The organism is uncultured Bacteroides sp., from assembly GCF_902472605.1.
GTDB lineage: Bacteria > Bacteroidota > Bacteroidia > Bacteroidales > Bacteroidaceae > Phocaeicola.
Map to the genome: position 1 here is coordinate 1 of NZ_CABROP010000017.1, position 57671 is coordinate 57671.

Here is a 57671-nt window from a genome sequence, read left to right on the forward strand (position 1 = left end):
AGAGCATAACCTTGCCAAGGTTAGGGTCGCGAGTTCGAGTCTCGTTTTCCGCTCGGAGGAGAAAACAGCGCAAGTTGTTTTCTCTTTTTTTATGCGTTTTCACAGAGAGAATTTTTTGGAATATCTGTTGCGGGTATTATAAGGAATTTGATATATTTGTGCCTGCAATCAGAAAAAGGAAAAAGTCATGAAAACGTATGATGTATATTTTTCGGACGGAAGTTCGAGCGATAATAAGGGGTTTTCCATCAAGACTCCCGAAAAGGCCATCCACATGGCCGAGGATATGCTGGTGAAAGGCAACAGTTACATTGACGATTATGCCGGAGGTACAATCTCGGTCGTGGCGTCCGATGGAGAAGTGGTGTGGAGCAGTCCGATACCGCCCAAGAAAAAATAACAAGTGTGTAATATATCATTAAAACCATAAGAATTTATGTTTTCTGGAATAGTAGAAGAGTATGCGGAAGTAGTGAAGGTGGTAAAGGACCAGGAAAACCTGCACCTGACGCTGAAGTGTTCGTTTGTCGACGAGTTGAAAATTGATCAGAGTGTATCTCATAACGGCGTGTGTCTGACGGTAGTGAGCATTCAGGATGGTACTTATACAGTGACGGCCATGAAGGAAACCATCGAACGTTCCAATATCGGCCTGCTGGTTCCGGGTGACAAGGTGAATGTGGAACGCAGCATGATGATGAACGGACGGCTGGACGGACACATCGTGCAGGGACATGTAGACCAGACGGCTGTATGTACGGCTATCGACGATGCGCAGGGAAGCTGGTACTTTACGTTCAAATATGATTTTGACAAGGAAATGGCGAAGCGAGGCTATTTTACGGTAGACAAAGGGTCTGTCACGGTGAACGGAGTGAGCCTGACCGTCTGCAACCCGACTGCCGACAGTTTCCAGGTGGCTATCATTCCTTACACTTACGAGCATACCAATTTCCATACCATTAAGGTAGGCAGTGTGGTCAATATTGAATTTGATATTATCGGTAAATACCTGAGCCGCATGATGCAGCTTACGAAATAAGAATGAATGGAATATTTGCTTTTCAGGCGCAGCTTCCGGAAATGCTCCGGAAACTGCGCCTGAATGTTTATAGGTCTTTCAGTAAGATATGGCTGTTCTTTTCCGTAAATTCCTTGCGGGCGTCTATCAGAGTCTGCCAAGCCGCGGAATAATGGGCGGGGTCTACCTTAAAGTCCTCGGCTCCGTTGGCATCCAGCTGGCTGAGAAGGGTACCTACGCTCAGTTGGTTGATATCGATGCCTGGAACATACTGGGGTTCGCGTGATTTTTCTTCTCCTCCGGCATCTGTTTCGTAAATCAGCCGCATGTCTTGTAATTCATACAGGATGCTTTTGGTCAATCGGATGGGAATTTTGTGTTCTGTACTGAGAGCTTCTGCCGTGTAAGGCTGTCCGCCTGTGGCAAACCGTTTACAGATGGAACTCAGTATGATGGTACAGAAGAAGTCATGGAAGCGGCGGCTGATGTGGGCCGTTTCCTTTCCAAAGTTGAAGGTAGAGACATTCTGGCTGATGTAGCTCATTTCGGCGCCGAACAGGCAGATGCTCCAGGAAATCTGTGTCCACAACAAGAAGAGAGGGATGGCAGCGAAGCTTCCGTAGATGGCGTTGTAGTTGGAGACCCATATCTGGCTGTTGATATAAAAATATTGGAAAGCTTGAAAAGCACTACCGGCCAGCACACCGGGAAGCCAGGCGTGTGAGAGTTTGACTTTCGTGTTGGGCATGAAAGTATAGAGTCCGATGAACATTCCCCAGATAAGGGCGTAGGGGATGAGACGGACGAAGAATTTCAGCATCGGGGCCAGTACCACGAAGTTCTGCATTTCCTTCACGTAGGTAGTCATGAAGATGGTGAGACCACTGGAGGCTACCAGTAAGATAGGAAGCAGTAAAATCATGGAGAAGTAGTCGGTAATCTGCCGGAATACGCTGCGGGGTTTCTTCACTTGCCAGATGGCATTGAAGCTGCGCTCGATGTTGTCAATCAGCAGCAGGATGGTGCCCAACAGCATAATCAGGCCGATACCGATAAAGATACCACTTTGGGCGTGCTCCAGGTAAGAGTTAATCCAGCTGAAAATTAATTCGGCCTGAGTGCCGGTCATTCCTTGCCGGAGCTGTGCCTCAATCAGTGTGTCGAATCCGAAGCCGCGGGCGATGGCGAACAGCAGGGCCAGAATAGGGATGATGGAAAGCAGGGTGCTGTAGGTCAGTGCAGAGGCACGTACCACGATGCGGTCGTTGATGAATTGGATGATGGAAAGATAGACAATCTTGAGATAAGTATAGAGTTTCCACTGGAGGTGAGACACCTCATCTTCTCGGATGCGCCATATTCCGTCGTCGAGGAAATGAATCAGCGCTTTAATTCGGGCATTCATGGTTCGTGTGTTTATGGTGAAAAAGAAAGCAGCCGGTCTATAAGCCGGGTTCTGTCACCCTGCGAGTGCAGGGGAGCCTGTCATTTATCTACGCCTGCCGTCACCGGCAGGCTCTAGCGGTCCACCCTCCGACGTGGGGCGAGCAACCCTCGTTAATGCCGGTTTACATGACCTTACAACTCCTAAGATGCACAGCCCGCATATCACTATACGGCTGGTAGGCTCTTACCCTACCTTCTCACCCTTACCTCCGGGTGGAGGCGGTTATTTTCTTCTGCATTACTCTGCCTTTACAGGCGGCTTTCTGTTAGGAAGTAGGACGCTCTGTGTTGCCCGGACTTTCCTCTTCTACCCAAACGGTATCAGCGACAGACCGACCAACTGCTTTCTCTGTGCAAAGGTACGCAAATAAACGGAATTTGTGCTATAATTGGCGGGATTCTTTCGTTTGCGCCCTTCTGAATGGGAGCTGGCAGGCAGGACGATTTGTCAGCGGTGTCACTATTTCACTGGTAATGAATGTAAATTTGGCAGATTTGGCAGTTAACTGCGGTTAATGCCTTTCTGTCCATTGTTAAAAGACGGAAAAAAGAACGGGAGAAGAGTACACTCGTATGGAATTTGTTCTACTTTAGCAAATGAAAAGTTAAAACAACGTCGAAATTAACATTTTAAACAATAGAAGATATGAAAACAACAACTAAGTTTGCGATAGGTTCAGTAGCAGTCATTGCACTGAGTGCTGGAGTGGCCGGAGCTACAGCGTATGCTATGATGGAAAAAAATCAGGCAAACGCATCTTTCTATGATGCTTTTGATACTGCGTCTCCTTTGCGTACGGCGGCATTGGATGCATCAAGCATGCAACCGGTCGATTTGACGAAAGCGGCAGAAAGTACGTTGAACTCCGTGGTACATATCATGTCTATTCAGCGTAGCAAGATTCAGACAATTCAACAGCCCGATATATTTGATTTCTTCTTCGGTGACGGACGAGGTCGGCAGCAGCAGGTACAGACTCCGGAACAGAGAGGTCTCGGTTCGGGTGTCATCATTTCAAAAGATGGTTACATCGTGACCAACAATCATGTGATTGACGGAGCCGATGAAATTAATGTGAAGCTGCATGACGGACGCGAAATGAAAGGACGTGTCATCGGGGCAGACCCGACCACCGACTTGGCATTGATCAAGATTGAAGGGGATGATTTCCCGGCTATCGTGGTCGGTAACTCCGACAACCTGAAAGTAGGTGAGTGGGTACTGGCAGTCGGTAATCCGTTCAATCTGGGTTCTACAGTGACAGCCGGTGTGGTCAGTGCGAAATCTCGTGGACTGGGAGCCAATCAGGTAGAGTCTTTTATCCAGACCGATGCGGCTATCAACCAGGGTAACAGTGGTGGCGCGCTGGTCAATGCGAAAGGTGAACTGGTAGGTATCAACGCCATGCTGTACTCTCCGACAGGAGCTTACTCCGGTTATGGTTTCGCTATTCCGGTAAGTATCATGACCAAGGTGGTAACCGACTTGAAGCAATATGGTACCGTACAGCGTGCATTGCTGGGTATCGGTGGTCGTGATATGGGTAACGAGGTTTATCCGGATGAAATCCGTAAGGAACAGAAGGAACTGGGTGCTACCGAAGGTGTGCAAGTCGTAGAAGTAACCGAAGGTGGCTCAGCCGACGGAATCTTGCAGAAGAACGATGTCATCCTGAAACTGAACGACGGTAAGGTGAAGACGATGGCCGACCTGCAAGGTATGCTGGCTAAGTATCGTCCGGGTGATAAAGTGAAGGTGACTGTCTTGCGTGACAAGAAAGAAAAGACCTTTACCATTACCTTGAAGAATTCTCAGGGAACGACTAAAGTTGTAAAACAGGCTGATATGGAAATCTTGGGTGCTGCCTTCCGTGCTGTGCCGAAAGAATTGAAGGAACAGTTGAACTTAGGTTACGGAGTGGAAGTGACCGGTGTGAGCGATGGAAGAATGAAAGACAGTGGCATCCGCAAGGGATTCATTATCCTGAAAGCCAACGGAAAGCAGTTGCATAGTGTACAGGATTTGGAAAACGTGATGAAAGCCGCTTCCCAATCAGCCGACCAGGTACTGTTCATGACCGGTGTATATCCGTCAGGCAAACGTGCTAATTATGCCGTAGATTTGTCACAGGCAGAATAACACATAATTAAGGTAGAAAGATTTTTTCCATATGAAGGCGCTTCGAACCTCCGAAGCGCCTTCTTTGGCTTCTGACTATAGGGGCGGACAATCTGTGCGTGGAGTGAACAATCGGGTTGTCTGCTCTGTTTCCTTTTTGATGTGTGGTTGACAAAAAGAGAGAATAGATGTAACTTTAAGAAATTTATCGATTCTTTCTTTCGAAAACCACTGTCAGAATAAAATTTTTTTTGTACTTTTGTACCCAAATCATTTTATATAGAATGAGACAGTTAAAGATTACTAAAAGTATCACTAACCGAGAGAGCGCTTCTTTGGATAAGTATTTGCAGGAAATCGGTCGTGAAGATTTGATTACTGTAGAAGAGGAGGTAGAACTCGCTCAACGTATCCGTAAAGGTGACCGTGCGGCATTAGAGAAACTTACACGTGCCAACCTACGATTTGTGGTGTCTGTAGCCAAGCAGTATCAGAACCAGGGCTTGAGCTTGCCGGATTTGATTAATGAAGGTAACCTGGGATTGATTAAGGCCGCTGAAAAGTTTGATGAAACCCGTGGTTTCAAATTCATCAGTTACGCCGTTTGGTGGATTCGTCAGTCCATTTTGCAGGCATTGGCAGAACAGTCACGTATCGTGCGTTTGCCGTTGAACCAGGTAGGTTCATTGAATAAAATTAGTAAGGCATTCTCTAAGTTTGAGCAGGAAAACGAACGTCGTCCGTCGCCGGAGGAACTGGCCGACGAGCTGGAAATTCCGGTAGACAAGATTTCGGATACGTTGAAGGTTTCCGGTCGCCACATTTCCGTGGATGCTCCTTTTGTGGAAGGAGAGGACAACAGTCTGCTGGATGTGCTGGTGAACGATGATTCTCCGATGGCCGACCGCTCTTTGGTGAATGAATCACTTTCGAGGGAAATTGACAGAGCACTTTCTACGTTGACCGAAAGAGAGAAGGATATCATCCAGATGTTTTTCGGTATTAACACGCAGGAAATGACGTTGGAAGAAATCGGCGATAAGTTTGGGCTCACCCGTGAGCGTGTTCGCCAGATTAAGGAAAAGGCAATTAGACGATTAAGACAAAATTCTCGTAGTAAGCTGCTCAAATCTTATTTGGGATAAGGTAGAGATTGATTTCCGAAAAAACAGAAGGGATGTATGAAGACAAGCTCAGTCTTGATACATCTCTTTTTGCATGTATAAAAGCCTTTTGTTTGTTAATTTAGTAGGTCTTCTTTCGGTTTTTACGCATAATTGTGTACTTTTGCCCCCATAAATTGATGAATTATGCGTTACACAAAATTTTTTTGTTTCCTGTTTCTGATGGTATTTGCTGCTTCGGCATTCAGCAAGCAGCCGAAAGATAAGAATAAATATGGTGTGTATCTGGCAGGTGTTTCTGCTTCGTTCACCGATTCATTAGTGTATTTCACTGATGTACAGTATTTGGATAGTGCGGCTGTGAATGACAAGGACATGTTGGTAGGTCGTGCTTTGTACAGTCTGCAGCTGAAGGATTACCTGGAACAGAAACAGAATGGCAAGAACCGTACATGTTTCATGTTTTTTAGCCGGAAGAAGAAAAACGTGCAGAAGGAGCTGAAAAAGCTGAAAGAAAAATATACGAAGGGCGGTTCATTGTTCCTTCAAGATGTAAATCCGGAATTCAAGTTTACAAAGCCTGACGTAGAATGAGGTGGATGAAGAAATGGGTGTATGGCCTGTTGGTAGTGTTTCTGGCGGCCTGTTCGAATGAGATTCCGGAACAACAGCCGGCCAAACGCTCAGGGCGTACCGTATTGGCTTACCTGATATCTAATAATCGTGCAGGCTCGTTGGATACATATCTGCGTAACAATGTGATAGACATGTACACGGCGTTAGGAAATATGAAGGAGTCGTGTACGTTGCTGGTTTTCTATCGTCCCTATACGAATGATGCTCCTTTGAGTAATCCTACTCTGATGAGTTTTTATACAGATGGGCGGGGGAATGTCAATAATCAACCGGCTTTGACAGGAACTAATTTGAGCTTTGAATCGATTTGTCAGGTAGCAGAAAAGAAAGAATATACCATGAACAGTCAGATTGCTACCGATCCGGCTGTTATGGAAGAAGTTTTTAAGGATATGCAGACGGTAGCTCCTTCGGACAGTTACGGAGTGATTTTCGGTTCACATGGCACCGGGTGGATGAAGGGGAACTCAGTCCTTACAAAAGCTTTTGGGGATGACAGTGGCTATCACATTGATATTCCAGATTTAGCCAATGCCTTAAAAAACAGTTTTACGAAGAAACTCGATTTTGTGCTGTTTGATGCCTGTATGATGGGTACGGCAGAAGTGTGCTATGAACTGAAAGACGTGACTTCACATTGTGTGGGTTCTGTTTTGGAGACTCCGGTCTATGGATTTCCTTACGATCAGCTTCTTCCTTATCTGTATGTAGATAGTGTAGACTATTCAGCGGTTTGCCATGAATTCATTTCCTTCAATAAAACCAATAACTTGTGGGGAACCTGTGCGGCTGTGGATTGCAGTCAGATGGACAACTTGGCCGAAGCAGTGAAAACCAAACTGTTGGAATGGAAGGAGGCGCTTCCTTCAGTTTCAATGGAGAATGTGCAGCAGTATGGGGTGAACAGTTATCGGTATTTCTCATACGATGTGCTTGATTTTTTCCGCGAACTGGGTCGCAAAAGCGGAGTGGCTGACACGGACCTGAATACGGAAATCGCTTCTGTACAGACTGCATTGAATCAGGCGGTGATTGCCAAGGAATGTCTGGCGGGACCGGAATATGAATTTGATGGTTTGACGGTAGACGATGCTCGTTTCTGCGGAATCGGCATGTACATTCCGGGAGAGTATAATCCATATGTGACGAACAAGACTTCCTGGAACAGTTACTATACACAATCTATCGCCTGGTATCGTGCGGCAGGCTGGGATGCCTTGAACTAACTGATAATTGCCGACTTCTTGACGCTTTGGGTAAACTTTCTGTGTGGTAAATTTGTTGTATTGCTTTAAGGCAGATTGATCGCTATGTGGAATTTTATCAAAGAGTTAAAACGGAAAGACCATCCGCGTTACTTAGGTGGACTGGATTTCTTCAAATACATCGGTCCGGGATTGCTCGTGACCGTCGGTTTCATCGACCCGGGTAACTGGGCCTCGAATTTTGCGGCAGGAGCTGATTTCGGCTATTCCCTGCTGTGGGTTATCACCCTGTCAACTATCATGTTGATAGTGTTGCAGCACAATGTAGCACATTTGGGTATCGTTACCGGGCTTTGCCTGAGCGAGGCGGCCACGAAATACACGCCCAAATGGGTGTCGCGTCCCGTATTAGGTACGGCGGTACTGGCTTCCATCTCTACTTCCCTCGCCGAGATTTTGGGAGGAGCCATCGCTTTGGAGATGCTCTTTCACATTCCCATCATTTGGGGAGCCTTATTGACCACAGCATTTGTCGTCATCATGCTTTTTACGAATTCCTATAAGCGGATTGAGCGGGCCATCATTGCCTTTGTTTCCGTCATCGGATTGTCTTTTCTGTATGAAATGTTTCTGGTGGAGATTGACTGGCCATTAGCAGTCCGTTCGTGGGTGGTACCATCCATTCCTCAGGGGAGTCTGCTGGTTATTATGAGTGTACTGGGAGCGGTGGTTATGCCCCATAACCTGTTTCTTCATTCGGAGGTGGTGCAGAGCCGGGAATACAACAAGCAGGACGATGCTTCCATTCGCAAACTGTTGAAGTATGAGTTCTACGATACCCTTTTCTCCATGGGAGTGGGCTGGGCCATCAACAGTGCGATGATTTTGCTGGCAGCGGCTACTTTCTTTGCCCACGGGGTGGAAGTGGAAGAACTGCAACAGGCCCAAAGCCTGTTGGAACCCTTGTTGGGTAGCCAGGCAGCCTTAGTGTTCGCTTTGGCCTTGCTGATGGCCGGAATCTCATCGACGGTGACGAGCGGTATGGCGGCAGGTTCCATCTTTGCCGGGATGTTCGGCGAGTCATATCATGTGAAGGATATCCATTCGCGGGTGGGTATTTTGCTTTCCTTGGGCGTTGCTTTGGTAGTGATTCTGTTCATTGACAACCCCTTTCAGGGTTTGATTATTTCTCAGATGGTGCTGAGTATCCAGCTGCCGTTTACCATCTTTCTACAAGTGTGGCTGACTTCTTCCCGGCGGGTGATGGGGCCGTATGCCAATTCCCGCTGGAGTACGTGGGTACTTTATACCATGGCCGTGGTGGTATCCGTATTGAATCTGGCATTGCTGTTTTCGTAAACATTTGTCAGGCTTCGTGCGGAGTGACTTCCTTCATTTTCTTTTTGAAATGATAAAGCAGCATGAGGGCGGCTACCGCAAAGGCCAGGCCGTCGGACAGCGGCATGCTGAACCATACCCCTTTCAGCCCGTAGACAGGCGGCAACCAGGCCAGTCCTGGAAGCAGGAAGAGCAGCTGACGGGAAAGGGACAGGAAGATGGAAATCCGTGCCTTTCCGATGGACTGGAAGAATTGGGTGATGACAATTTGTGCTCCGACCACGGGGAAAGCTAAGATACCGATTCGCAAGGCGAGGATGGCATCGTCCATTAGTTCCTGACTATCGGTAAACATACCCACAAAGAGTCCGGGGAACAGTTCTCCCACAGCGAATCCTACGGTAGTAATGATGCAGGCCGCCGTAATACCCAGCTTTAAAGTGTGTTTCACCCGACTGAAATGGCGGGCTCCGTAATTGTATCCCGTAATGGGTTGCATGCCCATGGTGATGCCCATCACAATCATAACAAACAACATCTGAATGCGGTTGAGGATACCGAAGGCTCCGATAGCCATGTCGCCTCCATAGCTGAGCAACCGGTTGTTAATGAAGATGACGATACAGCAGGCGCATACGTTCATCACGAAGGGGGACATGCCGATGGCAAAAATATTTCCCATGATTTTTTTCTGCAAGCGAAGGTTGGGCCGGTGGAAACGGATGTAGCTTTTCCGGTTGCAGAAGTGGTAGAGCACCCAGATCATGCCGAAAAACTGTGAGCAGACAGTAGCCAGTGCTGCTCCCCGGATGCCCCAGTCGAATACGAAGATGAAGATGGGAGCCAGGATGATGTTGCATCCCACCGTCAGCATGGACGAGAGCATGGCCTTGCGTGGATAGCCCGTGGCCCGCATCACATTGTTGAGGCCGATCATGACATACGAGATAGGACTGCCTAACAGGATGACCTGCATGAAGTCGCGTGCATAGGGCATGGTCGCTTCGCTGGCCCCGAAGAAAAACAGAATCGGTTCCAGGAAAATGAACGCCAGTCCTCCGTAGAACACGGCGTTGATGACACAGAGAATTGCCACATTGCCCAGGATGTCTTCGGCCCCTTTCTTGTCTTTCTGTCCCAGACGGATGGAAGAGAGTGTGGCACCTCCCACGCCTACCAGCGTACAGAATGCCACCAGCAGGTTCATGAGCGGGAAGGTGATGGCCAGTCCCGAAATGGCCAGTGCCCCCACGCCGTGTCCGATGAAGATACTGTCGATGATGTTGTAGAGCGACGTCAGTGTCATGCCGATGATGGCCGGGATGGAATATTCCAGCAACAGTTTCCCGATGGGAGCCTCTCCTAAGATATGCGGATTGTTCTCTTTCATGTGAAATTTGTTTATTTTAATTCTCAAAGTTAGGAATATGAACCGATATTTCAGAACTTTGCATCGTTAAATCAAACTAAACATCGAATGGACAAAACGAAATGTGTAGCTGCCCTTTTTGATTTCGACGGGGTGGTGATGGATACCGAATCACAGTACAGTCTTTTTTGGAACAAGGTAGGAAAACAATATCATCCGGAATATGAGGAATTCGGACGGGTTATCAAAGGACAGACCCTCAAGCAGATTTACGACCGTCATTTTCAGGGAATGGAGCAGGAACAGGCTGAAATTACCGACCGTCTGAACCGTTTTGAGACGGAAATGAGGTATGAATACGTGCCGGGAGTGGAAGATTTCATGCGCAGCCTGCATGCCCATGGGGTGAAGATTGCCATTGTGACCAGCTCGAACGAGAAGAAGATGGCCAACGTCTATGCCGTGCATCCCGAACTAAAGGGACTGGTCGACCGGATTCTGACGGCTGAAATGTTCCATAAATCGAAGCCGGAACCCGACTGCTTTCTGTTGGGAGCTGAGGTTTTTGAGACGGTACCGGAAAATTGCGTGGTATTTGAGGATTCCTTCCATGGCATTCAGGCAGGAAATGCGGCAGGGATGGCTGTAGTGGGACTGAGTACGACCAATCCGGCGGAAGCCATTCAGAATCAGTGCGCTTTGGTGATTCCGGATTTCCGCCATTTTACCTACGAGGCTATGATGAACTTGCTGTAACACTTGTCTGATTCAGAAAAATCGGCTATTTTTGTGGAAATTTTACTAAATAGGAAAAAGAATTATGGCAGGATATCTTTCAGGTGATACTCGTAAAGTAACGACTCACCGTTTGATTGAAATGAAACAAAGAGGTGAGAAAATTTCCATGCTGACCTCTTACGATTATACCATGGCACAGATTGTAGACGGTGCCGGAGTAGATGTAATTTTAGTAGGCGACTCGGCTTCAAATGTCATGGCCGGTAATGGGACCACTCTTCCCATCACGGTGGACCAGATGATTTATCATGGCAAGTCGGTGATGCGCGGTGTGAAACGGGCATTGGTGGTAGTAGACATGCCGTTTGGTTCGTATCAGGCCGACCCGTTCGACGGCGTGCGCAATGCTATCCGCATTATGAAAGAAACACATGCCGATGCGTTGAAGCTGGAAGGCGGAGAAGAAGTCATCGATGTGATTCGCCGTATCATCGGAGCCGGCATGCCGGTAATGGGACACCTGGGGCTGATGCCGCAGTCCATCAACAAGTATGGTACCTACGGCGTGCGGGCCAAGGAAGAGGCTGAGGCCGAGAAGCTGATGAAGGATGCCCGTCTGCTGGAAGAGGCTGGATGTTTTGCACTCGTGCTGGAAAAAATTCCGGCTGAACTGGCAGCCCGTGTGGCCAAGGAACTGACTATCCCCGTAATCGGTATCGGTGCCGGAGGGGGAGTAGACGGACAGGTGCTGGTAGTGACCGACATGCTGGGCATGACCAAAGGGTTCAGTCCGCGTTTCTTGCGTCGTTATGCCGACCTGAACACGGTGATGACCGATGCCATCGGGCATTATGTGGCCGATGTGAAGTCGTGTGACTTCCCGAATGAATCAGAGCAGTATTGAGCCTATTGTTTGGGGCATAAATAAGAGTGCATGGACTGTAGGACCGGACGGTCAGTTTCCGGCAGGTGATACAGTCTGTGCATTTGTGTTTTGGAGAAGATAGAGATATAAAAGAATAAGAACATGTGGAATCGCAATTTTAATCTTTTACTTACAGCAAATTTTTTCCTGTACACGGCGGTGTATATGCTGTTTCCGGTCCTTCATCGGTGGATGGTGGGAGAGGGAGGATACACCAACCTTCAGGCCGGATGGACCATTGCTATTTTTGGGGCTTCCTTGTATATCTTTGGAGCCTTTAATAACTATTTGGTCGATACATTCAAGCGTAAGGCCGTATGTACGCGCAGCATCTTGTTGCTGGCCTTGGTAGGATTGATATACCCTTATTCTTCGGGGATAGGAACCATCGTAGCCCTTCGGGTATTGCAGGGAGCCTTGTTTGGAGTAGCACTGATGTCGATGGGAAGTACGCTGGTTATCGACGTGACACCCAGTCACTGCCGGAACAGGGCCAATCTTACTTTCACTTGGTCGGGAGTCCTCGGTATGTTGTGTGGCATTTGGGGGGGATACAGTTTGGGAGACTTTCTTTCGTTCCAGTATGAGCTGTATCTGTTTGTCATCCTATGCATCGTTCCCATCCTTTTGGTATCAATGGTGAAAGTCTGCTTTCGCGCTCCACTGGATTTGCCGTTGCTGTCGCTTGACCGTTTCCTGTTGTTCCGCACCCTGCTTCCGGGACTGAACATGATGGTGGTACCTTTCATTTTGGGAGTAGTATTCAGCACGACTTTCGATAGTTTTTTCTACATTTGTATTATGGCCGGATTTGTGGTCTTCCTGTTGCTCGACAGGTTGTTCCGCAGCCAGGCCGACGGGCGTTTCCTGAATGCTGTGGGGCTGGTGCTGATGGGACTGGCGTTGCTGATGCTTTATCTTTCAGACGGTCGCGATTCCCTGTGGGGAGCCGGATTCCTGCTGGGATTGGGCATGGGACTTTCCCTGTTGCAGTTCCTGCGGATGATGATTTATCTTCCGCTGCATTGTGAGCGGGGAACGGGCTATCACACTTACCAGTTGCTGTGGGAGACCGGTGTGATGGTGGGCGTACTGCTCGGGCAATATGTAGCCAACTCCATGAAACGGCAGTACCTGCTGGCCTTGCTGGTCTGTATGGTGGGACTGCTGGTTTACCAAGGAGGCATCCACAGCTATTTTGTACGACGCATGAGAAACAGATAACTTAACCAATATAAAGAATATGGCAGACGACAAGAAAATTATCTTTTCAATGGTGGGAGTGAGCAAGTCATTCCAGAACAACAAGCAGGTATTGAAAGACATCTACCTATCCTTTTTTTATGGCGCGAAAATCGGAATCATCGGTCTGAACGGTTCCGGTAAGTCTACGTTGATGAAAATCATTGCCGGACTCGACAAGAATTACCAAGGCGAAGTGGTATTTTCGCCGGGATACAGTGTCGGTTATCTGGCACAGGAACCCCAGCTCGACGACACGAAAACCGTGAAGGAAGTCGTGATGGAAGGGGTGCAGCAGGTGGTAGACACGCTGGCCGAATACGAAGAAATCAACCAGAAGTTCGGTTTGCCGGAGTATTACGAAGATCCGGAAAAGATGGACGCCCTCTTTGCACGTCAGGCTGAACTGCAGGATATCATTGATGCCACGGATGCGTGGAATCTTGACAGCAAACTGGAGCGGGCGATGGATGCCCTGCGCTGTCCGCCGGAAGACCAGCTGGTGAAGAACCTCTCTGGAGGTGAACGCCGTCGGGTGGCCTTGTGCCGTCTGTTGTTGCAGAAGCCTGATGTCCTGTTGCTCGATGAGCCGACCAACCACTTGGATGCGGAAAGCATCGACTGGCTGGAACAGCACCTGCAGCAATACGAGGGAACGGTGATTGCCGTGACACACGACCGTTACTTCCTGGACCACGTGGCCGGATGGATTCTGGAACTCGACCGTGGCGAAGGTATTCCTTGGAAGGGAAACTATTCCAGCTGGCTGGAGCAGAAGACCAAGCGCATGGAGATGGAAGAAAAAACGGCCAGCAAGCGCCGCAAAACCTTGGAGCGCGAGTTGGAATGGGTGCGCATGGCTCCCAAGGCCCGTCATGCCAAGGGTAAGGCCCGTTTGAATTCGTACGACAAACTTTTGAACGAGGACGTGAAGGAGAAGGAAGAGAAGCTGGAAATCTTCATCCCGAACGGTCCGCGTCTGGGCAACAAGGTCATCGAGGCCAAGCATGTGGCCAAGGCATATGGCGACAAGTTGCTCTTTGACGACCTGAACTTCATGTTGCCGCCCAATGGCATCGTGGGAGTTATCGGTCCGAACGGCGCCGGAAAGACTACTTTGTTCCGCCTGATTATGGGACTGGAAACGGTGGACAAAGGCGAGTTTGAAGTAGGTGAGACGGTCAAGATTGCCTATGTGGACCAGCAGCACAAGGACATCGACCCGAACAAGAGCGTATATCAGGTGATCAGCGGAGGCAACGACCTGATTCGTATGGGCAACCGCGACGTAAACGCCCGTGCCTACCTGAGCCGTTTCAATTTCTCCGGTTCCGACCAGGAAAAGCTTTGCGGCATGCTTTCGGGTGGTGAACGCAACCGTCTGCACCTGGCTATGGCCCTGAAGGAAGAAGGCAACGTGCTGTTGCTCGACGAGCCGACCAATGACATTGACGTGAACACACTCCGGGCATTGGAAGAAGGTCTGGAAGACTTTGCCGGCTGTGCCGTGGTCATCAGCCACGACCGTTGGTTCCTCGACCGTATCTGTACCCACATCCTGGCATTCGAGGGAGACAGTCAGGTGTTCTATTTCGAAGGTTCCTACACGGAATACGAGGAAAACAAGATGAAGCGTATGGGCAATGTAGAGCCGAAACGCGTGCGCTACCGCAAATTGATGGAAGACTGATTTTCAGCAACTTATATAAAACATAAAAAACGCTTCGACGTTCGGAAGAAAACGTCGAAGCGTTTTTGTTTAAATGCACTTGCGTTTGAAGGAAAACGCACTTACGTTTTAGTTGAAACGCACTTGTGTTTAAGGTCAAACGTCCTTGTGTTTTTCTTAAACGCAAGTGCGTCTTTTTGAGGAGTTATAAATCTCACGGAATCAGCATGTTTTCTACTTCTTCTAAGCTGCCGTCTGTCTTTTCAGGAGTGATGTGCAGCAAACGAGCCAGCAGGGAATAAATCGATACGTTCCGGAACTTGGGTGCTTCGTATCCCTTCTTGAAGTCGGGTCCGCATGCCCGGAACATCACCTGCATATCGTCGTAGGTTGGGTCGAAACCGTGAGCGCCTGGAAGCGTCTGGGTCCCTTCTTCCACCAGCCAGCCCAGGTCGGGCAGTACGATGATGTCGCCCACTCGCGGATTGCTGCCGTAGTGCAGGTAAGCTGGAATCTCTTCTTTCTTCCATACCCGCACATGATCCAGTCCCTGCAGGGCCTGATATACCGAATCACGGTATTCCGGCTTCGTATAAATCTGTGCCGGCAGGTTGCCGTCAATCAGCGTGTACCAATTCTCTTTCAGCAGGTGCTTGATGGGCACAAAGCGGTCGGCACTCACCGTGGCCATACCGTGGTCGGCCGTCACAATCAGGTTGATGTCTTTCCCGAAAGACAGGCTCTGCAGTCCTTCCCACAAGTATCTCATGAGTCCGTCCAGTTCTTCGATGCAGCGGCGTGTTTCCTTGCTGTGCGGGCTATAACTGTGACCGTAGGTGTCGGAATCTTCAAAGTACATCATAATCAGTTGAGGCCGTTCTTCTTCCGGTAACTTCAGCAGTCGCAGGGCCTCTGCCACACGTTCTGTCTGAGTAAGACGAGGCTTCTGGTCGTACACATGATAATAGGTAGGATACTGACCTTTGACGGCAATGTCGGAACCTACCCAATAGATATTGCCCGTTTTGATGCCTTGTTTCTGGGCTGTAATCCAGATGGGTTCCCCTCCGTAGTAGGCAGGGTTGTTGCGTGTTTCCGGCTTGGTCATTTTGTAGAGCTCTTTGCGTTCCGGGTCCCAGAATGTGTTGGCCACGATGCCATGATGGTCGGGTACCAGTCCCGTGGCAAGGGTATAGTGGTTGGGGAAGGTTTTTGAGGGAAAAGAAGGAATCATGGTAGCCTTCACGCCTTCACGGGCCATCTGGTCGAAGAACGGGGTGTCGTACATCTTGGGGTAATCCCAGCGGAATCCGTCGAGGGAAACAATTATGGTGTAGTGTTTGCCGGCCCACAAGGAGAGGCAGGTGCACCACAGGAAACAGAGGATGAAAAATTTTTTCATAAGTCCGGTTTTTGTTGAGGGTTGATAAAAAAGAAAGGTGTATTGCCGCTGGTTTTGTGGGCAATACACCTTTTATGAGAAGGGTCAGTCTTTCATTAGAAAGTCAGTCTTACACCCACCTGGCAGTGCCAGCGTGAGCTGATATCACTCTTCTGGATTTCAGCCTTATTGTAAGAGAAGGCTGCATTTCCAGTATTTTTATCGAAATATTCCAGAGTCAACGGAGACAGGTTGTAAGCAGATTCATAGCTTGCTCCCCATTTCTTGTTCAGCATGTTGGCAAAGTTGATGATATCGAAAGTGAATTCCAGTTTACCCACTCCCTGTACATTGTAGATGGTCTGAGCCAAGTGCAAGTCGATTTCATGTTCCCAGTCACTTAAATTGGAGTTACGTTCTGCATACTGTCCTCTGTGGTTCTTGGCATAGCTGTCATTTTCAATCCATTGTTTGAAAGCGGCACGGCTCTGTTCTGCGGTCATCGACAAGGCTTTTCCATCTTTATCTACACCTGTAAAAATCATTTTGCTTAATTCTTCATCGGTTGGGATGTACAATAAAGAGTTGCCAGAGTATCCATCTCCGTTAAAATCCGGTTTGTCGTTCATGGTCAGACTGTAACGGCTACCAGAGAATCCATTATAAATTACAGAGATAGTGGTGCTGGTCCATCCGTTCCAGTATTTCGGGCTGCTATAAGAAGCCTGAATCATGACACGGTGAGGAATGTCAAACTTGGAGAAACCCAATTCGTTAGGAGAATTGGTGTCTACTGAATAGTTGTATTTCCAGTTAGAGTAGGCAACTGAACTTGTACCGTCATTTACAGACTTGGCATGTCCGAAAGTGTAAGATGCAGACAAGTCCAGACCGAAGTTGAAGTGTTTTTCCAACAAGGCCGACAATGCGTAGGTATAACCTTTGTTGGTATTCTTCAGGTTGACAATACTATAGTAGTTGCTCTTTGTATTACTGTATTTCGGTGCAGCAGAAGCTTCTACTCCCGGAATGGCGTATACCTTTTCTCCTGTATTGACTGCGGCCAAGTTTTCAAAGAATACGTTATTCATCGTCTTTGAATAGACACCTTCTAAGGTCATCTTCACATCGCCCGGCAATTTCTGTTCCAACGCAAGGTTGGCACGGAATACTTGCGGATACTTGAAGTCTTTGGATACGGTTACGATGTCAGGCTTGGCAGCAGTTCCAGTCTGTGAATTGGCAGCTCCCATCGGGTCATTTGCATATTGTCCTAAAGCGGGTGCGTCATTCAACCAGTTGTTTTTATTGTCTTTGTTCCCAAGTGTGGTACCCTTGCTTTCCATACCGGTGTTGTTGAAGGCATTTGACAGCCATACAAACGGTACACGACCCGTGAAAATACCTACACCACCACGCAGCAGGGTGTTGTGAGAATCATTGGTATACCAGCGGAAGCCTACACGCGGTGAGAACAATACTTTCGCGCTCGGGTTTTCACCTACACGCACATTGAAACCTTGCTGAGCGGCATATTCGTTGAAAGTTGGGTTTTCGGTCGGGTTATTGAAAATGACCGGAATGTCAATACGCAAACCGTAAGTCAGGTTGAAGTTTGTACTTACGTCCCATTTGTCCTGTGCATAGAAACCGAACTGACCAGATTTCATGGCAGGTGCCCAGCGTGTATCACCTCCAGTTAATTCCGGATCAGTGTATTTATAAGAATACTGATAGGGCTTATCTTGCAAGAACAAATCGAGGGAGTTGTAATACCAGGAACCGTTGACTGCTTGGATAAACAGGTTTTTCATACGGTAGATTTCGTTGTGTGTACCGAAAGTCAGCGTATGGTTACCCAGATACCAAGACAAGTTATCTTCTACTGTGTAAATATCTTGGTCCAAATAATTGGCGCCAGATGAATATTCCGTACCGATGTTGACGGTTACTCCTGTTTTCCCATCTGCTCCTTTTACGTTCTTTATTTGAACGGTCGGGCCTTGATAACCTACGTTACGATGGTCACGGATGAAGCTGGCAGAAGCACGGAGTTCATTGTACAGGTTCTGCCCCAGGTGAGAGTTCAATTCGGCTACGATAGAATTGGTCTTGTTGTTCATACGGTAACCACTGTTGTTGAAGGTGTAGGTGGTAGAACCCAAGCTGTAGTTGTCATCGTATGAGTTGTTGTGCTGGTAACGCAGAGCCAGCTTGTGGTTTTGGTTGATGTTCCAGTCGATACGGGCCAATAAACCGAATGATTTGTTTTCGATATCGGGTTGTGCGTAACCTTCCTGAATGCCTGTCAATGCAGCATATTGATCTGCAATCTGTTTGGCCACGTCGTTGGTGATATAGCTGTCTGTATATCCTGGATACACACTTGACGGATACGATTCCTTCTTGGCTTCTGCACTTACGAAGTAGAACAGTTTGTCCTTCACGATGGCACCGCCCAATGTTCCACCGTAAGTACGGGTGTACTGCTGGGTGAGCGGAGACTTTTCATAATCACGTACGGCGCTGTACTTACCATACATGTTCTGGTTGTTGAAGTAAGTATAGGCAGAACCGTGAGTGGTGTTGGTACCCTGCTTGGTAATGGCGTTGATACCACCTCCGGTAAATCCGCTCTGGCGTACGTCGAAGGGAGCTACGACTACCTGGATTTCCTGGATGGCATCCATGGAAATCGGATTGGCACCTGTCTGACCACCGTTGGTTCCGGATGCAGACAAACCGAATACGTCGTTACTTACCGTACCGTCAATTTGGAAACTGTTGTAGCGGTTGTTTGAACCGGCGAAGGTGATACCTCCGTTCTTGGAAGTCATGGCCATCGGCATGTTCTTCACGATGTCGTACACGTTACGGTCGACGGTCGGAGTGTTTTCTATTTTCTGTGTGGAGAAGTTATGGGCTGCTCCGGCATTAGCCTTGGCATCGGCTACCACTACTACTTCGTCCAGCAGTTCTGAACTCGGTTGCATTTCAGCGTTCAGGCTGAGTGTGTTACCCAGTTCGAGGGAAATACCCGTGTAGGTTGTCTTGTTGTAGCCTACATAGGAAATTTCAATTTTGTAGGGACCACCGGTACGCATACCTTGGATGGTGTAACGTCCGTCTACGTTGGTGACTGCACCATAAAGCGTACCTGAAGGTTCGTGAACGGCTACCACTGTAGCGCCAATAACCGGTGCTTTGGTTTCATCGAGAACTTTTCCGCTGATAGCAGAAGTGGTTACCTGAGCATTTGCGCCTACAGCCATCGCTGAAACGACCAATGCTGAAAACAGGAATTTGGAATGATGTAGCATAAAATTTAGATTAAATGAATTGTAAATCTATTTTTAGTGTTTGTCAGTTTAATACTTGTTGTTTCTGCTTAAATAAAGTCTGATTGTCAGAACTTTTCGATTGCAAAGTTAAAAAATCTTTTCAACCTGTAGAGCTTATGTTAGTGCTTTAACAAATCGGTCAAGAAATAATTAACTTTTTTACTTTAGAAGAAAGAAAAGAAATCTTTGTGGAAAAAATGTTTGTATCTGATTATGTGTGAGATATTTGTGCTTTAAGCCTTGTAACGGATTTGTAATTTTCTATGCTAAGGTGGAACTTCTCTTTATATTATTACATAAACTATGAATTTATTGCCGTTTTAATCTGTAAGTGAATTTTTCGTACTTGTGTTTTTTGCTTATTTTTGTGCCTCAAAGAATTTTGACGGAAGATGAAATTAAGATTGGAGGAGAATAAAGGAATACCAGCACATTTGTTGTGGATGCTGGCTGTGATATCGGGATTGTCGGTCGCGAATTTGTATTATAACCAGCCATTGCTGAATAGAATCAGTGAGGACCTGGGAGTTTCGGAGTTTACTGCTAACCTGATACCGATGACTACGCAGATTGGCTATGCCCTGGGATTGCTGTTTATCATCCCGCTGGGTGATTTGTACAAGCGAAAGCACATCATTGTCGTGAATTTTATGCTTTTGGTAGTGGCTACTTGCAGTATTGCTTCTTCTGCAAGCATTCCTTATATTTTAGTGGCTTCGTTGGTGACAGGCATCTGTTCGGTGATGCCACAGATTTTCATTCCGATAGCGGCACAGTTTTCGTTGCCGGAAAATAAGGCCCGCAACGTGGGAATGATGGTCAGCGGTCTGCTGACGGGGATTCTCGGTTCCCGGGTGGTCAGCGGCTTTGTAGGAGAATATTGGGGGTGGCGCACCATGTATTACATTGCGGCCCTTCTCATGCTGTTGTGTATTTTCCTTGTTCTTAGGGTGTTGCCGGATATGCCGTCGAACTTCAAGGGAACGTATGGCGGACTGATGAAGTCATTGTTTACGCTGTATCGTGACCACCCAACCATCCGGATGGTGTCTGCACGGGCTGGATGCTGCTTCGGCAGTTTTTTGGCTTTGTGGGCCTGCCTTGCCTTCAAATTGAGTGGAGAGCCTTTCCATGCAGGAAACAATGTGATTGGCATGCTCGGTTTATGTGGTATTGCAGGGGCCTTGACGGCTTCTTTTGTGGGCAGTCTGGTGCATAAGTTGGGGGTACGTTTTTTTACCTATCTGGGTTGTGCACTGATGATACTGGCCTGGGTAGTGATGTATGTCTTCCAGAATTTCTATTTGGGCTTTATCGTAGGCATTGTAGTGATTGATATTGGTATGCAGTGCATCCAGATAAGTAACCAGACGTGTGCTTTGTCGCTGGCCCCAAAAGCGACCAATCGGGTGAATACGATTTTTATGACAACATATTTCGTGGGCGGTTCGCTGGGAACTTTTCTGGCTGGTACTTGCTGGCATGCATTTGGATGGGCAGGGGTGACAGGAGCAGGAATCGGCCTGGCAGCAGTGTCTCTGCTGATTACGCTTTTCGCCCGGAATTGATTTAATATGGAGAACAGAAAAAATGAAAAAGAATGTGATTTATCTGAACGACTGGCTGGGTATTCATCCCTATACGACGGTAGCTCCGTCGGATGGTTTCTTTGTGGAGTTGGCCAACCGGCTTTATATGGTGTGTGATCTGGAAGAAGTACCAGAGCCGTACCGGAAGAAAATATGTCTTTATGTGGCTGCCTATCTGGAAGATTTGGTGTCAGATTTGGGGCTGTGGCAGGCTTTTATAACGGCTCATACTCATCTGTACGGACGATGTCTTCCGTTTTATCCGCTTGGAAGAAATTATATCAAAGGGGAAGTTAATGAAGAAGACCTCCGTTTTCTGATTTGGAATACGTGGCAGAAGGCTTTGTTCAAGCATTCGTATGTAAATCCGCTGGACGGACAGATTTTGCAACTGGCACGGACTTTTATGCCGATCATGGAAGAGGCCTATGAGCAGGCGCCGGAGAATGAGTTGTTGCGCAATTATTTTTCGGGGTATGCCGACGAGAAGGAAGCTGACCGGAAACTGACCTGGCTTTTCGGTCATACATACCTTACGGAACCGTCTATGTGGCCATATATTCAGCAGGTGACTCCGACTGACCGGTTTATTGTGCCGGTAGGACCTTTGGCGTTGTTCTTGCATGAGTGGATTGACTTGCTGGCAGGCAAGCAGTCGAAGGTGTGGAAGGAGGTATCGGGATTGTATCCGGAGGATCCGGTGATACCGGATGAGGTGTTGGAAAAAAATGCGGAAATCTATCGGTTGTTCACATTGTGGACGGGTGGAAGACGGATTATCTATCTCAATGGGTATGATTCGTTGAAGCGTTTTCTGGTGGAGATTCTCCGTTGGCCGGACGATGAAAACCATACGCTGCCACAGATGAAATCCAACCGTAACTTTGTGCTGATGGTGGATGAGCAGAAAGGACTTTTGTTGGCAAAGGATGTGTGTGAGTATATTGCAGATACGGAAAACCCCTTTTATAATCAGGAGGAGGCATCGCAGAATGCGTTTCGTATGCTGACTGAAGAGATGCTTTGTCCGCCCGATTTACTGACTTATTGCATTTGTGAGAATCTGCTTCCGGATGCGGAATTACCAGAGGTGGGAGAGAAGATGCTGGTGAAGTTGAACGCTGATTTTATCGCCCGCCATTCGTTGCTGTATTATTATCGGGGAGATTGATTTGAGAAGAAACAAGCATAAAAAAAGCACGAATTAAATTCGTGCTTTTTTTATGCTTGATATGGATATTGAATCAGCAAATCTTGTGAGAACCGTCGCTGATAACCACATCGTATACTTTCGGACTGCGGCCGAATTTTTCTTTGAAGCGTTCTTTCGCAGTAGAGATGAAGGTTTCATACAGTTCGTTCTTTACCAGGTTGATGGTACATCCGCCGAAGCCGCCACCCATCACACGTGAACCGGTTACGCCGCAATCGAATGCGATATCGTTCAGGAAGTCAAGTTCTTCGCAGCTTACTTCATAAAGCTTGCTCATGCCGTGATGAGTTTCATACATTTTCTGGCCAACTGTTTCGTAGTCACCTTTTTCCAGTGCATCACATACATCCAGTACACGCTGGATTTCTTCAATCACGTATTCCGCACGCATATAATCTTCCTGTGTTACTTCTGCTTTCACTTCGTTCAGCATGTCCATGTTGCAGTCTCTCAGGAATTCTACGTTCGGGTGGTTCTTTTTGATGGCTGCCACTACTGCTTCGCAGCTCTGACGACGCTTATTGTATGCAGAAGAAGCCAGTTCATGTTTTACTACTGAATCAACCAATACCAAGCGGTATCCATCCGGTCTGAAGGGGAAGTACTGATATTCCAGTGAACGGCAGTCCAAACGAATCAGATGTCCTTCTTTACCGAATACGGAAGCAAACTGGTCCATGATACCGCAGTTCACACCGCAATAGTTGTGTTCTGTAGCCTGACCTACTTTAGCCAGTTCAAACTTGTCAATTTTGTTGTCACCGAACAAATCGTTCAATGCGAAAGCATAAGTAGATTCCAATGCAGCAGAAGAAGACATTCCGGCACCCAGAGGCACATCACCGGCAAATGCAGTGTTGAAGCCTTTTACGTCAACTCCGCGTTTGATCATTTCGCGGCACACACCGAATATGTAACGTGCCCAGCTTGCTTTCGGGGCATCTTCTTCGTTCAAACCAAATTCTACGTAATCTTTCAAGTCAATAGAGTAGGCGCAAACTTTATCTTTTCCGTTGGGTTTGATTTCGGCTACCATTCCTTTATCTACTGCTCCCGGGAATACAAAACCTCCGTTATAGTCTGTGTGCTCACCAATCAGGTTGATTCGTCCTGGAGAAGTATATACTGAGCCTGTGGTACCGTCAAAATGCTTGATGAAGCGGCTTCTTACAAATTCTATGTCCATAATGATAAAAATTTAAAGGTTAATATTAAAAAGCATATCCGGTCCTGACATGCAGAACCGGACAGCCGTATTTATTCTACAGGAATATCTTTGTTTACATTCTTGCAACCTGTCACACCGTAGAACAACAGGTAAGCAAGCATAGCGACAATTAGCCAGTAGCTGGCCATGTAGCCTACTGCATCGGAGATGACTTGTTGCAGCAACGGGAAGATTCCACCACCTACTACCATCATCATGAAGATTCCGGAAGCTTGTGCGGTATATTTACCCAATCCTTCTACAGCCAAGTTAAAGATACCTCCCCACATGACAGAAGTACACAGACCGCAAAGCACGAGGAAGAGGGCACTTACCGGTACCGATGGAGTTTTCATAGAGTTCATCACATCAGTGGTAGTCATGTGTACTTCATCCAGCTGTTCTGTATAAGGAGCCAGTGCTTCTTCCGACGGGTTGCTGACAAAGGTTGCAATTTCTTCGGCAGGTATACCGGCATTGGCCAAAATTTCAGAAGTCTTGGCTACTGGGTCGTATACTACAGTCGGAACATTGAAACCTACGCTCTTCGGAGTGAAAATAGCAATAATAGTGAAGATAATGGCAGTGATAGACACGGTAATGAGCTGTGCACGGGTTGAAACCTTTCCACTAATGATACTACTGGTCAGACGACCCACCAGCATCAACAACCAGTAGATTGCGGCGATGGCACCACCGATGGCAGCTCCATTGGTCAGGATGCCGGCTCCTTTGTCGCTGGAATCAGCCAGATAGAAGTTCAAGGTTCCCGGAATACCGATTTCAATACCTACGTAAATGAAGATACCGATTACACCCAATACCGTATGACGGAAGCTCCAAGGGCTATGTGAAAATTTTTCTTTTGTTGCGTTTTCGCCTTTCTTTCTCATGTGAGGTTCCGGAATGGTTACGAAAGAAATCACGATGAAAGTAAAGGCAAACACACCCATGGCAATAAACAACAAGGGGGCTACATCAGACATGGCTGTTTTCGGAGTTACTGTACCAATCAGTACACCTACGAAAAGAGGGGTCAGTGTACCAGCCAATGAGTTCAATGCACCACCTGTCTGGATCAGCTGGTTACCTTTGTTACCACCACCTCCTAACAAGTTCAACATCGGGTTAACTACTGTATTCAGCATACATACGCTGAAACCACAGATGAAGGCACCCAACAAGTATACAATAAAATTCAACTTGATAGAATATTCGCCTAAAGAAAATACATCTACGTCAGCACCGAAAAGACTTGACAAATATTGTACCAGCAAACCGGCGAAACCGACTGCCATGGCAATCAAGGATGTTTTCTTGTATCCGATTTTTACCAGCATGTTGCCGGCGGGAATACCCATAAACAGGTATGCCAAAAAGTTCATCATGTTACCCATCATACCCAATGTGTTAGCACCGGCGTACTGGTTTTTCCAGATAGTACCAAACGGTGCGGCCAGATTGGTAACAAATGAAATCATCGCAAACAGAAAGAACATCGTAATGATTGCGATGACATTAGTTTTTTGTTTTTGTTGTTCCATGGTTTAAATTGAAAGTGTATTAAGTTATAAATTAGATTGTTTTCCTATGTGTTACTTTTCTACCCCGAATTTGTAAATCGTTACTTGATGATAGGTTTCTTCTGGTTTCAATACAACTGAAGGGAAATGTCCTTTGTTGGGGGAATCTGGAAAATGCTGTGCCTCAAAGCAGATGGCACTTCTGGCTGGGAAGGTAGCCTCGTGATATCCCGTAAAGCCGTTGTGCCAGTTAGCAGTGTAGACCTGTACGCCCGGTTCTGTGGTATAGACCTCCAAAGAACGTCCGCTTTCCGGTTCTACGCATTTTGCGGCAAATACCATCGCATTGGTTTCGCGCTTGTTTAACACATAGCAGTGGTCGTATCCGGCTCCGTTGATCAGTTGTTGGAACGGTTCGTTGATGCGGCTTCCCACGGTATGTGGAGTACGGAAGTCCATCGGTGTTCCTTCAACTTTCAATATTTCCCCGGTCGGAATGGATACTTCATCAATAGGTATGAAATAATCTGCATTAATAGTGACAATGTTGTTGTCTACAGTAGGAGTAGGATTGTTTAGACCTGCCAGGCTGAAGAACGCATGGTTGGTCAAGTTGATGATGGTTTCCTTATCTGTGTTCGCAACATAAGTCATTACCAGTTCGTTATTGTCTGTGAATGTATAAGTGACAGTTACGTCCAGATTGCCAGGAAAGCCCTCTTCTCCATCTTTGGCCAAGTAATGCAGCACGACGCTGTGCTCATCTTCTTGTTTTGCATCCCATACGCGTGCGTGGAAGCCAGTTGGACCTCCGTGCAGAGAGTTTGGCCCGTTGTTGATAGTCAGTTTGTATTCTTTGCCGTCCAGCATGAAGCTTCCTTTTGCAATTCGGTTACCGTAGCGTCCAATTAAGGTACTGAGGAAGGGTTCATGACTGTGGATTACGTGGTCGATGCTGTCGTGTCCCTGTACTACATTGGCCAATTTACCGTTTTTATCCGGAACCATTATTGCTAAGATTGCTCCCCCGTAGTTTGTGATGGCTGCTTCTGCACCGTTTTGATTGGAAAGAATAAACAAATCGGTTTCTTTACCGTCAATTGTTTTTTGAAAATCTGCTCTTTTTAAGCCGCTTAAATTATTTTCTTTATAAAATGTGTTGTTCATATTATTAAAATCTTTTTAGTTCACACATCATTTTGTTGTGCAAATAAAAAGATTTTCTCTAACATACCCAAACATTTTTCAAAGAAAGAATGCGGTTTAGTGGTTTAAAGAAAGTAAATCGGCAACGATGAAACTGCTTCCTCCCACAAAAATGAAATCATTGGGTTGAGCTTCCCGACGGGCGGCCTCGAAGGCTTCTGCAACATGTGGATAAGCATTTCCCTGTAAGCCGTAGTTCCCAGCCAAGGCTTTCATCCGTTCACAAGGTAAGGCACGTTTTACGCTGGCTTGGGTGAAATAATAGTGAGCCTCTTTAGGAAGCATGGAAAGCACTCCGCTCACATCCTTGTCGTTGACCATGCCGATGACGATGTGTAGCGTGTGATAGGTCTGATGGCGCAGCTGCTCGGTGATGTATTGCATGCCACCCACGTTGTGTCCGGTATCACAGATGATGGTAGGATGTTCTCCCAGTTTCTGCCAACGTCCCATCAGTCCAGTCAGTTCGCATACGTGCAGAAAACCTTCCCGTACATTCTCTTCTGTGAAGTGATAGCCTGCCTTGGGCAGCTGGTGGAGAGCAGAGAGTAGGGTATTGGTATTCTTTAACTGGCATAGGCCACCCAGTTCTCCTTCCAGATTTGCGTAGTCTGTAGTCTGATAGACATAGTGCATGGCTTCGTTTCGTGTGGCGCTGAGAAGAAAGTGCTCATCTTCGGCAAAGACGATAGGGGCGCCCACTTCGTCTGCTTTGGCCTGAAAGACCGGACGGGTTTCGGGGGTAGTTTCTCCAATCACGACAGGGACGCCTTTTTTGATGATACCTGCCTTCTCAGAAGCAATCTTTGCTAAGGTATTGCCTAAAAATTGTACGTGATCGAAACTGATGTTAGTGATGACACACAAGTCGGGTTGGATAATGTTGGTACAGTCCAAACGTCCGCCAAGACCCACTTCGATAACTGCTACGTCTACTTCCTGTTGTGCGAAATAAGTAAATGCCATGGCAGTGGTCAGTTCAAAGAAAGAAGGGTGCAGCGGTTCGAAGAAGGCACGGTGCTTTTCTACGAAGTCGACGACGAATTCCTGACTCACCGGTTTACCGTTCACACGGATTCGTTCGCGAAAATCGACGAGGTGCGGAGAGGTGTAGAGGCCTGTCTTATAGCCTGCAGACTGTAGGATGGCTGCCAGTGTATGCGAACAAGAACCCTTCCCGTTGGTTCCGGCCACGTGTATGGTACGGAAACGACGGTGAGGGTGGTCGAAATAATTGTCCAAGGCATACGTATTGTCCAGTCCCTCTTTGTAGGCATCTTTGCCAACTTGCTGAAACAGAGGGGCACTGTTATATAGATAAGTAAGGGTCTCCTGATAATTCATGATTCTTGTTTTTTTTAGTCGCTGCAAATATCATCATTTTTATCAGGATAACCTATCTTTTTAGCTTTCATTTACCACCAGTAAGGTCCTTGGGGAGCTCTGATTCCTTCTACACCGATGCTGATGGAACTGCTTTCATTGAATTTGAAGTTGATCATCCCACCAATCCGGTCGGGGGAGAAATTTGGAAGAGGGTAGTAGTAGGGCGAACGCTTCGGCATGAGCGATTTGTTGCCATACGCATACAGGCTGATTCGTTCGTTCACCTTAAAGGCCGCGATACCGGCAATGCCCACATTCCGGTAATTGATGCCTCCCCAGTTGAAATTGCTGGCATACAGTCCACCGGCCACACTGAGGCGTTTGTTTAACGGTACGGCATACAGGAAAGCCGCATCCTGTCCGAATCCGACGCCGGAAGGAGCATATTTACTGGGACTGAACGTGACGTTCATGCCAATGGAGGCATTAAACCCTTTGTGCAGTTCCCAGGTTGCGAATCCATAATTGAAAGGTGTGATGCCATACATTTCGAAAGGAGAATATAAATATTGAGGTTGTACCGGTGCAGGCAGCGGTACGCTGAGCGTATCCTGCGGCAATGCGTTCTCCATCTGCAAAGAGGTTATACCAATGGAGTCAGCTGGCAGAGACTTCTTGTTTTCAGTCTGTGCAAAAACAAGCACCGGACAGAATAACATCCAGAACAAGATACAGCTTTTTTTCATGATTCCTAAATTTTAGTCACTTCAAAGTTACAAAAAAAGGTATTGAGTTAGTCGTGATTATCTCTTTTTAGAGCCGGTTTAAAGATTATTTGGATAAGCTGGGCAGAATATATAAAAAAAGCCACCCCTGGTGGAGGGATGGCTATGGTGTATTGTCAAAAAGAGGTTATTAATCAAACAGACTTCTGAACTTCTTGAAGATTTTTTCTTTCAGGCTCATGTTCGGCTTGAAGTTTTCGGCTTCCTGCCATTTTTCGAGTGCCTGACGTTCTTCTTTGGTCAGGGTTTCCGGGATATAGACGCTGACGTTGACCAGCAAGTCGCCTGTGCCCGTATTGTATCCGTAGCTGTTGATGTTCGGTAAGCCTTTGCCTCGTAGACGGAGTACTTTACCGGGCTGTGTACCCGGTTCTATTTTGATTTTGGCCTTTCCGTCGATGGTCGGGATTTCTACTGTACCTCCTAAGGCGGCAGTAGGCACACTCAACAGCAGGTTATAGATCAGGTCGCTTTCATCACGAATCAGTTCCGGATGCTTCTCTTCTTCAATCAAGACCAGCAGGTCGCCCGGCACTCCGTTGTGTTTTCCGGCATTACCTTTTCCGTTGATGGTTACCTGCATGCCTTCAGCCACTCCGGCAGGAATCTTCACGGTGACCACTTCTTCACCGTATACGATACCTTCGCCGCCGCATTCCTTACATTTGTTCTTGATGATTTTTCCTTCACCTCCACATTGCGGACATACGGTTTGGGTCTGCATCATGCCGAAGATACTTTGTTGGGTACGGGTCACGCTACCTGTTCCGTGGCAAGTTGGACAGGTTTCCGTGCCTCCGTCGCCTTCAGCGCCTGTGCCGTGACAATGGCTACACTGTACATATTTTTTTAACTTGAATTTCTTTTCTACTCCTGTAGAAATTTCTTTCAGGTTTAATTTGACTTTTACCCGCAGGTCGGAACCACGAAACTTACGCTGGCGCGGCTGACTGCTTCCGCCAAATCCACTGCTGAATCCGCCGAAACCTCCGTGTCCGCCAAAAATATCGCCGAACATGGAGAAGATATCATCCATGGACATGCCTTGGCCGCTGAAGCCGCCGAAACCGCTTCCGCCTCCGGCTGCACCGTCAACACCTGCAAAGCCAAACTGGTCATAACGTGCACGTTTGTCGGCATTGCTCAACACTTCGTAGGCTTCTGCTGCTTCCTTGAATTTCTCTTCCGCCTCCTTGTCGCCCGGGTTGCGGTCCGGGTGATACTGGATGGCTTTCTTTCGATACGCTTTCTTTATTTCGTCTGCCGTGGCCGTTTTGGCAACTCCAAGCACTTCATAATAATCTCTTTTCGCCATGACTCTACCTGTTTATTATTGGGCAACCACCACTTTGGCGTGACGGATGACTTTTTCGTTCAACTTGTATCCTGTTTGTACGCAGTCCAGCACTTTTCCTTTTTGGTCTTCGCTGGAAGCCGGCACCAATGCGATGGCTTCGTGGAAATCGGTGTCGAAATCCTGACCGACAGGTTCCATTTTTTCCAAGCCTTCCTGATGCAGGTTTTTCAGGAACTTCTGGTAAATCAGTTCCACCCCGTCGTAGATGGCCTTCACGTCTTCCGCTTTCTGCATGTTCTGCAGTGCACGCTCCAAATCGTCCAGAATTGGCAGCACGGCATTGATGGCCTTTTCACCGCCGTTCTTGATCAGTTCAGCCTTTTCCTTGATGGTACGTTTCCGGAAATTATCGAATTCTGCAGACAGCCGCAGGTATTTGTCTTTCTGCTCGTCGATTACTTTCTGAGCGTCTTCCAGTTCTTTTTCCAGCTTTTCTTCTGCAGTGAGTTCCTTTTTTTCTTCCCCTTCTTTCTGGGTTTCTTGCGTTTCCGCTTCTTGAGATTCAGCGGCAGCCTGTGCGTTTTCGGCAGTGTTCTGCTGTTGGTTCTTCAATTCTTCTTCCACGTTTGGGTTTTGATTTTTGTTACTCATATCTTAATGGTTTTTATTTCAGTTGAATGTTTTTGCTTTTTCACCAGCAAATTCTGTGCCTTAATCCGGTTCTTGTGCGGATTGGCCGCAAAAATAATAAAAAACTGCCACACTGACATGGAAAAAGGTAAGTTTCAATTTCAACCTTTCCTTTTTCCATTTCATCTCTCCGAAAGGTCGGTTCAACCCTTGATTTGTCTGTTTCACACTTTTATGAATCTTTTAAAGGTAGTGAAACGTTAATTTTGCTACCATCATCAATCAACACTCAAGAAAATGTTTAAGAAAATAGTCCGTTTTTCAATTCGCAAAAAACTGTTTGTCGCCCTGACGACACTGTTTTTAATGATAGGGGGCATCTATTCCATGCTGACATTGCCTATTGATGCCGTGCCCGATATCACCAATAATCAGGTGCAGATTGTCACGGTGTCGCCCACGTTGGCGCCTCAGGAGGTAGAACAGCTGATTACCTTCCCGATTGAGGTGGCCATGAGCAACATCATGAATGTACAGGAAATCCGTTCGGTGTCCCGTTTTGGTTTGTCGCTGGTGACGGTTGTGTTCAAGGAAAGCGTGCCCACACTGGATGCCCGCCAGCTGGTAAATGAGCAGATACAGACCGTGGCCGGAGAGATTCCTTCCAATTTGGGAGTGCCGGAGATGATGCCTATCACCACCGGTTTGGGTGAAATTTACCAGTATGTGCTGAAGGTGGCTCCCGGGTATGAAAAGAAGTACGATGCCATGGAGCTGCGTACCATCCAGGATTGGATTGTGAAACGCCGGCTTTCGGGTATTCCGGGTATTGTGGAAATCAACAGTTTCGGAGGTTACCTGAAGCAGTATGAGGTAGCCGTCGATCCGGATGCGTTGTATTCGTTGAACATCACCATCAGTGATGTGTTCGATGCGCTGAGCCGTAACAACCAGAATACAGGAGGAAGCTATATAGAAAAGGTGAACCGGGCGTATTACATTCGTTCGGAAGGTATGATTTCCGATTTGAAAGACATTGAACAGATTGTCGTGACTAACCGGGGCGGGATTCCCGTGCATGTGAGCGACATCGGAAAAGTACGCTATGGCGCCCCCAAGCGTTTCGGAGCCATGACTAAGGATGGGGAAGGCGAATGTGTAGGTGGTATCGCCATGATGCTGAAAGGGGCCAACGCCAATGTGGTGACCCAGGAACTGGAGAAGCGGGTGGCCAAGGTACAGAAGATGCTGCCCGAGGGTATCAGCGTAGAACCCTATCTGAACCGTTCGGAACTGGTGAACCGGAATATCTCGACCGTGATTCGTAACCTGGTGGAAGGAGCCATTATCGTGTTCCTCGTATTGATAGTGTTCCTGGGAAATGCACGTGCCGGACTGATTGTGGCGTCCGTCATTCCCTTGGCCATGCTCTTTGCCTTTATCCTGATGCGGGTATTCGGTGTGTCGGCCAACCTGATGAGTTTGGGGGCCATTGATTTTGGTATTGTAGTCGACGGTTCCATCGTGATACTGGAAGGTATCCTGGCACACATCTATAGCAAAAAATGGATGGGCCGCACGCTGAGTAAACAGGAAATGGATGAGGAAGTGGAAAAAGGTGCTGGCAATGTGGTGCGGAGCGCGACGTTTGCGGTGTTGATTATCCTGATTGTATTCTTCCCGATATTGACTTTGACCGGAATCGAAGGAAAATACTTTACTCCGATGGCCAAGACGCTGGTGTTCTGTATCATCGGAGCTCTGTTGTTGTCACTCACTTATGTGCCGATGATGGCTTCGCTTTTCCTGAAACGTACCGTTTCGTCCAAGCCGACCTTGGCCGACCGTTTCTTTGAGAAGTTGAACCGCGTGTATCACCGTGCCTTGAGTTTCTGTCTGGCCCATGTGTGGGGTACGTTGGCTTCGGCCTTTACCTTATTAATATTATCCTTCTTGTTGTTCACCCGGTTGGGAGCCGAATTTATTCCGACACTCGATGAAGGTGACTTCGCCATGCAGATGACGCTTCCGGCGGGTAGTTCACTGAGCCGCAGTATCGAGGTGTCGCTTGCAGCCGAGAAGAAACTGAAAGAGGATTTTCCGGAAATCAAGCACGTGGTCGCCAAAATCGGTACGGCCGAAGTGCCGACCGACCCGATGGCCGTAGAAGATGCCGACGTGATGATTGTGATGAAGCCGTTCAGTGAATGGACCTCGGCCAGCAGCCGCGCGGAGATGGTGGAGAAGATGAAAAAGTCGCTGGAGTCGGTGAAAGGAGCCGAGTTCAATTTCAGCCAGCCCATCCAGTTGCGTTTCAATGAGTTGATGACGGGAGCCAAAGCCGATATTGCCATCAAACTGTATGGAGAAGATATGGTCGAACTCTATGCCAAGGCCAAAGAGGCGGCCAAATATGTGGAACAGGTGCCGGGTGCTTCCGATGTGCTGGTAGAGCAGGCCATGGGACTTCCGCAGTTGCTGGTGAAATACGACCGTGCCAAGATTGCCCGCTACGGCATTGACATTGAAGAACTGAATACGATTATCCGTACAGCCTACGCCGGAGAGACTGCCGGAGTGGTCTTTGAAAACGAACGCCGTTTCGACCTCGTATTGCGTCTGGACAAGGATAAGGTGCAAGACCTGAACATCGACAAACTGTTTGTCCGCACGAGCGAAGGCATCCAGATACCGGTCAGCGAAGTGGCCAGCATCGACCTGGAGAACGGGCCGTTACAGATTAACCGCGATGCCACCAAACGACGGATTGTCATCGGTGTCAATGTACGCGATGCCGACATCCAGCAGGTAGTGGAACAGATACGTACCTCACTGGAGCAGAATGTCAAGCTGAAACCGGGTTATTACTGGGAGTACGGTGGCCAGTTTGAAAACCTGCAGAATGCCGTACGCACGTTGAGCATTGTGATTCCGATAGCCCTGATGCTGATACTTTTGCTGTTGTTTTTCGCATTTAAAAGCGTAATTTATTCGTTAGTTGTTTTTTCTACCGTACCTTTGTCGCTGATTGGAGGTATCGTAGCCTTGTGGTTGCGTGGTCTTCCGTTCAGTATTTCGGCCGGCGTAGGATTTATTGCCCTGTTTGGTGTGGCCGTGTTGAATGGTATCTTGATGATCAACCATTTTAATGACTTACGAAAAGAAAAGACTTATACTATGTGTACGAATCGAATCATTGCAAGAGGATGTCCTCATCTGTTGAGACCGGTATTTTTGACCGGACTGGTGGCTTCACTAGGTTTTGTTCCTATGGCAGTAGCTACATCGGCCGGGGCTGAAGTACAACGCCCGCTGGCTACGGTAGTGATTGGCGGATTGATTGTGTCTACCGTGCTGACCTTGATTGTCATTCCGGTGTTCTACCGGCTGGTAAATGTCATTGCCCATTTGTGGGGACGGAAAAGACACCGTGCTCGGTTGGGCCGAAAAACCGGAATGACCTGTCTGCTGTTATTGCTGGCCGCATCTGCTTCCGCCGTGACTCCGACTCCTCAGAAGGCGATTTCGCTGGATGAGGCCTTGGAAATAGCCTTGCAGAATCACCCACGGTTGAAGATGGCCAATGCGGAAATCGAACGGAGCCGGGCAGCCCGTGGAGAAGTGTGGAACGGGGGTAACACTTCGTTCAGTTACTCCTGGGGGCAGTTGAATGGGGAATACCGGAAAGACAATGAACTGTCGGTAGAACAGTCGCTGGGTTCGTTCCTGACGCCATTCTATAAGAATGCCTTGGTCAATGCGCAGGTGAGTACTGGGAGTAACTACCGCGACATGGTGAAGAAAGAAATTGTGGCCGAAGTAAAACGGGCTTGGGTGTATTATCAATATGCTCTCCATTTGTATCGTTTGTATGGAGAGCAGGAAGAGCTGGCCCTGAAGCTGAAAGAAAGCGGGGAACTGCGTTTCCAGCAGGGAGATATCGACCAGACGGAGCGGAGCATGATTGCCGCGCTGGCAGCCGATCTCCACACTCGCATCCTGCAGGCACGTGAAGAGATGGAACTGGCTTCCCGCCGTTTTGCTTGGGCTTGCTACTCAGATTCTCCGGTGGTACCGAACGACAGCTCATTGGCTGTTCTTCCACTTTCTGTGCAGGACAGATCTCTTTCGGCAGCTCATCTGAATTATTTTGCCAGCCAGGTGCAGGAAAAGAAATCTGAACTACGTATTGAACGCAGTAAGTTTTTTCCGGAATTCTCAGTGGGCTATGTGCGTCAGAAAATCGCGCCGCTGAACGGATTGAATTCGTGGATGGTGGGAGTGTCTTTCCCTATTTTGTTCTTTCCGCAGCGCAGCCGCAGCAAGCAGGCCAAGGTAAACCTGCAAATTGCGGAATGGCAGGCCGAGCAGAACCGGGTGCAGTTGAATAATCAGGTGGAAGAACTTTACCGGCGTGCCCGTCAGCAGCAGGAAAGCCTGGACTACTATTCCAAGGCAGCTCTGAAAGAAGCGGAAGCTCTTCAGGAAAGTGCCTTGCTGAAGTTCAAGGAAAGTGAAATCAACATCACGGATTTCGTACAGAATTTGAATGCTTCTCGCGAAATCCGCAAGAATTACATTGAAACGGTATATGCCTACAACGTATCCGTACTGGAAATCGAATTATACACTGAATAAAAAATAAAAAGCATAACAAGATGAAACAGATACTTTTTTTCTCAGCCTTATGGTGTGCACTGGCTTTCACTTCTTGCGGAGGAGGTGCATCTGAGCAAACCACTGATGAAGCAACCGATACTTTGTCGGCACAACAGGATAGCCTTACTGCGGCTACCGACAGTCTGGCAGTAGACGGCATATCGGGAGCGACCCAGGTGGCCAATGCACCGTCTTTCAACGGTATCCTGATGGTACCTCCGCAGCGGCATGCCACTATTACCTTGAGCATGGGAGGTGCCGTACACAGTGTGTCTTTCCTTCCGGGCAGTTACGTGCAGAAAGGCCAGGTGATTCTGACATTGGAAAATCCGGATTTCATCACTTTACAGCAGACGTGGCTGGATGCGGCTGCACAGATTGAGTTCTTGGAAAAAGAATATACGCGCCAGAAGAACCTCGCTTCGCACGAGGCCGCTTCCCAGAAACAGATGCAGCAAAGCAAGTCGGAATACCTTTCCATGAAGAGCCTGTTGGATGCAAGTGCTGCTCAGTTGAAGATTTTAGGCATGGATACCCGTCATTTGAAGGCCGATGGTATCCATACGTATTTGGAAATCAAGGCCCCTTTGAGCGGATATGTCACTAATATGAATGTTAACGTAGGGAAATATTTCAATGTAGGAGAACCTGTGTGTGACGTCATCGACAAGCAGTCGTTGATGTTGCAGCTGACCGCCTACGAGAAAGATTTGGATGACCTGAATGTAGGCGATCAGATTGAGTTCCGTGTGAACGGCATGGGAAACCAGACTTTTGAAGCCGTACTGGTATCTATCGACCAGATGGTAGACAGCACCAACCGCTCCATCAAGGTGTATGCCCGTGTGCTGCATCCGCTGAAAGATTTCCGTCCCGGAATGTATGTATCCGCCCGTAAGGCTCCCCAAAAATCTTGATTCTGACGCATGAAGCGAATCGTGAACAATAAATATCTGCTGGTCGTGAATGCCATCTCTATCATGGTGGCATTCCTTACGCATTTCCCGGAACTGATTACCTTGTCGAATCCGTATTCGGCCGATGGGCTTTCGTTTCCGGGCATGCACTGGGCAGATGTGGGCAATGAGGTGCTGTTTACATATGTTTCGTTGTTGTTGCTTTTCTTCCTGAACGAGGCCGTGTTCCACTTCAACAGCGACATGGTTTCCATTGGGTGGAAGAAGATGATTTGCGCGTTTGTGCTCACGTGGATTGCGAGCAATCTGCTTGGAAAGTTTTTCGTCTACCTGCACCAGCATTTCGACATCCCGGCCATCGATGCCATGCTTCACCATTACCTCCATCCGCTGCGCGATTTCCTGATTACCTGCATTGTGACGGGGAGCTGTTATTTCTTCTACCAGAACCGGAAAAGCCGCAAGATGTTGCTCGAAAATCAGCAGTTGCGCACGGAAAACATCATCAACCAGTACGAAGCCTTGAAGAGCCAGCTGAATCCACACATGTTGTTCAATTCGCTGAACACCTTGTATCTGCTCATTCGCGAATCACCCGACAAGGCCCGTCATTACCTGGAGGAGCTGTCGAAGGTGATGCGTTACACCTTGCAGGACAATGAGTCACATTCCGTGACCTTGCGGGAGGAGATGGAATATGTGAGGTCATATATGTATCTGCTGCAGGTGCGTTACGAAGAAAACCTGCAGTTTGACATCCGGATTTCGCCGGAGCTGCTTTCCCGCAAGCTGCCTCCCATGGCCCTCCAGCTGCTGATAGAGAATGCCGTGAAGCACAACGAAATCAGTAACCGCCGTCCGCTGACGGTGCTGGTAAAGGCGGAAGGCGATACGGTGGAGGTGAGCAACCCGTTGCAACCCAAGCGGGGTGGGACGGCCGGAATGGGAATCGGACTGGCCAACCTGGCCAAACGTTACCAGTTGCTGTATAAAAAAGAGGTTTCCGTACAGGAAGAGAACAACCGTTTTACTGTGATTTTGCCTTTGATTTGAAATGAAAACACTGATTATAGAAGATGAGAAAGCGGCTTTGCGCAACCTGAAGGCCGTGATGCAGGAAGTGGACACCGATTTTGAAATCGTTGGGGAGGTGGACAGCATTTTCGACGGAGTAGAGTGGTTTCGCACGCATCCCATGCCGGAACTGGTGTTCATGGACATTCATCTGGCCGACGGTTCGGCTTTCGATATCTGTGCACAGGTAGACATTACCTGTCCGATTATCTTTACTACGGCCTACGATGAATATGCCTTGAAAGCATTTAAGGTGAACAGTGTGGCCTATCTGCTCAAGCCCATCAGCCGTACCGACTTGCAGGAGGCCATGCACAAGCTGGAACTGTTGGGCGGACAGCCGAAGGCGGAGAAACAGCCTGACTTGTCGGAGATTCTCCGGAGCCTGAAAAAGGAGGAAAGCTACAAGACCCATTTTCTGGTGCCGGTGAAGGGCGACAAGTTCTTGCCGGTATCGGTCGATTCCATTCAATATTTCTATATTTCCAACGGACTGGTCAAGGCTGTCGACGGGGAGGGGAAGGAGTTCGTGTTCTCGCAGTCGCTCGACGAGCTGGCCGAACTGCTCAATCCGCACGATTTTTTCCGGGCCAACCGCCAGTTCATCGTGTCGCGGAAGGCCGTGTCCGACATCAGCTTGTGGTTCAACGGGCGGTTGGCTATCAACCTGAAAGTACCGGTGCCCGAGAAAATCATCATCAGCAAGGCCAAGGCCTCGGAACTGAAGGACTGGTTCTAAACGGAAAGGGAGAAACGCTTCGTGGTTTTTCCCTTTATTTTTTCGGTGGAAATCCGTATCTTTGCCGCGTAATTCAAAAAAGGTAGAAAAAACAGATGATAACAGTTTCAAATGTAGCCGTTCAATTTGGTAAAAGAGTGTTGTATAACGACGTGAACCTGAAGTTCACGAATGGTAATATCTATGGCATCATCGGAGCCAACGGTGCCGGTAAGTCTACGTTCCTGAAAGTGATTTCGGGCGAGCTGGACCCCACCAAGGGAAGTGTCACCCTGGGACCGGGCGAACGTCTTTCGGTGTTGAGCCAGGACCACTTCAAGTTCGATGCGCATACGGTGCTCGATACCGTGCTGATGGGACACACCGTGCTGTGGGACATCATGAAGCAGCGTGAGGCCCTGTATGCCAAGGAAGACTTTACCGATGAAGACGGTATCAAGGCAGCCGAACTGGAAGAAAAGTTTGCCGAACTGGAAGGCTGGAATGCCGAAAGCGATGCGGCCATCCTGCTGAGCGGGCTGGGCATCAAGGAAGACAAGCATAACACGCTGATGGGTGATTTGAGTGGTAAGGAAAAGGTGCGCGTGATGCTGGCACAGGCGCTTTTTGGAAATCCGGACAACCTGTTGCTCGACGAGCCGACCAACGACCTGGATATGGATACAGTGACCTGGCTCGAAGAATACCTTTCCAACTTTGAACATACCGTGCTGGTGGTGAGCCACGACCGTCACTTCCTCGATTCGGTATGTACACATACGGTCGACATCGACTTCGGCAAGGTGAACCTCTTTGCCGGTAACTATAGCTTCTGGTACGAATCCAGCCAGCTGGCTCTCCGTCAGCAGCAGAACCAGAAGGCCAAGGCGGAAGAAAAGCGCAAGGAACTGGAGGAATTTATCCGTCGTTTCTCTGCCAATGTGGCGAAATCCAAGCAGACTACCAGCCGCAAGAAGATGCTGGAGAAACTGACGGTCGATGAAATCAAGCCGTCGTCACGTAAGTATCCGGGTATCATCTTTACGATGGACCGCGAACCGGGCAACCAGATTCTGGAGGTATCGGGACTGCGTGCCGAAACGGAAGAGGGTACGGTGCTCTTCAACGACGTGAACTTTACGGTAGAGAAGGGCGACAAGATTGTGTTCCTGAGCCGCGACCCGCGTGCCATGACGGCCTTGTTCGAGATTATCAACGGCAATCGCAAGGCGCAGGCCGGACATTATAACTGGGGGGTAACCATCACCACGGCTTACCTGCCATTGGACAACACCGATTATTTCAACTGCGACCTGAACCTGGTGGACTGGCTGAGCCAGTACGGTCAGGGCAATGAGGTGGAAATGAAAGGCTACCTGGGCCGTATGCTGTTCTCCGGCGAAGAAGTGATGAAGAAGGTCAGTGTGCTTTCGGGAGGAGAGAAGATGCGTTGTATGATTGCCCGCATGCAGCTGCGCAATGCCAACTGTCTGATTCTGGATACTCCGACCAACCACTTGGACTTGGAATCCATTCAGGCGTTCAACAACAACTTGAAGACATACAAGGGAAATGTGCTCTTCTCTTCACACGACCATGAGTTCATCGAAACCGTGGCCAACCGTATTATCGAGCTGACTCCGAATGGCATTATCGACAAGATGATGGATTACGATGAGTACATTTCATCCGACCATATTAAGGAAATGCGTGCCCGTATGTACGGCGATAAATAAGACGCAAAAAAACGCCTTTGCGTTTGGAGGAAAACGTAAGTACGTTTCATTCCAAACGCAAGGACGTTTTGATCAAAACGCTTCGGCGTTTTACTTGAAACGCAAGTACGTTTTTGTGGAAACGCACTTGCGTTTTTTTCATGCCCTTAAAAGGCCTCTTATTTGGTCAAAAATTCCCCTCCAAATGACAAAGGAAGTAAGTCTTTCGTACCGTTCACCTCGTAAATCGCTTTCTCGCCATACAGCAGGATACGCATGGGCTGTTGGTAGCGCTGTTCCGTTTCCAGTAATACCTGGCGGCAGGCACCACAGGGAGGAATCGGTGTGTCAAGGTAGCCGGCTTCGTTGCGGGCGGCAATGGCCAGTGTCAGTACCGCTTGGTCGGGATACTGGGAGTTGGCATAGAATAAGGTGGTACGTTCGGCACACAGTCCGGAAGGATAGGCGGCGTTTTCCTGATTCGTTCCCGTGACGATGACTCCGTTTTTCAGCAGGGCGGCGGCACCGACTGAGAATTTGGAGTAGGGGGCATAACTGCGTGAAGTGGCTTCTTTGGCTTTGTCAATCAGCTCGCGATCTTGCGGGGTAAGTTCTTCGTATTGCAAAGAGTGGATGCAAATTTCCAGTTTAATTTCTTTCATGGCGGTTGTTTTTGTGGTTCAGTAAACAAATATAGTATAAATATCGCTTTTCTCTCTTCATTTCTGTATTTTTAAGCCTTTGCCCGTAAGGCATCTGTGTTGAATCGCTTATCTTTGTACGAAAACTGTAAAAAAGAATTGCATGAAATCATTAAGATATATCTTGGTGTTCTGCCTGGTGGGGATGGTGCTTTCTTTGGGAGCAGCCCAGCGAAGGAACAAGGCGTACGAGGATTACATTCGCCAGTATCACAAAATAGCGGTAGAAGAGATGAAGCGTTATCACATTCCGGCCAGTATCACGCTGGCGCAGGGATTGCTGGAGTCGGGGGCTGGGCGGAGCGAACTGGCTCGCAAATCGAACAACCATTTCGGTATCAAGTGTGGACGAAGCTGGGACGGACGTACGGTACGTGCCGACGATGATGCCCCGAACGAATGTTTCCGGGCTTACCGTCATGCCAAGGATTCTTATCGCGACCATTCCAAGTTCTTGCGTACCGGGGCACGGTATGCATCTCTGTTCCGTCTGAAGATTACGGATTACAAGGGATGGGCCCGCGGACTGAAAAAGGCGGGTTATGCTACCGACCCGCGTTATGCCGACCGGCTGATCAACATCATTGAACTGTATGACCTGGACCGCTACGACAGCAAGAAGGGATTGGAATGGGCCGAGGAGTTCCCTAATCCGCATCAGCCGTATCTGGCCAACGACATGGTGTACATCATCGCCCGTCGGGGAGATACGTTCAAGTCGCTTTCGGATGAACTGGGTATCAGCAAGAAGAAACTCCGCACTTACAATGAACTGCCCAAGGATTATGAGTTTACGGGAGGCGAAATTGTGTATCTGGAGAAGAAGCATCGCCGGGCTACGAAGGAATACATCGTCTACGTGGTGCGTCAGGGCGATTCTATGTACTCCATCTCGCAGAAGTTCGGCATTCGTTTGAAGAATTTATATAAACTGAATAAAATGGAACCGGATGCCCCGGCTCCGAAGGTGGGCGACATTCTGCGATTGCGCTGACCGGTTTATTCGTGGTGATAGGGGCCGTTGTTCAGGATGGTCATGGCCCGGTAAAGCTGTTCCACAAAGATAAGCCGTATCATCTGGTGCGAGAAGGTCATCTTGGACAGGGAAATCTTTTCCTGGGCCGCCTGATAGACTGCGGGAGAGAATCCGTAGGGTCCGCCGATGATAAACACCAGCCGTTTGTTCACTGTATGCATTTTCCGCTCTATCCAGTTGGCAAACTCGATGGAGCGGAATTCTTTTCCATGCTCGTCGAGAAGTACCACCACATCGCCCGGCTGAAGGGCTTTCAGGATGGCTTCGCCTTCTTTTTCTTTCTGCTGCTCCATGCTGAGGCTCTTGGTGTTCTTGAGTTCGGGAATCACTTCCATGTCGAACGAAATGTAGTGCTTGGTGCGCTCCACATAGTCGTTGATGGCTGTGATATAGTGCTTTTCGACCGTCCGGCCGACCACAAGTAGGGTAAATTTCATATCTTTTTTTCTTTGATTAAAACGGGTTGTCTTTGCAAAGATATGAATAATAATTACCTTTGCTACATGTAATATCACCTAATATTTTGAACAAAATGGACGAAAAAATTGTAAAGGATTTGATTGACCGTCTGATTGACCTCGCTTTTGCAGAGGATATAGGCGACGGGGACCATACTACATTGTCGTGTATTCCGGCGGATGCCATGGGTAAGTCGAAACTGCTGATTAAGGAAGAAGGAATCCTGGCCGGCATTGAAGTGGCCAAGGAAGTGTTCCATCGTTTCGACCCGGACATGAAGGTGACCGTATTCATGCAGGACGGTACGCACGTGAAACCGGGGGATGTGCCGATGGTAGTGGAAGGCAAGGTGCAGTCTTTGCTGCAGACCGAACGCCTGATGCTGAACATCATGCAGCGCATGAGCGGTATCGCGACCATGACACACAAGTATGTGGAACGCTTGAAGGGAACAAAGACCCGTGTGCTCGATACGCGTAAGACCACTCCGGGCATGCGTATCCTGGAAAAAATGGCCGTGAAAATCGGTGGGGGTGTGAACCATCGTATCGGTCTGTTCGACATGATTCTGCTGAAAGACAATCACGTGGATTTTGCCGGAGGTATTGACAAGGCTATCACGCGGGCCAAGGAATATTGCAAGGAAAAAGGCAAGGACCTGAAGATTGAAATTGAGGTGCGTAACTTCGACGAACTGCAGCAGGTACTCGACTTGGGTGGAGTAGACCGTATCATGCTCGACAACTTCACGCCGGAGAATACCCGCAAGGCCGTGGAAATGGTGGGCGGACGTGTGGAACTGGAATCTTCCGGTGGCATTACGTTTGACACGCTGCGCGACTATGCGGAATGTGGAGTGGACTACATCTCCGTAGGTGCATTGACTCATTCTGTCAAAGGTCTTGACATGAGCTTCAAGGCTTGTTGAGACCGACGGAAAGAGAGGCTTGCCGCTTGTGATAAAAGAACAATCAACTAAAATAGAGAAAAGTGATGAAAAAAAGTGTTTTATGGAAAAGCGTGCTGGTACTGGCATTGTGTTTTGCCGGAACAGCCAATGGAATGGCACAAGACCTGAAATCGATTCTTTCGGGTGTGGTAGGTGCTGTAGCCAATAAAGTGACTGGTGAAAGTACTTCTCTGACGGGTACCTGGGCTTATACAGGACCTGACTGTAAGTTTGAAAGTGACAATCTGCTGGCCAAGGCCGGCGGTGAAGTGGCAGCCAAGAAAGTGGAAGAAAAGATGAGTGGTGTATTGGAGAAACTGGGCTTCAAGGAAGGATCTACTTATACTTTCAATGAAGACAGTACGTACACTTCTGTCATCGGTGGAAAGAAAGTAAGCGGTACTTACAGCTACAATGCCGACACCAAGGAACTGACGATGAAGACGCGTCTGGGACTGAAGGTAAATGCCACGGTTTCTAAAGGGCTTACCGGCAATACGATGAGTTTGCTCTTCAAGGCCGACAAGCTGATGTCGCTGGCACAAACCATTACGGGTGCGGTAGCCAGCAAGTCTTCTAATTCGGCTGTCAGTACAGCCAGCTCACTGTTAGGACAATATGATGGCTTACAATTGGGGGTACAGTTGACGAAGCAGTAACTCTGTTTGTAGACGAATAAGAAAAGAAGAAGCATGGATGCGGAGAGAATTTCTCTCGGAATCCATGCTTCTTTTTTGTTTTCAGATGCATCCCTTGCTGGAGGGAATTTCAAAATGATGGATGTCGCGCCGCACAGCCATCTTGATGCTGCGGGCAAGTGCTTTGAAGATACCTTCAATCTTGTGGTGCTCGTTGGTGCCTTCTGCCTTGATGTGGAGGTTCATACGGGCCGAGTCACTCAGTGACTTGAAGAAATGGAGAAACATCTCGGTAGGCATGTCGCCAATCTTTTCGCGGGTGAAGGTCGCATCCCACACCAGCCAGGGACGTCCGCCGAAGTCGAGTGCCACCATGCACAGGCAGTCGTCCATAGGCAGGCAGTAGCCGTAGCGTTCGATGCCCCGTTTGCTCCCGAGGGCCTGATACAGACATTCACCCAAAGCGATGGCCGTGTCTTCGATGGTATGGTGCTCGTCCACGTGCAAATCACCGTCCACGTGGATGTCGAGGTCGATGCCGCCATGCTTGCCAATCTGCTCCAGCATGTGGTCGAAGAAACCCAGTCCCGTGTGGATGTGGCAGGTGCCGTTTCCGTCCAGGTTGAGGCGGATGCGGATGTCGGTTTCCTTGGTCTTCCGGCACACTTCTGCGATTCGTTCGCCGGCAAAGAGGAATTCCGCTACACGATCCCAGTCGGTGGTGGCCAGCACGCAGGTGTCCTCCAGTCCGCTACCAGCCAGTATACTTTTATCCGGTTGCAGCAGGATGGCCTTGCAACCTAAGTTCTTGGCCAGTTGTACATCCGTCGCCCGGTCGCCGATGACAAAGCTGCCCGGCAGGTCATAGTCCGGGTTGTTCAGGTAAGCCGTCAGCATGCCCGTACGGGGCTTGCGTGTAGGGGCATTGTCTTCCGGAAAGCTTCGGTCAATCAGAATATTGTCGAACTCGATGCCTTCGTTCTTGAAAGACTGGAGCATCAGGTTGTGTACGGGCCAGAAAGTCTCTTCCGGAAAAGAGGGCGTACCCAGTCCGTCCTGGTTGGTCACCATGACCAGCTCAAAATCCAGTTTCTGCCGGATGAAATACAGGTTGCGGAACACCTTGGGATAAAACTCCAGTTTCTCGAACGCATCCAACTGATAATCTACGGGCGGTTCGATGACGAGGGTCCCGTCGCGGTCGATAAACAATACTTTCTTTTTCATGCTTCCTCCTCCTTATAGTTTTTCAGGGCCTCCAGCAGCGCATCATTCTCCGGATGCGTACCGATGGTGATGCGCAGGCAGTTGTGGCACAAGGCTACATTACTGCGGTTACGGACGATGATGCCTCGGTCCACCAGGTAATCATAGATTTTCTTGGCATTGCTCACCCGAGTGAGGAAGAAATTCGCGTCGGTGGGGTAGATGTGCTCGCAGCACGGCAGTTTCTCAAATTCAGTCATCAGGCGGGTACGTTCTTTCAGCAGAGAAGCCACCCATTGCTGTACCTGATAATGCTTTTCAATCATCCGGATGGCTTCCTGCTGGGTCAGCCGGTTCACGTTGTAAGGATACTTGATTTTGTTCAGCAAATCAATGATTTCCTTGGAGGCGAACGCCATGCCCAGACGGATAGCCGCACAGCCCCACGCCTTCGAGAAGGTCTGCAGGATAATCAGGTTCGGGAACTCGTCGAGCTGTGACAGGAACGACGGCTGGTCGGAGAAATCCGCATACGCCTCGTCCACGATGACCAGTCCCTCGAACTGCCGGAGCAGGGTCAGAATCTCTTCCCGGCATAGGTTGTTGCCCGTCGGGTTGTTGGGTGAGCAGAGGAAAATCAGTTTGGTGTGCTCGTCGGCAGCCGCCAGTAGGTCGGCAGCCTTGAACTGGAAATTCGCATCGAGCTGCACCTTGCGGTACTCTACGTCGTTGACATCGGCACAGACCTGATACATGCCGTAGGTCGGCTCGATGGCCACTACGTTGTCGATGCCCGGACGGCAGAATGCCCGGAAAGGAAGGTCGATGGCCTCGTCGCTGCCGTTGCCCAGGAAGATATGTTCGGGCGATACCTTCTTGATACGCCCGATCAGTCCTTTCAGTTCCCGTTGCAGCGGGTCCGGATACCGGTTGTTGGGCGTGTTGTAAGGATTCTCGTTGGCATCCAGAAACACCGATGCCTCTTTCCCGCTATATTCGTCGCGTGCCGAAGAGTAAGGCTTCAAGGCCCAGATATTCGGCCGCGTAAGTTCTTTCAATGGTTTCATGATTCTTTCTTTAAACGTACGGAGATTGCATTTTTGTGGCCGTCCAGCTGCTCGTTGGCCGCCATCACCTCAATGGCCGGGCCAATCATGGCGATGCCTTCGGGTGTGATTTCCTGGAACGTGATTTTGCGGATGAAGCTGTCCAGACTCACCCCGCTGTACGCTTTGGCATAGCCGTTGGTCGGCAACGTGTGGTTGGTGCCCGAAGCATAGTCGCCCGCACTTTCCGGCGAATAATATCCTAAGAATACCGAGCCCGCATTGACAATCCGTTCACTGACTTCCAGGTAGTCCTTGGTTTCGATAATTAGGTGCTCCGGTGCATACTCGTTGACCATGGCCACTGCCTCGTCCATGTCTTTTACCAGAATCAGTTTACTGGCTGCGAGTGAGCGGCTGGCGATTTCCTTGCGTGGCAACACGTTCAACTGGCGTTCCACCTCTTGCATGGTCGCTTTTAGTAAGGTTTCGCTCGTGGTAATCAGGAGGGCCTGACTGTCTACGCCGTGTTCAGCCTGGGAAAGCAGGTCGGCTGCCACGAAGGTCGGGTTGGCGGTTTCATCGGCCAGTACCGCTACTTCCGACGGACCTGCCGGCATGTCGATGGCTACATCGCGCAGAGAAACCTGCTGCTTGGCTGCCGTGACATATTGGTTGCCCGGACCGAATATCTTGTATACTTTCGGAATACTTTCCGTGCCGTAGGCCATCGCCCCGATGGCCTGTACACCTCCTGCCTTGAAAATATGGCTGATACCCCCCAGTTTGGCGGCATACAGGATGGCCGGATGAATCTTTCCTTCTTTATTGGGTGGGGTACAGAGAATGATTTCTTTGCAGCCCGCAATCTGTGCCGGAGTGGCCAGCATCAGCACGGTCGAGAAGAGGGGAGCCGTTCCGCCGGGAATGTACAGTCCCACCTTCTCAATGGGCACTGCCTTCTGCCAGCAAGTGACGCCCGGCAGGGTGGTAATCTTTTTCCCTTGGAACACCTGTGCCGCATGGAAGGTGTGGATGTTCTTGTAGGCCAGTGTGATGGCCGCCTTCAGTTCGATACTGACCTTCTTTTCCGCTTCGGCGATTTCCGCCTCGCTTACCTGCAAGGAGTCCAGCCGTACCTTGTCAAATTTCTCTTCATACTCCCGCACGGCCTTGTCGCCTTCAAACTTGATGCGGTTCAATATTTCGAGTACCGTCTCCCGCAGCGATTCCGTCTGGAGAGTAGGCCGTTTCAGCAAGTCGGCCCATGTACTTTTCTCAGGATAAGTAATGATGTTCATAGTAGCATTTGGTGTGAAATGATTCAACGGTTAAAGTATCATTTTCTCGATGGGAAGTACCAGGATACCCTGTGCCCCGATGGCCTTCAGCTTGCCGATGATTTCCCAGAAACGTTTCTGGTCGATGACGGTGTGGATGCTGCTCCATCCCTCCGTGGCCAGCGGCATGATGGTGGGACTCTTGATGCCCGGCAGTACCTCCACGATGTCATTTACCTTGTCGGTAGGCACGTTCATCAGCACGTATTTCTTGTCTTCAGCTGTCTTTACGGCATCGATGCGGAACAACAGCTCCTGAAGGATTTCCTTCTTTTCTGCCGACAGGTTCTTGTTGCCGATGAGCAAAGCCTCACTCTTCATCACCACTTCCACCTCTTTCAGGTTGTTGCTGATGAGGGTCGAGCCTGAGCTGACGATGTCGAAGATGGCATCTGCCAATCCGATGGCCGGAGATATTTCCACCGATCCTGTGATGACATGGATGTCCGCCTCAATCTGCTGCTCGTCCAGGAAGTTCTTCAGAATGTGCGGGTAGGAGGTGGCAATCTTCTTGTGGTTGAACCACTGCAGCCCGTTGTATTCGGTTTCTTTATGGATGGCCAGCGAGAGACGGCATTTGCTGAATCCCAGCCGGTGAACGATTTCAGCTTCTTCGGCACGTTCCACGAACTCGTTTTCTCCCACAATACCCAGGTCGGCCACGCCGTTGGCCACGCACTGTGGAATGTCATCGTCGCGCAGGAAGAGCACTTCCACGGGGAAGTTGGTAGATTGTGTCAGCAAGGTACGTTTGGAAGTAGACAGCTTGATGTCGGCTTCTGTGAACAGGGCCATTGTGTCTTCAAACAGACGCCCTTTGGATTGTACGGCAATTCTTAACATGTTGTTTTTCGGTTAAAAGTGTCCAAATAAAAAAGGCTTACCGAGGATGATTCCTAACGGCAAGCCTTTTTGTTATCTTATCTCTTCTGTAACTACACGCCTTCTCAGCCTACCGTGTGAACCGTTAGGAAATGATGATGGCGATGATGTACAGTATTTAAAATCATGTGGTCTTTCTTTTATGTCGACAAAAGTATAAGATAAGATTTGAAAATGCAAATATTTATCAGGAAAAAGTCGGTTTTGCTGTCAGTTTTATAAATTCTCCACTTCTTTTTCCGTATAGCAGCCCTTGAAGCACATTTCCTTTTCCGCTTTTTCTTTCGAGAAAAGGTAATACGTGCACACGGCTTTGGTGCAGAGTTGGTCGTGCTCGTCGAAGATGCCCGCTTCGATGAACGCGAAGTTGCGTTTCACTTCTTTCAGCCGGGCTCGGAGCGTGAGATGCGAGTCGGTGGTATGCACCGGCTTCAGGTAGTGCGTTTCCATGCGGGAAGTCACCCCCGAGGTCTGCATCTTGCGGGCGATGACCCAGGCACAGATTTCATCGAGCATCGTGGCCTGTATGCCCCCGTGCAGGGTGTTTACCCAGCCCTGGAAGCGGGCCTCCGGTTTCCACAGGCACACAATCTCTTCTCCGTCCTCGTAAAACTCCATTTTCAGTCCGTCCTCGTTGTGGGGAGCACATCCGAAACAGAAGTATCCTTCTATTCCTTTCCAAGGATTGATAATCTTTTCCATGTGCGTCGAGGTTGGAAGGTTAGAGGGTATAGTCCACGCAGGCCCGGTTTTCCTTGGCGTCTTTCAGGATACCTGCCGCCGCCACGTGAGCCGGATGGATGGAATAGGCTTTCACTTCTTCCAAGGTGTCGAAACTGCTGTCCAAGCAGATGTCCCATGTCTCTGCCGGGTTCTCGTTCGGTCCCACATGGATGTCGCGGATAAAAGGAATGGTGGCCGGAAGGGCTTCAATAGCTGCCTTGAAACGGTGCATGATGTCGGTTTTCTCTGCTGGAGCAAGAGATTCTTTCAGTTTGAATAGAACAATGTGTTTGACCATGTTTGTTTGTTTTTATGATTTTACTATTTTTGTGTATTGCAAATATAGAAATTAATTATTGAAACAAGTTATGATTATCATTGGAATTGCAGGAGGAACAGGCTCCGGGAAAACAACTGTGGTGCGACGGATTGTAGAAAGTCTGCCGGAAAACGAAGTGGCAGTGCTTCCGCTCGACTCTTATTACAAGGACAGCAGCCATGTGCCGGTGGAAGAACGGCAGAACATCAACTTCGACCATCCCTCTGCCTTCGACTGGGACTTGCTCTCGAAGCACGTGGACATGCTGCGCCGGGGGGAAGCCATCGAACAGCCTGTGTATTCCTACCTGACTTGTACCCGCCAGAAAGAGACTATTCATGTGGAGCCGCGCAAGGTGGTCATCATCGAGGGAATTCTGGCTCTGAGCGACCGGCGTCTCTGCAAGCAGATGGACCTGCGCATCTTTGTGGATGCCGACCCCGACGAACGTCTGATTCGTGTCATCCAGCGGGATGTGATTGAACGCGGACGTACGGCAGAGGCCGTGATGGACCGTTACGTGCGGGTGTTGAAACCTATGCACCTGGAGTTCATCGAGCCGGCCAAGCGGATTGCCGACCTGATTATCCCGCAGGGAGGGCACAACGAAAAAGCCATTGAGATTTTGAAAATGTATATCGAAAAAATTGTCGACCGATGAAAACATGGATCGGATGTCTGGTAGGGGCGATGGTGCTGCTGCTCTTTTCCTGTCAGTCGGAGAAGAAGGCGGAGGAAGTGGCTGTTGACTTGCCGCAGATACTGGAGAAGAAAGAGCTGGTGGTGCTCACGGTCAACAGTTCCGTGTCGTACTTCAACTATCGCGGCGAACCCATGGGATTCCAGTACGAACTGGCCCAACAGTTTGCCAAGTCGCTCGGCGTGACCCTGAAAGTAAAGGTGGTGAAAGACGAAGAGGAACTGGTAGACAGTCTGCTCAGTGGGGCAGGCGACTTGGTGGCCTATAACCTTATCATGACCAACTCCTTGAAAGACAGTCTGATTTATTGCGGGGAGGAAGACATCACCCGCCAGGTCATTGTGCAGCGGCGCGGAAAGGAAGCCCTGAAAGACGTGACGGAGCTGGTAGGAAAGAAGGTCTATGTCAATTCTGGAAAATACCGCACCCGGCTGGAGAACCTGAACCGGGAGTTAGGAGGTGGCATCGACATTTGTGAGGTCTCCTCCGACAGTGTCTCGTCGGAAGACCTGATTACATGGGTGGCGGAAGGCCGCATCGACTATACGGTGGCCACTGATGAAATCGCCAAAATCAACCGGACTTATTATCCGGTGCTGGACATCAAGCTGGCCATCAGCTTCGACCAGCGTTCATCGTGGGCGGTGCGTAAGGCCTCGCCTCAGCTGGCCGCCGCGGCTGATAAGTGGCACCGTGAGAACATCAATTCACCGGAGTTCCGGGCCAGTGCCCGCCGTTATTTCGAGTTGGCCAAGCGTCCTTCGCACGGGTCCATCCTTTCCGTGAAAGATGGCAAGATTTCCCATTATGATGCACTGTTTCGACGCTATTCCAAGGAAATCGGGTGGGACTGGCGACTGCTGGCCTCCTTGGCCTATACGGAATCGAACTTCAATCCGAATGTCATCTCTTGGGCCGGTGCCAGGGGGTTGATGCAGCTGATGCCTGCTACGGCTCGTGCCATGGGGGTGCCGCCCGGTAAGGAGCAGGACCCGGAAGAGAGCATCAAGGCCGCGGTGAAATACATCGCTCAAATGCAGCGCACGTTCAGCAAGGTAACCGACAAGGAGGAGCAGGAAAAGTTCATCCTGGCCGCCTACAACTGCGGAATAGGCCATGTGACCGATGCTATGGCCCTGGCCGAGAAGTACGGGCGCAACCGTTACCTGTGGGAACATCACGTGGCCCATTATATGTTGCTTAAGAGCAACAAGGAATACTATCAGGACCCTGTCTGTAAGAACGGTTATCTCCGCGGCAGCGATACCTATGAGTTCGTGCGGGAGATTCTGGCGCGGACGGAGCTTTACAAACGGAAAATCAAGAAATAGGAGGCTCTGCGTGAAAGTATTATATGGCTTGGGCGTTTTCTGCTTTTAAGTCTTTGGGGGGTATGCTGAATCCAATCGGTTTTTTCCCTTCGTTTTCTTGTATTTTATCAATGGTTATTTCCAGCATGGCATCTACCGTTGATTTCAGATCCGTGAAATATGTATAGAATAGAGTTAGCAACATATCTTTGTTGGTGAAATAAAAATGGGTATCTACCGTTACCTGATCATTGAAACACTTCACAACGGCATGTCTGATTTCGTCTGTATTTACTTTGTCTGCAATGAAAGTCTTTTGTGAGAGATCCAGTTTCTGATAGTCTTCGTCTGCAAGTTGGAAATCAATGTAGCAGCAGGGATATTCCTCGTTCAATCTGAACTCAACGGAATATTTGTAGTCTTCATAAGTGAATTGGATGTTTCCTTCTACTATTTCATTTTGAATACCTTCATCCGTGAGATATGAGACAATGGTTGTACGGATTTTTTTAATGTTGTGTTTGAACTGGAATTTTTTCCAAACAGATAAGATGGCTTTATTCATAGTGCATTTATTTAAATGTTGTTTTTGTAAATATCGTATTTATGGAAGAATATGTAGTAGTTTGTTTTGAATAAAATGAAGAGGAAAGGTGAATCGTATCAAATAAGCTGTTTTTGGTACGATTCTTCCTTTCCATTTTCATAGTGATAGAGCGAACGATGCGTTCATAATTCTTCTGATAGAATCTATCTCCTGGTGAATAGGCTTATCCGGCAGAAATGATTTTTCCTAAGATTTTGAGAATGAGGTTGACCTTTTTGACTTTTTGGGTCTCTTGATCTTGTTCGTCAATATTTTGTTGAGTGCTATATTGTAGGTTTGAAAATTCATGGAGTGACATTTTTTTATATTTTCTAATGGCATTCCAACGGTCGAAGAACCCAATCAATACAGGAATACCTATCAAGACACCGAGTGTTCTTAGAATATAGGACCACCAGGCAGAGGTTGTCAGGACTTCCCGTGTTCCCTTCTGTGTTCCGAAAAGCCAATATTCATATTCTTCCGTTTCGTACATGGGATAACAGACCGATAGCAGATAGCCTCCCACAAAGAGCAAGATGGCGAATATCAGCCACCCTCGGTAAGTGGCACAGGCATGCCGGTGCTTTTCCAATAATTCTTTTTGAGACAAATTGACAATTTGTTCCTGCTTATGTCTGATGTATGTGGTGGATATGACTAATACAACAATAATGAGAATTAATAATGTGAACATAGTTTTTTAATTATAAGTGGATGATTTTTTCTATTTCTTTGGCCCGTTCGTCCGAAATATGAAGTTGTGCTTTCAGCTTGTCCAGCAACCGTCGTTCACTGGCTGTGATTTCATTCCCTTCTTCCAGACATAGTTTATATTCCTCCCAGTATTCCTTTTCTGCTTCAGTGAGTGAAGGCTTTAAACTATTCTCCAGTTCTTGTGCACGCGTGTCGGAAATACCTAAATGTTTGCGCAGCCTTTCCAATAATCTTCGTTCTCCGGGAGAAATCTCTTGATTTTCTGTCAGGCACATCTGTAGCTCATTCAGGTATTCTTCTTCTTCGTGGGTGTAGGAGGTAGCAGGTGAGGCCTGTGAGGCAGGCTGTCCCAGTTCATTGAGTGAAGCAAAGTGTACGTGGATGGCCAGTACGGCATTTTCCTGCACTTCGAACTTTTCTTCTAATTTCTTGTTCCATTGTCCGTTGACGGTCAGTAACAAGTTCTTGAACTCACCTTCTATGGAGCTTAATTCCGACCCTTCCAGTACCCGGCTTTTTCGAGTTTCAATTCTTTCTTCGTGTTGTTGCAGACTGCCTTGCAGGCGCTGTTCGTATAAGCGTTGCCAGGACGGTTCATTAGGATACCATACCAAGTTTTCGGGTAAATGTGGCTTTGCTGTAGGCAGAAATGTCTGATGGAGGTTGATTGACTGGCTGATTTCATCAATCAAATGTTGGTTTTGATTGCGATTGGCTTTACCGGAAGCAGAAGCCACTCTATAATTGACTTCTCCTGTAACCTGTTGCTCCGAGTTGGTATTTCGGTCACTGGAAGAAGTGTTCAAACACTCGATGTGGATTTCTTTTGCTCCCAAACATTGCACCAGTTGGCAGAATTCGCGTACTTTATCTTCTATCAGCTCCAGTTCGTAATTTTCGAACGGCAGGTATTTTTGCTTGATGTATGGATGTCCTACATATAACTGATAGGCCACAGGATGTCCGATAGGGAAGTCAATGCCTGATTGAGTCAGTTCTTTAATTTGGATGACACTTAAATAGTTCTGCCGTAAATCCGTATAGTCATTGACGGGTAATAATACTTTTCTCTGGTTGTACGGTTGTTCCAGATAGGAGGATACATACTGGGAATCATAGCTTTTGAAGTCTGTCACTGCACTCTTTTTGATGAATACATCAGTAGTAGGGTATTGTAAGTCGTCTGCGGCTCCTTGGCCTACATATAAAGCCAGTTTTCGGGCTTCTGTGTAGTTTCCCTGTTTGTCATACACATTATATTTTATTGTCTGTAGCAGATATTCCATGGGACTGCTAGGTTCACAATGTTTCAGTCCTTCCTCACATAGATTGAAGGCTTTTTCATATTCTTTCCGTAGAAAATATTCTTTTGCGGCTGCAGTATAAAATATTTCCAGTCCATCTTGGTCTTTGCACGACAAGGCGAACTGCAAAGCTTCGTCTGCTTTGCCTTCTTGTATGAGTTGGTCGTAGTGGCTGGCTGCCGTATCAAACGGATCGGCTTCCGGTTCCACGCATTGTGCCATTTGGGTAAATAATCTGGCGAGAGAACTGCCAATACGGCGTGCTTTCTCATTGTCCTCATTTTTCATGAAATAAGATATGTGTATCGGACAATAATCTGTTTCATCTCCGTATCCCCAGAAATATAAAACCAGGTCCTTGTATTCTACCCGTTGTATGGCACTCCAAGGGAGGATTATCTTTTCGGTAGGCTTGTCATTATCAGGAATGCAGCAGATGCCCTCGTCGGTCAGTACCAGTCCTTGGTCTCTTGAGTTCCAAAAAGAAGTGTCTCTGATGAATAAGATTTTTTCATTGTAGCCGATACCGAAATTCAGTCGCATATCGCTCTTTATATCTTCTGGTATCGGGGATATGCAACAATCGCTTTGGTTCAGTTCATTACCCCACAAGTATTTGCTGCTTTTGAAGAGATTGATGACTGATGTTCCTGAGGAAACCTTTGTACCGCAGTTGGGACAAACCTTAGCTCCTTGATTGAGTTCTTTACCACACTTTTTACAAAACATAGTTGTACCTTTTAGTTATAATTTTTGTCCGCATGATTCACAGAAGTTGCTGCCTGCTTCGTTGATATGTCCACATTGGGGGCAAACAATATCCGTATCGGTTGTATCGGATGAGCGGAGAGTCGAACTTGTATTTATAGGGGGATTGAAGTTGATGTAGCTATCTGGACGACTGGTCTTAATTTTGCAATTGTATTTTCTATTGAAATCCTCTTCTCCATTTACCAAATAGAGGATTCCTTCAATGAGGGCAATGATGCTGGGAATATAGGTCCAGCAAAAGAGAAGGTAAATAATGCCTATCCATTTTCCTAAATAGAATTTGTGTGCTCCCAGTCCTCCTAAAAAGAAGGCTAACGCAGCAGCTATATATCGATTTTTCATGTTTGTAGAATTTAGTGGTTGAAAAAAAGGATGGAGAATTTAGAAATTAAATTCTCCATTGGGGTGATTTTAGCCTATTTTTTGAACGTCTAAGTCATTCATGTTCAACGCACCGGCTCTTTTGATGTCTACTCCGTAAATACGATAGAAAGCATCGACTACGGTTTGTCCTCCATTGGTCGTGACGGGATTACTGAATGAATTACTTGGAATTTCTACATACATTCCCGGTTCAAGACGGATACCATTGGTGTTTTTCATCCTTTTTACGGTAATTCTAAATAACGGCATAGCTATTCTCCTTATACGCCTATAAGTCCTCAGAATTCAGCATTAGATTTGACATAATAAAGGCGTGAGGACTTGTCTGCTATTCACCGAAAAACAGGCATCGCCAAACGCCTCACTCAAGATGAACAAGAAACAGTACTCCCACGCCGTTTTGGTATGTAGATACAGCATTGGCTGTACACACATATACAAACAGATGAGCGTCATGTCCTTTTTATCCCTTGAGTAGTTGAAATTGGCGATTTCGTTTTTCAGGATAAGCGGAAAAAACGCTTTCACTCTGTCAGGCCATTTCTCCAGTCTGACATTGCAAATATACATTTTTAACCCGAACATGACGCTCTTGTGGAGGAGTTTTTTTACCTTTACTTATTCTTTACTGCAAAAATAAGGTTGTCTTTTATATGGGACCAAGAATTGGTGTACACTTTTTGGACCTGCCAATAAAAAGTACCAGAAACCATGAAAAATGATACTGCGATGAGTGAAAAACTGGAAATACTGCAATGTCTGATTGAAAATCGGATGTTTGCTTCTTCTTCCTCGGCGTTGGCTCAGGAGTTGGGATACAAGGGTAAGATGACCTTTTATAGAATAATGAAAGGAGAAATCTCCGAAAAAACGGTCGAGGAGGTATGGGAACGATTAAAGACGGTTTATTACTTGGAGGACGATGATCTTTATGCTATAACTCGAATTTGCTATGCGGCAAAGGAATTTTATGAGGCTGTTCTCCCAGAAATGAATACCCGGCATCCGGAGTGGGTAGAGAATGTGATAATGTCTTTGGTGGAAGATACGTATGATTATCACTCGGAGGCTTTTAAGAAAGAGGTGGTACCGGTATTGAAAGAGTGGAAGCAGGAGGAACCGAATTTGTTCTGGGGAATGGCTGTCTTGTTTTATATTCGTGCAAAGAAAATCGAACCTTATCAGAAGGAGGCTTGTACAATCAGACGGCGCTTACTTCATGAGCTGGATGAGATTTTGTATGCATTGTATCCAGAGAATCTGCAGGCTCATCAGGCCGCACAAAACGTGATGGAGACTCCTCATTCTTCCTTTTCTGTCTGGCGCTTGTTGTTCGATGCCATTCTGTTGTTCCGATATTATACGGAAACAGATTTTATCCGAAAAGTGGCTAAGAGTGCAGTATTGTTTGACTGGCCTGCCCGTAGTTACTGGATTGCGCCAGGGGCAAATTATCAGGAGGGAGAGACTGTCTGGTTGCTGGTGGAGAATGATTTTCAGACCGATGCATATGGATTATATGTTGTGCTTCGGTTGACAGTGGGGAAAACGATTGACGCGTTCCATGTGGATGCGGTCTGTCTTTTCCAGTTTTTAACGGCCGATAATGAGTCCGATAGCTCTATTCTGTCTGTTGCTCGGATGAGCAATGGGCAGAAAGATTCTTGTTACTACGTTTATCGTTATGAAGAAGAGAAAAGAATGTTGTATTTCTCTGTCGTGCCGGAATATGGTAATAAGTACGGACTGCCTGAGGTTTTGCAGCGGGTTGACCTGCAGTCTCCAGACGGAAAAGATGAAAAGGTTTGGAGTCGGATTATGGGAAAGTTTGATAAAGAAGGGAATGGCAGAAAGATTTATCAGAAAGCTTTGGAGGATTGGTTGGGGATTGTTGATCTGTCAGCCCAATATAGTATAAAAAATGTGATACTCGACCGCACTTTTTTCTCCTTGGTTTTGGAGAGTGCAGGAGCTACACATACGTATCGGTTATCGGTTTCACGGTATGCGTTCTTATCTGGCATCCATCCTTCGTCTCGTATTATGATTACCAAACACCGGGAAGATGAGGCCATTTATGTGGAATGGCCTTCGCTGGGCTATGCTGTTCGGTTAGCAGAATTTGCACAAGTGGATTGAAGATTGTGGAAGGAAATGTTATATGTGCTGAGATCTTCGATCTTTTTATGTATGCTAGCCCTTCGTCGTTTTTCTGCCGATTTCTTTTATATAACTTTTTTTTCTTATAAATTTGCAGCCTAAATTTGGGAGGGTTCTCCCTGATAAACTAGATAATAGATAAAAAATCACATAATTATTATGAGTAAGAAGTTTACTGAATATTCGCAGCTCAACTTGTCGGAAATCAACAAGGAGGTGCTGAAAACATGGGATGAGAACGATGTGTTCTCTAAAAGTATGACAGAACGTGAGGGATGTCCTTCTTTCGTATTTTACGAAGGTCCCCCTTCAGCCAACGGTATGCCGGGCATTCACCACGTGATGGCGCGTACGATTAAGGATACATTCTGCCGTTTCAAGACCATGAAGGGCTTCCAGGTAAAGCGTAAAGCCGGATGGGACACACACGGACTGCCGGTGGAACTGGGAGTGGAAAAGGCACTGGGCATCACCAAGGAGGATATTGGTAAAACGATTTCGGTGGCAGACTACAACAAGCACTGCCGCACGGATGTCATGAAGTTCACGAAAGAATGGACCGACCTTACACATAAGATGGGTTACTGGGTAGACCTGGACAACCCGTATATCACTTACGACAACCGCTACATTGAAACCTTGTGGTGGCTGTTGCAGCAGCTTTACAAGAAAGGCTTGCTCTACAAAGGATACACCATCCAGCCGTATTCTCCGGCTGCCGGTACGGGATTGAGCTCACACGAGCTGAACCAGCCGGGATGCTACCGCGACGTGAAAGACTTGACTGTGGTGGCTCAGTTCAAGATGAAGAACCCGAAACCGGAAATGGCGGAGTGGGGTACACCGTACTTCATCGCATGGACGACTACTCCGTGGACTTTGCCTTCAAATACTGCCCTCTGCGTGGGCCCGAAGATTGACTACGTGGCCGTACAGACCTACAATTCATACAATGGAGAGAAGATGACAGTGGTTCTGGCCAAACCGTTGCTGTATGCACACTTCAACAAGAAGGCGGAAGGCTTGG

At 48.0% G+C, this 57671-nt stretch carries 49 protein-coding genes and 1 other RNA gene (1 of these 50 running past the window's edge); 25 read left to right on the top strand and 25 right to left on the bottom strand.

Annotated features, from left to right (window positions below; all coding sequences use genetic code 11):
* Window positions 1-187: 187 nt before the first annotated feature.
* Both RDP42_RS05415 and RDP42_RS05420 read left to right on the top strand, forming a co-directional pair.
* On the top strand, window positions 188-400 hold the full coding sequence (locus RDP42_RS05415) for a hypothetical protein (protein WP_204475638.1): 213 nt from the start codon (window positions 188-190) through the stop codon (window positions 398-400).
* A 36-nt stretch (window positions 401-436) separates the two neighbouring features.
* The gene (locus RDP42_RS05420) at window positions 437-1042 is read left to right on the top strand and encodes a riboflavin synthase (protein WP_022354909.1); all 606 of its coding nucleotides are present in this window, start codon (window positions 437-439) and stop codon (window positions 1040-1042) included.
* A gap of 67 nt (window positions 1043-1109) precedes the next feature.
* Here RDP42_RS05420 and RDP42_RS05425 read toward each other — a convergent pair whose 3' ends face one another.
* Both RDP42_RS05425 and rnpB read right to left on the bottom strand, forming a co-directional pair.
* Window positions 1110-2426, bottom strand: coding sequence for a YihY/virulence factor BrkB family protein (locus tag RDP42_RS05425; RefSeq protein ID WP_308762858.1), 1317 nt, complete (start codon window positions 2424-2426; stop codon window positions 1110-1112).
* A gap of 24 nt (window positions 2427-2450) precedes the next feature.
* An RNA gene (gene rnpB, locus RDP42_RS05430) (RNase P RNA component class A) lies at window positions 2451-2811 on the bottom strand.
* Window positions 2812-3113: 302 nt separating this feature from the next.
* Between rnpB and RDP42_RS05435 the strand changes: the two genes are divergently transcribed.
* From RDP42_RS05435 to RDP42_RS05455, 5 genes are all read left to right on the top strand, one after another.
* Window positions 3114-4607 (top strand): trypsin-like peptidase domain-containing protein, encoded by a 1494-nt coding sequence (locus tag RDP42_RS05435; RefSeq protein ID WP_308762859.1) that lies wholly within the window; start codon window positions 3114-3116, stop codon window positions 4605-4607.
* 263 nt (window positions 4608-4870) lie between these two features.
* Window positions 4871-5731: an RNA polymerase sigma factor RpoD/SigA gene (locus tag RDP42_RS05440; RefSeq protein WP_021971286.1), complete on the top strand. Its 861-nt coding sequence runs from the start codon at window positions 4871-4873 to the stop codon at window positions 5729-5731.
* 165 nt (window positions 5732-5896) lie between these two features.
* On the top strand, window positions 5897-6304 hold the full coding sequence (locus RDP42_RS05445) for a hypothetical protein (protein ID WP_308762860.1): 408 nt from the start codon (window positions 5897-5899) through the stop codon (window positions 6302-6304).
* Complete coding sequence (locus RDP42_RS05450; protein ID WP_308762861.1) at window positions 6301-7572, top strand: clostripain-related cysteine peptidase; 1272 nt, start codon at window positions 6301-6303, stop codon at window positions 7570-7572. Before RDP42_RS05445 ends, RDP42_RS05450 begins: the two co-directional genes overlap by 4 nt.
* An 84-nt stretch (window positions 7573-7656) precedes the next feature.
* The gene (locus RDP42_RS05455; RefSeq protein WP_308762862.1) at window positions 7657-8910 is read left to right on the top strand and encodes an Nramp family divalent metal transporter; all 1254 of its coding nucleotides are present in this window, start codon (window positions 7657-7659) and stop codon (window positions 8908-8910) included.
* Window positions 8911-8917: 7 nt separating this feature from the next.
* Here RDP42_RS05455 and RDP42_RS05460 read toward each other — a convergent pair whose 3' ends face one another.
* Window positions 8918-10279, bottom strand: coding sequence for an MATE family efflux transporter (locus RDP42_RS05460; protein ID WP_308762863.1), 1362 nt, complete (start codon window positions 10277-10279; stop codon window positions 8918-8920).
* 87 nt (window positions 10280-10366) lie between these two features.
* Between RDP42_RS05460 and RDP42_RS05465 the strand changes: the two genes are divergently transcribed.
* The 4 genes from RDP42_RS05465 to ettA all read left to right on the top strand — a co-directional run bounded on the left by RDP42_RS05465 (window position 10367) and on the right by ettA (window position 14853).
* Window positions 10367-11014 (top strand): HAD family hydrolase, encoded by a 648-nt coding sequence (locus RDP42_RS05465; protein WP_308762864.1) that lies wholly within the window; start codon window positions 10367-10369, stop codon window positions 11012-11014.
* Window positions 11015-11078: 64 nt separating this feature from the next.
* On the top strand, window positions 11079-11900 hold the full coding sequence (panB, locus tag RDP42_RS05470) for a 3-methyl-2-oxobutanoate hydroxymethyltransferase (RefSeq protein ID WP_308762865.1): 822 nt from the start codon (window positions 11079-11081) through the stop codon (window positions 11898-11900).
* Between the two features lie 123 nt (window positions 11901-12023).
* A complete protein-coding gene (locus RDP42_RS05475; protein ID WP_308762866.1) occupies window positions 12024-13145 on the top strand; it encodes an MFS transporter in 1122 nt (373 codons plus the stop codon).
* Between the two features lie 19 nt (window positions 13146-13164).
* A complete protein-coding gene (gene ettA / locus RDP42_RS05480) occupies window positions 13165-14853 on the top strand; it encodes an energy-dependent translational throttle protein EttA (protein ID WP_303914264.1) in 1689 nt (562 codons plus the stop codon).
* Window positions 14854-15046: 193 nt separating this feature from the next.
* Here the strand turns inward: ettA and RDP42_RS05485 are convergent, their stop codons facing one another.
* Window positions 15047-16234 (bottom strand): ectonucleotide pyrophosphatase/phosphodiesterase, encoded by a 1188-nt coding sequence (locus RDP42_RS05485; protein ID WP_308762867.1) that lies wholly within the window; start codon window positions 16232-16234, stop codon window positions 15047-15049.
* A 95-nt stretch (window positions 16235-16329) separates the two neighbouring features.
* Complete coding sequence (locus RDP42_RS05490; protein ID WP_308762868.1) at window positions 16330-19533, bottom strand: carboxypeptidase regulatory-like domain-containing protein; 3204 nt, start codon at window positions 19531-19533, stop codon at window positions 16330-16332.
* Window positions 19534-19946: 413 nt separating this feature from the next.
* Here RDP42_RS05490 and RDP42_RS05495 point away from each other — a divergent pair, with 413 nt between their 5' ends.
* A complete protein-coding gene (locus tag RDP42_RS05495) occupies window positions 19947-21122 on the top strand; it encodes an MFS transporter (RefSeq protein WP_308762869.1) in 1176 nt (391 codons plus the stop codon).
* 22 nt (window positions 21123-21144) lie between these two features.
* On the top strand, window positions 21145-22314 hold the full coding sequence (locus tag RDP42_RS05500) for a DUF3843 family protein (protein ID WP_308762870.1): 1170 nt from the start codon (window positions 21145-21147) through the stop codon (window positions 22312-22314).
* Window positions 22315-22387: 73 nt separating this feature from the next.
* On the opposite strand, the gene galK is transcribed toward RDP42_RS05500, so the two are convergent.
* From galK to RDP42_RS05535, 7 genes are all read right to left on the bottom strand, one after another.
* Window positions 22388-23542 carry a galactokinase gene (galK, locus tag RDP42_RS05505; protein WP_308762871.1) on the bottom strand — a complete coding sequence of 385 codons (1155 nt, stop codon included), beginning with the start codon at window positions 23540-23542 and terminating at the stop codon, window positions 22388-22390.
* 71 nt (window positions 23543-23613) lie between these two features.
* Window positions 23614-25107 carry an MFS transporter gene (locus tag RDP42_RS05510; protein ID WP_308762872.1) on the bottom strand — a complete coding sequence of 498 codons (1494 nt, stop codon included), beginning with the start codon at window positions 25105-25107 and terminating at the stop codon, window positions 23614-23616.
* Window positions 25108-25158: 51 nt separating this feature from the next.
* Complete coding sequence (locus RDP42_RS05515; RefSeq protein WP_308762873.1) at window positions 25159-26253, bottom strand: aldose epimerase family protein; 1095 nt, start codon at window positions 26251-26253, stop codon at window positions 25159-25161.
* 96 nt (window positions 26254-26349) lie between these two features.
* Window positions 26350-27636, bottom strand: a complete 1287-nt coding sequence (locus tag RDP42_RS05520; protein WP_308762874.1) for a folylpolyglutamate synthase/dihydrofolate synthase family protein — start codon at window positions 27634-27636, stop codon at window positions 26350-26352.
* 71 nt (window positions 27637-27707) lie between these two features.
* A complete protein-coding gene (locus RDP42_RS05525; RefSeq protein ID WP_303914290.1) occupies window positions 27708-28364 on the bottom strand; it encodes a hypothetical protein in 657 nt (218 codons plus the stop codon).
* Window positions 28365-28533: 169 nt separating this feature from the next.
* Window positions 28534-29718, bottom strand: a complete 1185-nt coding sequence (gene dnaJ, locus RDP42_RS05530) for a molecular chaperone DnaJ (protein ID WP_308762875.1) — start codon at window positions 29716-29718, stop codon at window positions 28534-28536.
* Window positions 29719-29733: 15 nt separating this feature from the next.
* Window positions 29734-30351, bottom strand: coding sequence for a nucleotide exchange factor GrpE (locus RDP42_RS05535; protein WP_308762876.1), 618 nt, complete (start codon window positions 30349-30351; stop codon window positions 29734-29736).
* A gap of 276 nt (window positions 30352-30627) precedes the next feature.
* On the opposite strand from RDP42_RS05535, the gene RDP42_RS05540 reads away from it, so the two are divergent.
* From RDP42_RS05540 to RDP42_RS05560, 5 genes are all read left to right on the top strand, one after another.
* A complete protein-coding gene (locus RDP42_RS05540; protein ID WP_308762877.1) occupies window positions 30628-34968 on the top strand; it encodes a CusA/CzcA family heavy metal efflux RND transporter in 4341 nt (1446 codons plus the stop codon).
* Between the two features lie 20 nt (window positions 34969-34988).
* On the top strand, window positions 34989-35906 hold the full coding sequence (locus tag RDP42_RS05545; protein ID WP_308762878.1) for an efflux RND transporter periplasmic adaptor subunit: 918 nt from the start codon (window positions 34989-34991) through the stop codon (window positions 35904-35906).
* A gap of 9 nt (window positions 35907-35915) precedes the next feature.
* Window positions 35916-36959: a histidine kinase gene (locus tag RDP42_RS05550; protein ID WP_308762879.1), complete on the top strand. Its 1044-nt coding sequence runs from the start codon at window positions 35916-35918 to the stop codon at window positions 36957-36959.
* 1 nt (window position 36960) lies between these two features.
* Window positions 36961-37719 carry a LytTR family DNA-binding domain-containing protein gene (locus RDP42_RS05555; RefSeq protein WP_308762880.1) on the top strand — a complete coding sequence of 253 codons (759 nt, stop codon included), beginning with the start codon at window positions 36961-36963 and terminating at the stop codon, window positions 37717-37719.
* 95 nt (window positions 37720-37814) lie between these two features.
* On the top strand, window positions 37815-39434 hold the full coding sequence (locus tag RDP42_RS05560; protein ID WP_308762881.1) for an ATP-binding cassette domain-containing protein: 1620 nt from the start codon (window positions 37815-37817) through the stop codon (window positions 39432-39434).
* 158 nt (window positions 39435-39592) lie between these two features.
* Here the strand turns inward: RDP42_RS05560 and cdd are convergent, their stop codons facing one another.
* Entirely contained in the window at window positions 39593-40075 is a 483-nt protein-coding gene (cdd, locus tag RDP42_RS05565) for a cytidine deaminase (RefSeq protein ID WP_303914314.1), read from the bottom strand.
* Window positions 40076-40217: 142 nt separating this feature from the next.
* Here cdd and RDP42_RS05570 point away from each other — a divergent pair, with 142 nt between their 5' ends.
* On the top strand, window positions 40218-41108 hold the full coding sequence (locus RDP42_RS05570; protein WP_308762882.1) for a glucosaminidase domain-containing protein: 891 nt from the start codon (window positions 40218-40220) through the stop codon (window positions 41106-41108).
* Window positions 41109-41113: 5 nt separating this feature from the next.
* On the opposite strand, the gene rlmH is transcribed toward RDP42_RS05570, so the two are convergent.
* Complete coding sequence (gene rlmH / locus RDP42_RS05575; protein ID WP_308762883.1) at window positions 41114-41587, bottom strand: 23S rRNA (pseudouridine(1915)-N(3))-methyltransferase RlmH; 474 nt, start codon at window positions 41585-41587, stop codon at window positions 41114-41116.
* A 95-nt stretch (window positions 41588-41682) separates the two neighbouring features.
* On the opposite strand from rlmH, the gene nadC reads away from it, so the two are divergent.
* Both nadC and RDP42_RS05585 read left to right on the top strand, forming a co-directional pair.
* A complete protein-coding gene (gene nadC / locus RDP42_RS05580; RefSeq protein WP_303914320.1) occupies window positions 41683-42537 on the top strand; it encodes a carboxylating nicotinate-nucleotide diphosphorylase in 855 nt (284 codons plus the stop codon).
* Window positions 42538-42602: 65 nt separating this feature from the next.
* A complete protein-coding gene (locus tag RDP42_RS05585) occupies window positions 42603-43217 on the top strand; it encodes a DUF4923 family protein (RefSeq protein WP_308762884.1) in 615 nt (204 codons plus the stop codon).
* Window positions 43218-43298: 81 nt separating this feature from the next.
* Here RDP42_RS05585 and hisB read toward each other — a convergent pair whose 3' ends face one another.
* From hisB to RDP42_RS05615, 6 genes are all read right to left on the bottom strand, one after another.
* The gene (gene hisB / locus RDP42_RS05590) at window positions 43299-44423 is read right to left on the bottom strand and encodes a bifunctional histidinol-phosphatase/imidazoleglycerol-phosphate dehydratase HisB (RefSeq protein ID WP_308762885.1); all 1125 of its coding nucleotides are present in this window, start codon (window positions 44421-44423) and stop codon (window positions 43299-43301) included.
* The gene (gene hisC / locus RDP42_RS05595) at window positions 44420-45469 is read right to left on the bottom strand and encodes a histidinol-phosphate transaminase (protein ID WP_308762886.1); all 1050 of its coding nucleotides are present in this window, start codon (window positions 45467-45469) and stop codon (window positions 44420-44422) included. The genes hisB and hisC overlap by 4 nt, the downstream gene beginning before the upstream one ends.
* A complete protein-coding gene (gene hisD / locus RDP42_RS05600; RefSeq protein WP_308762887.1) occupies window positions 45466-46749 on the bottom strand; it encodes a histidinol dehydrogenase in 1284 nt (427 codons plus the stop codon). The genes hisC and hisD overlap by 4 nt, the downstream gene beginning before the upstream one ends.
* 30 nt (window positions 46750-46779) lie before the next feature.
* On the bottom strand, window positions 46780-47631 hold the full coding sequence (gene hisG / locus RDP42_RS05605) for an ATP phosphoribosyltransferase (RefSeq protein WP_204476015.1): 852 nt from the start codon (window positions 47629-47631) through the stop codon (window positions 46780-46782).
* A 255-nt stretch (window positions 47632-47886) separates the two neighbouring features.
* Window positions 47887-48372 (bottom strand): PaaI family thioesterase, encoded by a 486-nt coding sequence (locus RDP42_RS05610; RefSeq protein WP_308762888.1) that lies wholly within the window; start codon window positions 48370-48372, stop codon window positions 47887-47889.
* A gap of 19 nt (window positions 48373-48391) precedes the next feature.
* On the bottom strand, window positions 48392-48691 hold the full coding sequence (locus RDP42_RS05615) for a Dabb family protein (RefSeq protein WP_308762889.1): 300 nt from the start codon (window positions 48689-48691) through the stop codon (window positions 48392-48394).
* A gap of 70 nt (window positions 48692-48761) precedes the next feature.
* Between RDP42_RS05615 and udk the strand changes: the two genes are divergently transcribed.
* Together udk and RDP42_RS05625 are read left to right on the top strand one after the other, a co-directional pair.
* On the top strand, window positions 48762-49373 hold the full coding sequence (gene udk, locus RDP42_RS05620) for a uridine kinase (RefSeq protein WP_308762890.1): 612 nt from the start codon (window positions 48762-48764) through the stop codon (window positions 49371-49373).
* Window positions 49370-50743 (top strand): transglycosylase SLT domain-containing protein, encoded by a 1374-nt coding sequence (locus RDP42_RS05625; protein WP_308762891.1) that lies wholly within the window; start codon window positions 49370-49372, stop codon window positions 50741-50743. Before udk ends, RDP42_RS05625 begins: the two co-directional genes overlap by 4 nt.
* 19 nt (window positions 50744-50762) lie before the next feature.
* Here the strand turns inward: RDP42_RS05625 and RDP42_RS05630 are convergent, their stop codons facing one another.
* From RDP42_RS05630 to RDP42_RS05650, 5 genes are all read right to left on the bottom strand, one after another.
* Window positions 50763-51287, bottom strand: coding sequence for a hypothetical protein (locus RDP42_RS05630; protein WP_308762892.1), 525 nt, complete (start codon window positions 51285-51287; stop codon window positions 50763-50765).
* Window positions 51288-51492: 205 nt separating this feature from the next.
* Window positions 51493-52005: a hypothetical protein gene (locus RDP42_RS05635; protein ID WP_308762893.1), complete on the bottom strand. Its 513-nt coding sequence runs from the start codon at window positions 52003-52005 to the stop codon at window positions 51493-51495.
* Window positions 52006-52015: 10 nt separating this feature from the next.
* The gene (locus RDP42_RS05640) at window positions 52016-54058 is read right to left on the bottom strand and encodes a zinc ribbon domain-containing protein (protein ID WP_308762894.1); all 2043 of its coding nucleotides are present in this window, start codon (window positions 54056-54058) and stop codon (window positions 52016-52018) included.
* 15 nt (window positions 54059-54073) lie between these two features.
* Entirely contained in the window at window positions 54074-54442 is a 369-nt protein-coding gene (locus tag RDP42_RS05645; protein WP_308762895.1) for an NINE protein, read from the bottom strand.
* Between the two features lie 69 nt (window positions 54443-54511).
* A complete protein-coding gene (locus RDP42_RS05650; RefSeq protein WP_308762896.1) occupies window positions 54512-54733 on the bottom strand; it encodes a DUF6140 family protein in 222 nt (73 codons plus the stop codon).
* Window positions 54734-55195: 462 nt separating this feature from the next.
* On the opposite strand from RDP42_RS05650, the gene RDP42_RS05655 reads away from it, so the two are divergent.
* Both RDP42_RS05655 and ileS read left to right on the top strand, forming a co-directional pair.
* Window positions 55196-56623: a hypothetical protein gene (locus tag RDP42_RS05655; RefSeq protein ID WP_308762897.1), complete on the top strand. Its 1428-nt coding sequence runs from the start codon at window positions 55196-55198 to the stop codon at window positions 56621-56623.
* 180 nt (window positions 56624-56803) lie between these two features.
* Window positions 56804-57671: part of an isoleucine--tRNA ligase coding region (ileS, locus tag RDP42_RS05660; RefSeq protein WP_308762898.1), annotated on the top strand (this coding region is incomplete at its 3' end). Its footprint extends 2173 nt past the window's final position; the window shows 868 of its 3041 annotated nt.

Bases quoted from the DNA above. Each gene is read 5' to 3' on its own strand.
- RDP42_RS05475 (WP_308762866.1), top strand. From the start codon at position 12,024: ATGTGGAATCGCAATTTTAATCTTTTACTTACAGCAAATTTTTTCCTG.
- panB (WP_308762865.1), top strand. From the start codon at position 11,079: ATGGCAGGATATCTTTCAGGTGATACTCGTAAAGTAACGACTCACCGT.
- RDP42_RS05485 (WP_308762867.1), bottom strand. From the start codon at position 16,234: ATGAAAAAATTTTTCATCCTCTGTTTCCTGTGGTGCACCTGCCTCTCC.
- RDP42_RS05500 (WP_308762870.1), top strand. From the start codon at position 21,145: ATGAAAAAGAATGTGATTTATCTGAACGACTGGCTGGGTATTCATCCC.
- RDP42_RS05535 (WP_308762876.1), bottom strand. From the start codon at position 30,351: ATGAGTAACAAAAATCAAAACCCAAACGTGGAAGAAGAATTGAAGAAC.
- rlmH (WP_308762883.1), bottom strand. From the start codon at position 41,587: ATGAAATTTACCCTACTTGTGGTCGGCCGGACGGTCGAAAAGCACTAT.
- RDP42_RS05625 (WP_308762891.1), top strand. From the start codon at position 49,370: ATGAAAACATGGATCGGATGTCTGGTAGGGGCGATGGTGCTGCTGCTC.
- RDP42_RS05435 (WP_308762859.1), top strand. From the start codon at position 3,114: ATGAAAACAACAACTAAGTTTGCGATAGGTTCAGTAGCAGTCATTGCA.
- RDP42_RS05650 (WP_308762896.1), bottom strand. From the start codon at position 54,733: ATGCCGTTATTTAGAATTACCGTAAAAAGGATGAAAAACACCAATGGT.
- RDP42_RS05425 (WP_308762858.1), bottom strand. From the start codon at position 2,426: ATGAATGCCCGAATTAAAGCGCTGATTCATTTCCTCGACGACGGAATA.
- RDP42_RS05515 (WP_308762873.1), bottom strand. From the start codon at position 26,253: ATGAACAACACATTTTATAAAGAAAATAATTTAAGCGGCTTAAAAAGA.
- RDP42_RS05420 (WP_022354909.1), top strand. From the start codon at position 437: ATGTTTTCTGGAATAGTAGAAGAGTATGCGGAAGTAGTGAAGGTGGTA.
- RDP42_RS05520 (WP_308762874.1), bottom strand. From the start codon at position 27,636: ATGAATTATCAGGAGACCCTTACTTATCTATATAACAGTGCCCCTCTG.
- RDP42_RS05510 (WP_308762872.1), bottom strand. From the start codon at position 25,107: ATGGAACAACAAAAACAAAAAACTAATGTCATCGCAATCATTACGATG.
- dnaJ (WP_308762875.1), bottom strand. From the start codon at position 29,718: ATGGCGAAAAGAGATTATTATGAAGTGCTTGGAGTTGCCAAAACGGCC.
- RDP42_RS05570 (WP_308762882.1), top strand. From the start codon at position 40,218: ATGAAATCATTAAGATATATCTTGGTGTTCTGCCTGGTGGGGATGGTG.
- RDP42_RS05630 (WP_308762892.1), bottom strand. From the start codon at position 51,287: ATGAATAAAGCCATCTTATCTGTTTGGAAAAAATTCCAGTTCAAACAC.
- RDP42_RS05655 (WP_308762897.1), top strand. From the start codon at position 55,196: ATGAAAAATGATACTGCGATGAGTGAAAAACTGGAAATACTGCAATGT.
- RDP42_RS05635 (WP_308762893.1), bottom strand. From the start codon at position 52,005: ATGTTCACATTATTAATTCTCATTATTGTTGTATTAGTCATATCCACC.
- RDP42_RS05415 (WP_204475638.1), top strand. From the start codon at position 188: ATGAAAACGTATGATGTATATTTTTCGGACGGAAGTTCGAGCGATAAT.
- galK (WP_308762871.1), bottom strand. From the start codon at position 23,542: ATGGACATAGAATTTGTAAGAAGCCGCTTCATCAAGCATTTTGACGGT.
- hisB (WP_308762885.1), bottom strand. From the start codon at position 44,423: ATGAAAAAGAAAGTATTGTTTATCGACCGCGACGGGACCCTCGTCATC.
- RDP42_RS05610 (WP_308762888.1), bottom strand. From the start codon at position 48,372: ATGGAAAAGATTATCAATCCTTGGAAAGGAATAGAAGGATACTTCTGT.
- RDP42_RS05440 (WP_021971286.1), top strand. From the start codon at position 4,871: ATGAGACAGTTAAAGATTACTAAAAGTATCACTAACCGAGAGAGCGCT.
- cdd (WP_303914314.1), bottom strand. From the start codon at position 40,075: ATGAAAGAAATTAAACTGGAAATTTGCATCCACTCTTTGCAATACGAA.
- RDP42_RS05555 (WP_308762880.1), top strand. From the start codon at position 36,961: ATGAAAACACTGATTATAGAAGATGAGAAAGCGGCTTTGCGCAACCTG.
- RDP42_RS05545 (WP_308762878.1), top strand. From the start codon at position 34,989: ATGAAACAGATACTTTTTTTCTCAGCCTTATGGTGTGCACTGGCTTTC.
- RDP42_RS05490 (WP_308762868.1), bottom strand. From the start codon at position 19,533: ATGCTACATCATTCCAAATTCCTGTTTTCAGCATTGGTCGTTTCAGCG.
- ettA (WP_303914264.1), top strand. From the start codon at position 13,165: ATGGCAGACGACAAGAAAATTATCTTTTCAATGGTGGGAGTGAGCAAG.
- RDP42_RS05455 (WP_308762862.1), top strand. From the start codon at position 7,657: ATGTGGAATTTTATCAAAGAGTTAAAACGGAAAGACCATCCGCGTTAC.
- nadC (WP_303914320.1), top strand. From the start codon at position 41,683: ATGGACGAAAAAATTGTAAAGGATTTGATTGACCGTCTGATTGACCTC.
- RDP42_RS05525 (WP_303914290.1), bottom strand. From the start codon at position 28,364: ATGAAAAAAAGCTGTATCTTGTTCTGGATGTTATTCTGTCCGGTGCTT.
- RDP42_RS05465 (WP_308762864.1), top strand. From the start codon at position 10,367: ATGGACAAAACGAAATGTGTAGCTGCCCTTTTTGATTTCGACGGGGTG.
- RDP42_RS05560 (WP_308762881.1), top strand. From the start codon at position 37,815: ATGATAACAGTTTCAAATGTAGCCGTTCAATTTGGTAAAAGAGTGTTG.
- RDP42_RS05450 (WP_308762861.1), top strand. From the start codon at position 6,301: ATGAGGTGGATGAAGAAATGGGTGTATGGCCTGTTGGTAGTGTTTCTG.
- RDP42_RS05645 (WP_308762895.1), bottom strand. From the start codon at position 54,442: ATGAAAAATCGATATATAGCTGCTGCGTTAGCCTTCTTTTTAGGAGGA.
- RDP42_RS05445 (WP_308762860.1), top strand. From the start codon at position 5,897: ATGCGTTACACAAAATTTTTTTGTTTCCTGTTTCTGATGGTATTTGCT.
- hisC (WP_308762886.1), bottom strand. From the start codon at position 45,469: ATGAAACCATTGAAAGAACTTACGCGGCCGAATATCTGGGCCTTGAAG.
- udk (WP_308762890.1), top strand. From the start codon at position 48,762: ATGATTATCATTGGAATTGCAGGAGGAACAGGCTCCGGGAAAACAACT.
- RDP42_RS05460 (WP_308762863.1), bottom strand. From the start codon at position 10,279: ATGAAAGAGAACAATCCGCATATCTTAGGAGAGGCTCCCATCGGGAAA.
- RDP42_RS05495 (WP_308762869.1), top strand. From the start codon at position 19,947: ATGAAATTAAGATTGGAGGAGAATAAAGGAATACCAGCACATTTGTTG.
- RDP42_RS05615 (WP_308762889.1), bottom strand. From the start codon at position 48,691: ATGGTCAAACACATTGTTCTATTCAAACTGAAAGAATCTCTTGCTCCA.
- hisG (WP_204476015.1), bottom strand. From the start codon at position 47,631: ATGTTAAGAATTGCCGTACAATCCAAAGGGCGTCTGTTTGAAGACACA.
- RDP42_RS05540 (WP_308762877.1), top strand. From the start codon at position 30,628: ATGTTTAAGAAAATAGTCCGTTTTTCAATTCGCAAAAAACTGTTTGTC.
- hisD (WP_308762887.1), bottom strand. From the start codon at position 46,749: ATGAACATCATTACTTATCCTGAGAAAAGTACATGGGCCGACTTGCTG.
- RDP42_RS05585 (WP_308762884.1), top strand. From the start codon at position 42,603: ATGAAAAAAAGTGTTTTATGGAAAAGCGTGCTGGTACTGGCATTGTGT.
- RDP42_RS05640 (WP_308762894.1), bottom strand. From the start codon at position 54,058: ATGTTTTGTAAAAAGTGTGGTAAAGAACTCAATCAAGGAGCTAAGGTT.
- RDP42_RS05550 (WP_308762879.1), top strand. From the start codon at position 35,916: ATGAAGCGAATCGTGAACAATAAATATCTGCTGGTCGTGAATGCCATC.